Here is a 56,654-nt window from a genome sequence, read left to right on the forward strand (position 1 = left end):
TACCAGCACCTGTTCTGGTACTTCGGCCACCCCGAGGTGTACATCATCGCGCTGCCGTTCTTCGGCATCGTCTCGGAGATCTTCCCGGTCTTCAGCCGTAAGCCGATCTTCGGTTACACCACCCTGGTCTACGCGACGCTGGGTATCGCGGCGCTGTCCATCGCGGTGTGGGCGCACCACATGTACGCCACCGGTGCGGTGCTGCTGCCGTACTTCTCCTTCATGACCTTCCTGATCGCGGTTCCGACCGGCGTGAAGTTCTTCAACTGGATCGGCACCATGTGGCGCGGCCAGCTGACGTTCGAGACGCCGATGCTGTGGTCGGTGGGCTTCCTGGTCACCTTCCTGTTCGGTGGTCTGTCGGGTGTCATCCTGGCCAGCCCCCCGCTGGACTTCCACGTGTCGGACACCTACTTCGTGGTCGCGCACTTCCACTACGTGCTCTTCGGCACCATCGTGTTCGCCACCTTCGCGGGCATCTACTTCTGGTTCCCGAAGATGACCGGCCGGATGATGGACGAGCGTCTGGGCAAGTGGCACTTCTGGGCCACCATGGTCGGCTTCCACACGACCTTCCTGGTGCAGCACTGGCTGGGTGCGGAGGGTATGCCGCGCCGGTACGCGGACTACCTGCCCACCGACGGTTTCACCACGTTGAACACCATCTCCACGATCGGCGCGTTCATCCTGGGCGCCTCGACGCTGCCGTTCATCTGGAACGTGTTCAAGTCCTACCGCTACGGCGAGGTCGTGACCGTGGACGATCCGTGGGGCTACGGCAACTCGCTGGAGTGGGCGACCTCCTGCCCGCCGCCGCGGCACAACTTCTACGAGCTGCCGCGCATCCGGTCCGAGCGCCCGGCGTTCGAGCTGCACTACCCGCACATGGTGGAGCGGATGCGGGCCGAGGCCCACGTCGGCTGGGGCGCGAAGTCGCACAGCGTCAAGGAGCTGGAGAAGGTGTCGAGCTGATCGGCTGATCTCGCAGTGACCGACGCGGCGGTCGTCTCTTCGGAGACGGCCGCCGCGTCCTGTTTTTCGAGGTAGTGATTCGGGCCACGGTCCATGGGCCGTGTCCGGTACGCCGGAAACAGCCTGAGACAATAAGGGGCCGTCGTCGGCGGCCGAGTATGTCGCGAGAGGGAGACAACGTGAGCACGTCCGAGCCTGAACCCGGCAACCACGGCCGGGCCGTGGTCGCACAGGCTGCCGCGGGGACGACGGTGCTGATCACCGTCACCGGCCCCGACCGGCCCGGCGTCACCTCGGTCCTGCTGGCGGCGCTGGCGCGCAACGGGGTCAGCCTCCTGGACGTCGAGCAGGTCGTGATCCGCGGTCGGCTGACCCTCGGTGTGCTGGTGTCCTGCCCGGGCGATCCGGAGGGCCTGCAGGACGAGCTCGAGGATGCGATGGTGACCGTCGGCATGCAGGTCGAGGTCGAGATCGGTGCGGATTCCTCGGTCGGGGCGCGGTTGTCGACGCACGCGATCGTGGTGCTGGGCAGTCCGGTGACCGCGCGGGCGTTCAGCGTCATCGCGCGCAAACTGGCCGAACAGGACGTCAACATCGACGCGATCCGAGGTGTCGCGGACTATCCGGTGACCGGTCTCGAGCTGACCGTGACCGCTCCCGCGACCGAAGCCGCCGAGACGCGTCTGCGCACCACGCTGGCCGAGGTCGCGGCCAAGCAGAACATCGATATCGCCGTGGAACGCGCCGGCCTGGCCCGGCGGGCGAAGCGGCTGATCGTGTTCGACGTCGACTCCACGCTCATCCAGGGCGAGGTGATCGAGATGCTCGCCGCGCACGCCGGGGTCGAGGACGAGGTCCGCAAGGTGACCGAGGCGGCCATGCGGGGCGAGCTGGACTTCGCCGAATCGCTGCGGCAGCGGGTGGCGACCCTGGCCGGGTTGCAGGAGTCGGTGATCGACGAAGTCGCCGAGACGATCACGCTGACGCCCGGTGCGCGCACGACCATTCGCACGTTGCGGCGGCTGGGTTTTCGCTGCGGTGTGGTGTCCGGTGGTTTCCGCCAGGTCATCGAGCCGCTGGCGCACGAGCTGGAACTGGATTTCGTCCAGGCCAACACGCTCGAGGTGGTCGGCGGCCGTCTGACCGGCAAGGTGATCGGGGAGATCGTGGACCGGCCCGGAAAGGCCGTGGCGCTGCGGCGTTTCGCCGCCGAGGCCGGTGTGCCGATGGAACAGACCGTCGCGGTGGGTGACGGCGCGAACGATATCGACATGCTCAACGCGGCGGGTCTGGGCATCGCCTTCAACGCCAAACCCGCTCTGCGCGAGATCGCCGATGCCGCCCTGTCGCACCCGTACCTGGATGCGGTCCTGTTCATTCTCGGCGTCACCCGCGACGAGGTCGAGGCCGCCGACGCCCGTGACGGCGTGCTGCGCCGCGTCCCGCTGAACTGAGCCGCCGCGCGATGCTCATACAGTCGGAGCTCGACGACGGATTTCTCGCGCGTCATGCGGAACTGGCGCGCGGATACGGGGGCGGCGGGGATCCGGACGATCCGGCGCTGGTCCAGGCGATGCAGATGGTGCTGCACATCCCGAAACAGGACCCGCCGCCGCGCAGCGCGTTGCTGGCTGCCGCGGCGACCGCGGCGGTCGCGCTGTGCATGGATCCCCGGGTCGGCCCCGGCGGGGAGTGGGAGCAGCGATATCTGACCTGGAAACGCTCACGCATCCGCAAGGTGGCGCGGCGGGCGCGCGGTGCGCAGTGGCTGGCCGCGAACGAGGTCGACGGAATCACCGTGGACATCGACGGCGCACAGGCGCGCGCCCTGGTGCCCGGTCCGGTGGGCGCGATCGATGAGCGAATTCGCAAACTCCAGATCGGCGGCACCGAGCTCGCGCCGGACGATCCCGGTCCCGTCGATCCGGAACTGCCTGTGCTGTGGGTGGATTCGGAGCTGGGGATGACCGTCGGCAAGGCCGCGGCCCAGGTCGGGCACGCGAGCATGCTGCTGGCCGGTGCGTTGCCGGTGGAGCAGGTGTTCCGCTGGGCCGGGCACGGTTATCGCTGTTCGGTGCGCGAGGCGGGACCGCGCTGGGCGGAGCTGTCCCGCCTGGTCCGGGAGGGTTCGGCGACCGCGGTGCGGGACGCCGGATTCACCGAGGTCGCGCCCGGATCGATGACGGTGATCGCCGTCCCGCCAGGCGTTTCGGACTGACCGCGCCACGGCAGTCCGCAGCGCATCGGCCGAAAGCGCGGCGACTTTCCCGGACCGCGAGCGTGTGGTTGTCACGATGGCGACAGTGTCGAATCTCACCGGAGCGATGGCGAATTCGCGGCCACTTCGGGCACGTGACGGGATATGACATCTACGTGCAAACGGACCATGTTGGGAATGTTTCGGGTGCGTGGTCCAAGATGGAGCTCGTGTCGCAACCCGATCCCGATCTACTCATCGATTTCAACCAGGTGACCGTCCGGCGGTCGGGACATACGCTCGTAGGTCCCCTCAGCTGGCAAGTGGAGCTCGACGAACGTTGGGTCGTGCTCGGCCCCAACGGCGCCGGGAAGACCTCCCTGCTCCGAATGGCCGCCGCCGAACTGCATCCGACCTCGGGTACCGCCCATCTGCTGGGTGAGGTACTGGGCCGGACCGATATCAACGATCTGCGTCCGCGCATCGGCCTGTCCTCGGCGGCGGTGGCCAGCCGAGTGCCGTTGGACGAGAAGGTCAGCGATCTGGTGGTCTCGGCAGGCTACGCGGTGATGGGCCGCTGGCGTGAGGAGTACGACGACATGGACACCGATCGCGCGGTGGACATGTTGGAAAGCCTGGGCGCGGAACATCTTTCCGACCGCGCCTACGGCACCCTGTCCGAGGGCGAGCGCAAGCGGGTGCTGATCGCGCGGGCGCTGATGACCGATCCGGAGCTGCTGCTGCTCGACGAGCCCGGCGCCGGTCTGGATCTGGGTGGCCGGGAGGAACTGGTGGAAAGGCTCGGGGATCTGGCCTCGAATCCGGATTCGCCTGCCACCGTCCTCGTCACCCATCACGTGGAGGAGATTCCGCCGGGCTTCTCGCACGGCCTGCTGCTCAATGAGGGCAGTGTTGTCGCCCAGGGGTTGCTCGAGGATGTACTGACCGCCGAGAACCTCAGCAAGGCGTTCCGGCAGTCGATCACCCTGGACCGTATCGACGGCCGCTATTTCGCGCGCCGGAGTCGGCGGTTGGGGCGGCACCGCGCCTGAGCGATCGTTTTCCGTCGTGGTCGCCCGGCATCCGATCGCGTGGACCTGGGCGGCCGTGCTTGCCGGGCCGCCGTGCCCGTGATCGCGCGGAGCCGGGCTCGCTGCGGGCAGGTCCCCAAGCATCCGTTAGGGTGCGAGGGGTGAGTGAGACTGTTGCCGTGAGTGAACCGAGGACACAGCGCGCCCAGCGTCGCGCGAACCCGACGACCGGCACGGTGGAACTGTGAACGATTCGGCGCCGGCGCCACTCAAGGACGCGTCCACGGTCATGTTGGTGCGTGAGGGCGCGTCGGGTCCCGAGGTGTTCCTGCAGCGGCGCGTCAAGGCGATGGCATTCGCCGCCGGGATGACGGTCTTCCCGGGCGGCGGGGTCGACCCGTCCGACGCGCAGGCCGAAATCAGCTGGGCCGGAACGGGTCCCGCGTGGTGGGCCGAGCGGTTCGGCGTCGACGAGGCGCGGGCACAGGCGCTGGTGTGCGCGGCGGTGCGCGAGACGTTCGAGGAATGCGGCGTGCTGCTGGCGGGGCCGACGGCCGACACGGTCGTCTCCGACACGTCGGTGTACAGCGCCGCGCGCGCCCGCCTGGAGCGCCGCGAGCTGTCCCTCGGGCAGTTCCTGGCCGCCGAAAGTCTGGTGCTGCGCGCGGATCTGCTGCGGCCCTGGGCCAACTGGATCACCCCGACCGTGGAATCGCGCCGGTACGACACCAGGTTCTTCGTCGCGGTCCTGCCGGAGGGGCAGCGCGCCGACGGAGCCACCTCCGAGGCCCAGCACGTCGTCTGGTGCACTCCGGCCGAGGCCATCGAGCGATGGAAGGCCGGTATCGACGTACTGCTGCCGCCGACCTGGTCGCAGCTGATCGCACTCGGCCGGTATTCCTCCACCGCCGAGATCTTCGCCGCCGCACCGGATTTCGAGCCGATTCAGCCCGTCCTGACGACGGTGGACGGCAAACCGCGCCTGCAATTCCCGAACAACGAGCGCTACTTCGCCGATTTTCCGGAAGGTTCGCGGATGCGCGGATCCCAGCCCGCGGACTGAGTGCCCCGGGTGCCGCCGCCCAGCTCGGATGCTCCCGCACTGTGCCGCTGAGCCGGATGGAGTGCCTTGAATGTGTGCCGCCGGGACCGGAATCGCGTGTCATGGATGACATCTCCCGGCAAGGTCGAGTGTCTCGGACGGTTGCCGGGGCGGGAGCAAGTGCCTTGGACGGATGTGCGGCCGGGTCAGGGCCGAGTGTCTTGGATTGTGATAGCGGGTCGGGATCGAATGCCCGGCCGCCGTGCCGTCGGGCTGGGATCGAGCGACCAGTAGGCTCGTTCCCCGTGGCCGAATTCGTGACCGTTGACCGTCCCGAGCCGGGGATCGCCGTGCTGCGCTTCGCGCGGCCGCCGATGAATCTGATCGATCTGCAGGTGGCGCGGGAGCTGGCGGCCGAGGCCGAGCGGATCGGTGCGGACGCGCAGGTGCGCGCGGTGGTCGTCTACGGCGACGAGCGGGTGTTCTCCGCGGGTGACGAACTGGCCGAGCTGAATCGCTTCACCCCCGACCAGGCCGCAGCGCGGGCCGCGGATCTGCAGGCCGCGCTGGGCTGCCTGGCCCGCCTGCCACAGCCCACGGTCGCCGCGATCAGCGGTTATGCACTCGGCGCGGGCCTGGAACTGGCCCTGGGCGCGGATCGACGCATCATCGGTGACAATGTGCGCCTGGCCCTGCCGCAGATTCGCGCGGGCCTGATCCCGCTGTCGGGGATTCGGCGGCTGAGTCTGCTCATCGGGCCCGCACGGGCGAAGGATCTGGTGTACACGGGACGTTTCGTCGAGCCCGACGAGGCTGCCTCGCTCGGCCTGGTCGACGAAGTGGTCGCCCCCGACGACGTCTACCTGGCCGCGATGCGCTGGGCCCGGCAGTTCGTCTCCGGTCCGGCTCGTGCGCTGGCCGCCGCCAAGGCCGTCTTCGAGGCCGGAACCCACGGCCACGATCGGGCTCGCGGCGAGTGGGTGGAGCTGTTCGGCACCGAGGATCGCAGCGTAGGAACACGTTCTTATTTGGTCGCCGGTCCAGGGTCGGCCGAATTCGTCGGCCACTGACCGGACCGGGCGGCATTCGGCGGCCGGGCCCGCCCGCGGTCGCCGGTGTTCGAGTGAGCTCTTCCCCACGGGCCTGATGGTGATGCGGACGTGAGGCTGGGCTACCCTTTCCGATCATGACCGCACGTCATGACGACCCCGCGCCGAACCCGCACGCCACCGAGGCGCAGGTCCAGGCCGCGCTTTCCGACAACAAGCTCGCTCAGGTCCTCTATCACGACTGGGAGGCCGAGACCTACGACGACAAGTGGTCGATCTCGTACGACGAGCGCTGTATCGCGTATGCCCGCGGTCGCTTCGATGCCGTTGTGCCCGACGCGCAGCTGCCCTACGAGCGCGCGCTCGAGCTCGGCTGCGGCACCGGTTTCTTCCTGCTGAACCTGATGCAGTCCGGCGTGGCGAAGTCCGGTTCGGTGACCGATCTGTCGCCCGGCATGGTCAAGGTCGCCACCCGCAACGGCCAGAACCTGGGCCTCGAGGTCGACGGCCGGGTCGCCGACGCCGAGACCATCCCGTACGACGACGACACCTTCGACCTGGTCTGCGGTCACGCTGTGCTGCACCACATTCCGGATGTCGAACTGGCGCTGAAGGAATGCCTGCGCGTGCTCAAGCCGGGCGGCCGGTTCGTGTTCGCCGGCGAGCCCACCACGATCGGCAACTTCTACGCCCGCAAGCTTGGGCAGGTCACCTGGAAGGTGACCACCGAGATCACCAAGCTGCCGTTCCTGTCGGAGTGGCGGCGTCCGCAGGAGGAACTGGACGAGTCCTCCCGCGCCGCGGCCCTCGAGGCCGTGGTGGATCTGCACACCTTCGATCCCTCGGACCTCGAGGACATCGCCCGGCGCGCGGGCGCGACCGAGGTGCACGCCGAGACCGAGGAGTTCGCTGCGGCCCTGTGGGGCTGGCCGGTGCGCACCTTCGAGGCCGCGGTGCCCGACGAGAAGCTGACCTGGCGTTACCGCATGGCGCAGTACCGGGCCTGGCTGGGCCTGAGCAAGCTGGACGAGAAGGTGCTGCGGCACGTCGTGCCCCGGCAGTTCTTCTACAACGCGATGATCACCGGCGTGAAGCCGGGCGGCGCGGGAAGGTAATGCGACCGGGCGGGGTGCTCTAGTGGCGTACCGCTTCACCCGTGCCGATATCGCGTACCTCGGGGGCGCCGCCGGGCGGGCGGCCCTGGCCGAGGTGGATCGGCTGACGCTGAGCACCGCGAGTCTGCTCGGCGACCTGGAGCGGGTGCGGCGCGAACATGGTGATCGCGCCGCCGCGCTGGTGGAAACGGTGCGTCTACGTCGCCGGGCCGCGGCGAAACTGGCCGGCGCGCAAGGTTGGCTGTTCACCGACGAGGCATTGCAGCAGGCGACTCCCAGTGTGGTCGCCGAGCATCGGGCTCGTCGGCTGGCTGGTCGCACGGTGCACGACCTGACCTGTTCGGTCGGCGCGGAACTCGTTGCGCTGCACCGGGTCTGCCCGGCGGTGATCGGCAGCGACCTGGACGAGGTACGTCTCGCGATGGCCGCGCACAATCTCGCCGACGCCCGGAATGTCCTGCTGGCCAAGGCCGATGCGCTCGTTCCGTGCAGTACCGCGACCGTGGTGATCGCCGATCCGGCCCGGCGCGCGGACGGCCGCCGCACGCACGATCCGGCGAAACTGCAACCGCCGCTGCCGGATCTGCTCGACGCCTACCGCGGCCGCGACATCGCCGTGAAATGCGCTCCCGGGCTGGATTTCGCCCAGTTCGCCGAGTGTGAGGCCGAGGTGGTCTCACTGGACGGCGCGGTGCGCGAGGCGTGCCTGTGGTCAGCCGGACTGGCCGAGCCCGGCGTCACCCGCCGCGCGACGGTGCTGCGCTCGGACGGCAGTTCCCGGACCCTCACCGACGCCGCGCCCGACGAAATCCCCGAACGTGCGCCGGGGGAGTGGATCATCGATCCGGACGGCGCGGTGGTGCGCGCCGGTCTCGTCCGCCACTACGCCGCCGAAAACGGCCTGTGGCAACTGGATCCGCGCATCGCATACCTCACCGGCGACCGCGTCCCCGACGGAGTGCGCGGTCTGCGCATCCTGGATCGCCTGGACCTGCGCGAGAAGACGTTGCGCGCGGAGCTGCGCCGCCGGGACTGCGGCCCGCTGGAAATCCTTACCCGCGGGGTGGATCTGGACCCCGATGCCCTGCGTGCCCGCCTCAAACCCCGTGGGGCTGTTTCATTTTCGCTGGTCATCACCCGAATAGGCCGCAACCCGACGGTATTCCTCTGCGAGACGCCTCCCGTTCGCTGACCGCCGTCACTGCGTGTTCGTCCCGGTGACGCACGGCGGCGGCTTGCTGGCGAATTCACCTGTAGCGCAGGTGAATTCAGCCCGCAGAGCACGGAACGACGCGTCGAACGCGCCGCGGCAACCGGTGGGGCCGGGTGCTGACCGCCGCGGTGTCTACGTCTCGGGCTTGAAGACGTAGATCTCCCCGACGCGGGAAGTCACGACGACTTCACCCTTCTCACCGACCGAGGTTCCGGTGGTGCTGCCCTGCGCACCGGGCAGCACGGCCGAGGCGACGGTGGTGCCGGTGCGGGTGTCGAAGGTGACCAGATTCAGCGCGTCGCCGATCGGGGACACCACATATCCGGTATCGCCCGCGGTCTGCGCGGGACGGCCGCGCAACTGTAGATCCTTGCGCTCCCAGGCGATCTGGACGCTGTCGCCGTTGTCGCGCAACGCCATCAGGTGGCCGTCGTCGCCGCCCGGAATCAGCAGGCCGTCGTCGTCGGAGACCGCGCCGCGCGGTGTGAAGCCGAGGGGCTGCACCCATTTGGTGTGCCCGTTCGCGGTGTCGAGGGCGATCAGACGACCGCTGTTGTCACCCACGTAGACGGTCTTGCCGTCCGGGGAGAGCGTCGGGCTGGTGGCGCTGCCGTCGGTCAGGATATCGGCGCTCCAATCCTGCTGAATCTGCTTGTCCGCGTAGCGCAGTGCCACCAGCGACGCCTTCTCGGATCCGCGCTGCCACACGGTCACGTAGAAGCGCCCGGAACTCGGATCGATGGCCGAGACGTTGGCCACCGGACATTGCGGACCGCCGGACTCGCAGTCGTCCAGGCCGTCGCCGTCGGCCGGGCGCGGCAGGTTCGGATGGGCGAGGAGATCGGGTTCGCCCAGGAGCTGGAACGAGGAGGCCATGCGATCGCCGGTCTGCCGGTTCAGCACGTCGACCTGACCGGACTGGGTGACGGACAGCACGTGGCTGTCATCGGTGAACTGCACCGAGACCGGCACACCGGCCACGGGCGTACGCCAGCGCGGCTCACCGAGCGAGTTGATCGAATTCATCCCGCCGTCGTCGCCCACATAGACGTTGGCCAGCTCGTCGACCGCCGTGACGGAGTGGATGGCGTCCACGCCCAGCGGATTGCAGAATCGCTTGCGGCCGGTGGGCATCTGGAACGAGAACAACGCGCCTGTCGCGCCGGGCTGGCCCACGCAGGCGGTGTCGATGTCGGTGGTGACGAACAGTTGTCCGTCCGGTCCGAGTGTGGTGGGCGTGACGGCCGGGCCGCCGATCGGCCGCGACCAGCTCAGCGTCAGATGCCGCGAGCCGGTGACCGTGGTCGTGCCGCTGTTGCGGCCGTCGTGGAAGGACGCGGGCCAGCCGTGGCCGGGGCCCACCGTGATGTCGTCGAGCGTTGTTCCCCCGCAGCCGCTCAGGGTCAGCACGCCGACCGTACCGAGGGCCGCGGCGGCACGAAATGCCGGGCGGCGCACAATGGTACGGAGATCGTGCGCGGGTCGCCGGATGCTGGTACGCACCTGACCTTGTCTCCCATCTGCTCGTACGGGCTTGCACGAGACTAACCGCCCCGGCCGACAGGCGGTGTGTCGCCTCATGGAGTAGGTCCGCTTCGAGTGGATTTCCGCGGACGACCAGGGTAGGGGATCGGTCGATATCGACCGAAAGTACGCTGGTAGCTCGACGACGACACCGCGGGACGAGAGATCGCCCGATGGATGCGAGGAGCACTTCGTGACGAGCATGTGGGGCGCACCGTTGCGCTCGCGTTGGCGGGGTTCGCGCCGCCGGGATCCGGCGCAGGCGCGTTTTCTGACCATGGCGTCGCTGCGCTGGGTGCTCGCCAACCGGGCGTACACGCCCTGGTATCTGGTGCGGTACTACCGGTTGTTCAAGTTCCGCATGGCCAATCCGCACATCGTCCTGCGCGGCATGGTCTTCCTGGGCCGCCGGGTCGAGGTGCACGCGACGCCCGAGATGGGCCGCATGGAGATCGGCCGCTGGGTGCACATCGGCGACGGCAACGCGATCCGCTGCCACGAGGGTTCGCTGCGCATCGGCGACAAGGTCGTGTTCGGCAAGGACAACGTCGTGAACACCTACCTCGACATCGAGATCGGCGCGTCCACGCTGGTGGCGGACTGGTGCTACATCTGCGACTTCGACCACAAGATGGACGACGTCACCATGCCGATCAAGGATCAGGGCATCGTGAAGAGCCCGGTGCGGATCGGCCCGGACACCTGGATCGCGGCGAAGGTCACCGTATTGCGCGGTACCCGGGTCGGCCGCGGGTGTGTGCTGGGCGCGCACGCCGTGGTCAAGGGGGACGTGCCGGACTACAGCATCGCCGTCGGCGCGCCCGCCAAGGTGGTCAAGAACCGCAAGGACGCCTGGGACGCGGCCGCCGACGCGCGGGCCGCGCACCAGGCCGCGCTGGCCGATATCGAGCGCAAGAAAGCGCTCGGCGGGGGCGCTGCACAAGTGGAATCTTCCAGTATCGGCGCGTCGTAGAGCGGCTTGCCGAAGGAGGGTGAATCTGTCGGTGGCGGGCGGTAGCGTCTGAGCCATGAACCGATACGCCGCTCTGTTGCGAGGAATTACTCCGAGCAATCCCGCCATGCGCGGGGAGAAGTTGCGCGGCGTATTCAGCGGGCTCGGATTCGATTCGGTCGGCTCGGTGCTGGGCAGTGGGAATATCGTGTTCAGCAGTGACGAGTCCGATTGTGCGGCATTGGAATCGCGAATTCAGCGGGGATTGTCCGGCGAGCTCGGCATCGGCGGCGGCACCCTGGTGCGCACCCGTGCCGAGTTGCAGGCGCTGATCGAGTCGGATCCGTTCGCGGGTATGACGCATTCGCGCCAGACCTATCTGATGGTGACTTTCCTGAAGGACGCGGACAATCCCGGTCTGGGCGCCGAGCCGCCCCCTGATCTGGCCGCCCAGGTGAAGATCCTCGGGTACGACGAGCAGGTGCGGGCAATTCTGGCGGTGATGGACAACAGCACGCCGGGAACGCCGAACCATATGGTCTGGCTGGACAAGACCTTCGGCAAGTCGGTTACCACCCGCACCTGGGCCACGGTGCAGAAGGTTTTCGCCAAGTTGTAGGGGCTCGACACCCTCCGGCGATCCGTGGTGGATCGAGGGGTTCGCATCGGGAATGCCGGATCATCCGATGAGCGCACACAGCCGATGAAACCGATCATGTGAATACCGGGAGAATTCGTCTCGGGGGACCGCAATCGAAATGGATTGCAGAAAAACGAATTGTCGGAAGACGTTTTCTCTCGGTAGGTCGACGGTGAACCGTTTTCGGGGATCGCTCGATGCGTGCCGGGGTTCTGCGTCGTCATCTTGCAGTAGGGGGAGTCATGAGGATTTCGATCGCGATCCTGTGCGCGGCCGTGGTGCTGGTATCTGTTCCGGCTGTCGGGCCCGCCTCGGCTCAGCCACCCGCCGCGCCCGCACTCGTCGCCGCGCCCAAGCGGATCCACCGCGATGCGGCCGGATCGGTGCGTCAGGTCGTACCGGATCGGCCCGTCCCGCGAGCGGGTGCGTCCGGCGGTGCGGCCGAAGCGGCGCTCGCGCACATCCCCGCCGTCGAGCAGCTATTCGGTGCGGACCCATCGGGAAAGTTGTTGGTGCAGAAGGTTTCTCGTCGCGGACGAGGTAGTACGGTGCGGCTCGCGCAGTCGATCGGTGCGATACCCGTTTACGGCGCGGCCGTCGCGCTGGCCCTGCGGTCGGACGGCGCATTGCTCTCGGCGAGCGGCGCCCTGGCCGAACGCACCGCCGGCCGCTTCCCGCAGGGCGGGCCGACGCCTCCGGTGAGTGCCCGGGACCGCGCGGTCACCACCGCCGCCGAGCTCGCCCGCGTCCCGGTGAGGGCGGTGCGGGTGCGGGCCGGATCGGCGGCCTGGTTCGATCCGGAGCTGACGGGCAGCGGTCCGGACAAGGCCGCGGTGCCCGCGTACCGATTCGATGTCACCGCGGCCGGGGCCGGATGGCGGATATTCGTCGCCGCCGATCCATCCGGTGCGGTGCTGGACGCCTGGAAGACCGGCGCGAATCTGGCCCGTGTGGTGTGCGATGCGAATTTCCACGGTGCGGAGCTCGGCATTCCCTGCGGTGCCGACGGATCGTATCCGGTGGTGCGTGCCGAAGGGCAGGCCCGCGTTCGCGGGAACGACGATGCGAACAAGGTCTACGACTGGATGGGCGATACCGAGAAGTTCTACGCGCGCTTCACCGATCTGGGCAGTCTCACCGATCTGATCGGCATCGATACGCACGACGGCCGCGGCAAGGCCCTGCGTGCCCACGTCCGGGTGTGCCCGAATTCGTGCCCGTACGCGAACGCCTTCTGGTCCGATGCCGAGGGGCTCGTAATGGGCACCGCGGTACTCGGGCTGGACGTCGTCGCACACGAGCTGACCCACGGCGTCACCGAGAAGACCAGCGATCTGGACTATGTCAACGAGTCGGGTGCGATCAACGAATCGCTGTCCGACGTATTCGGGGAGTTCACCGAATTATCCACTCGCGCAAAGCGATCTGCCGAAGATCGCTGGAAGATCGGCAACGGGACGCAGGTGGGCGTCGTCCGGGATATGAAGTCCCCGGCCGCCGCGACCGGTCCGCAGCCGGAGACCTACCGGGGGCCGCACTGGGCCCCGGCGACGTACTCCGATCACAATCGGGTGCCCGATCTGGGCGGTGTGCACATCAACAGCGGCGTCGGCAACAAGCTGGCCTTCCTGGTCACCGACGGTGGCACCCTCGGCGGTCGGAGCATCCGGGGAATCGGCCTGAAGAAGGCCGCGGCCCTGTACTGGACCGTGCAGACCGAGCTGTACCCCAGCGCCGACTACCCGGCCCTGGCGAACACATTGCTCACCGCCTGCCGCGATGCCGCCCTGGAGATGTCCGGCGGCTTCACCGACACCGATTGCGACCAGGTGCGCGCCGCCGTCGAGGCGGTCCGCATCCCCCTCCGCGAGGACCGCGCCTGAGGGCCTGGGACCTCATCCACTGCCGGTGTCGCCCGACCCCGGCTTGCTACCATCCCACTACTGAGAGGAACCCCCCAGTGACCGTACCGCTCGAGATCAGGGTGACTCACTTGGAACATATCGCCGTCGCCACCACCGGCCGCCTCGACAAACTCGACATGACCGTCGTCGATCTCGGTGTCACTGTCGCCGCCAACCACGACAAGGTGCTCGAGGAATTCGGCCGAGTACACGGCTCCCTGCAAGAAATGCGTGCGGAGTTCGCTGGTGTACATGAAGAGCTCGCTGGTATGCGTCAGAAGTTCGAGGAGGTGGACCGCCAGTTCGCTGGTGTGCACGAAGAACTCGCCGGTGTGCGCGAGAAGTTCGCGGATGTCGACCGGCAGTTGGCCGACATCCGTAAAGATGTCGCCGGTGTGCGCGACGAGGTTGCCAGCGTGCGCGACGAGGTTGCCAGCGTGCGCGAGGACCTTGCCAGCGTGCGCCAGGAAGTTGCCACTGTGCGCGAGGACCTTGCCGGCGTGCGCGACGAGGTTGCCAGCGTGCGTCAGGAAGTTGCTGGTATGCGTGAGAAGTTCGCAGATGTGGACCGGCAATTCACTGTCGTTCACGAAGAGCTCGCGGGTATGCGTGGAGAAATCGACGCCATGCGGGAGGAATTCCGCGCGGTGAACGCCAGGCTGGACCGGCACGACGCCATATTCCGCGAACAGGGCGAGTTGATGCGGGTGCACGGAGATCTGCTGCGGGAGATCCTCGACCGGCTTCCTGCCAAGAATTGAGTACGCCGGGCTCCCGGTACCGGCCGGGAGCCCAGTGCCCATGACGATGCCGGGCATACCACCCCGTGCTGATGGTCGAATTGCGTTGGTAGGCAGACGCTTTCATGCGGGAAGGTGCAGGTGCAGGCGAATTCGTCGGCGACCTGAACGAGTGCGGCGCGATGTGCTGGATGATCCATCGGGCCGTCGTTCGTACGATCTCGGCGCCACTGTTTCGATGGCCGAGGTAATCCAGCCGTCGCCGCGCGACAGTCCGGTGAATGAGCCTGGATTCCGCTCTTGATGGTTACGCTTCGGGACGTGGGCATCGAATGGTCGAGCGTCGTCGCTGCGCCCCGTCATGAGGTTTTCGCCTGGTTCGAGCGTCCCGGGGCATTCACCCGGTTGGCTCCGCCGTGGCAGCCGGTCGATGTGCGATCGGAGGCGCAATCGCTGGCCGACGGGCGGGCGGTCCTGGGGCTGCCGGGTGGGTTGTCCTGGGTGGCGCAGCATCGTTCGCGGGAGTACGACCCGCCGCACCGGTTCGTGGACGAGGTGGTCACAGCCGGGCTGACCACCCTGCCCGTGGGGCTGCTGCCGTGGCGGCACACCCACGAATTCGAGGCCCTGGACGCGGATCACACCCGTGTGGTGGACCGCATCGATTCCCCGGTGCCGGAGTTCGCGCTGCGACCGATGTTCGCCTACCGATCCCGTCAGCTGTCCGACGATCTGGCTGCGCATCGACGCGCGGCCGAGCACGGCCTGAGGCCGTCGGTCGTCGCGGTCACCGGTGCGCGCGGCCTGGTCGGAGCCGCGCTCACGGCGATGCTGAGTACCGGCGGCCACACCGTGATCCGGCTGGTCCGACGTGCGCCGTCCGGTCCCGGCGAGCGCAGGTGGGATCCGTCCGCCCCGGACCCGGCACTGCTGGAGGGGGTGGACGCGGTGGTGCATCTGGCGGGAGCCTCCATCGCGGGCCGATTCACCGACGCGCACAAGCGCGCCATCGCCGACAGCCGGATCGAGCCCACTCGGCGGCTAGCCGACTTGGCGGCCCGGTCCGGTGTGCGCGCCTTCGTCAGCGCCTCCGCGATCGGCCTGTACGGGGCCGACCGGGGTGCGGAGCAGCTGACCGAGAACAGTTCGCGCGGTACGGGTTTCCTCGCGGATCTGGTTACGCAATGGGAGTCCGCCGCCGCGGTGGCCGCGGACCGCATTCGGGTGGTCACCGTCCGCACCGGGATCGTCCAGTCGCCGCGCGGCGGCACACTGCGCCTGCAACGTCCGCTGTTCGCGGCCGGGCTCGGCGGCCGCATCGGGGACGGCAGCCAGTGGCTGTCCTGGATCGGAATCGATGATCTCGTCGACATCTACCACCGCGCACTGTGGGACACGGAGCTGGCCGGACCTGTCAATGCCGTTGCGCCCCAACCGGTCACCAATGCCGACTATGCCCACACCCTGGCTCACGTGCTGCATCGCCCGGCCCTGCTCCCGGTCCCCGAATTCGGCCCGGCGCTGCTCCTGGGCGCCGAGGGCGTCCGCGAACTCGCCGTCGCCAGCCAGCGTGTCCAACCGGCCCGGTTGCAGGCGGCCGGGCACCGATTCCGCACCCCCGAATTGGATTTCGCCCTACGCCACATCCTCGGACGCACCCTCGACAGCGAGACCCACGGGTGAATACCGCCCGTCAACGTGAACCGCTCGGTGATCGAGCAGTGACCAGGACCGGCAATTGCCGGGTCACGTGGCTGGGCGCACAGCAACCAGCCTCGTTGCGTTGGCGAACCGCCGTAAACCGCGGCCCTCGTGCGGCCGCCCAGCGTTCGCCCTGAATGCTTGCGACGAAATCTCTTGTGGTCGAAGGCATATCGAAGACCCGGACAGTCGAGGCCGGATCGGCGATCGAATTCGGCTGTGGCCGAAAGTGATTGGAGCGCCGTCAATGACGTCATCTCCGGCAACGGCCTGGAAGTCTACTGCGCAGAGGACGCCGAACGATTGGGGCGCGGGCACCATGATCGGTGCCGGATTCGCTGGTGCCGTGATGCGACACGTGGAAGCGCCGATCACCCGAGTGCGTCGATTGCGCATCGTTAAGTAAATACGCGACATTGAAACTCTGAGACAGTCAGCCGAGTGCGGTGAGAGCCGTGACGAGATCGGGGAAGGTCCGGACCTGTGCGGGTAGTCGGACCGCCGCCCAGCCCGGTCCGCCGACGTGGACCGGGGGTCCGGCGCTCACGCACGCTCGTACCGCGGAGACCAGGGCGGTGGATTCCCGCTGGGACCACAGCACGACCGGTGCGGGCTCGGGGAGCCGGGAGATGGCGTCGACGAGCGCGGTGGTGGGGACGTCCGGTCCCAGCGTCAAGGCGTTGAGTCCGCGTTCGGCGAGACCGGCGCGAAGCACCTCGAGCGGCAGTGAGTGCGTCTCGCCGCTGGTGCACGCGAGGACGGCGGCGATGCGCGATGGTCCGGGCGGCGGCGGTGCGACACGTTGTAGGGCCGAGGCGGTGCACCAGGACAGCAGATGTTCGACATCGATGCATCCGACACCGCGCTCCTGTTCGCTGACGATGTCGGCGAATGCGGGGCGGCACAACAGGTTCCAGGTGTCGACGACGCCGTATCGACGCAGGTGTCCGGTGAGCAGATCCGACACCGCCGTGCTGTCGAGTGCGAACGCGGCCGCGAGCAGGGTTTCCCGGTCGCCGCGTGGGGGAGCGGGCCGGTGTATCGCGGCGGCCGCCGCGGCCGGGCTGGCGCCCTCGCGGACCAGGGCGACCATGCGCTCCAGCGCGGTGATGTCGGCCTCCGTGTAGAGCCGATGGTGGCCGGCCTGGTGGCCGTTCGGGCCGATCCGATAACGCTGGTTCCAACTGCGCAGGGTCGCGGTGGGCACACCGAGCCGGTCGGCGACCGCGCGAACGGTGTAGCCGACCTCGGCATCGGGTGGGGGACCGCCGGGCATGGCCTCATTCTGCCCATCGCCCCGTGGACGGTGTGTCACGACGTGTCGTTCTCTGTGTCGCGCCGGGCATCGGCTCGGCCTCGTCGGTGTCTGATGCATCGATTATGCATCGAAAAGTTGCTACAGTGGTTGTTCCGTCGACTCGAAGGAGAACGGTGTGATCACCGATCGACCACGGTGGCTCGGCCGATTCGTCGGCACGTTCGGCGTCGTAGCGGCAGCCCTCTCGATTGCCGTCCCGACAGCGACCGCGGCGCCTCCCGCGCCGGTCCCCCGGCTCGATCTGGGCCGGTATCTGGGGACCTGGTATCAGCTGGCCGCCGTGCCGCAGTATTTCAATCTCGTCTGCGCACGCGACACGCGAGCGACCTATGCCCTGGACCCCCGCGGCGACGTCTCGGTGCACAACAGTTGCACCACCTGGACCGGCGCGCCGAACCGGATCGAGGGCACCGCGGCCGTGACCGACCCGGTGACCGACGCTCAACTGCACGTGAGCTTCCCCGGCGTTCCGACACAGGATCGCCGTGATGGCCCGCCCAACTACATCGTGACCGCCCTCGGCCCCGACTACGACTGGGCGCTGGTCACCGACCCGGCGCGGATATCCGGTTTCGTGCTCTCCCGTACGCCGGCGCTCGACCCGGCCCGCTGGGCCGCGATCCGCGCCGCCGTCGCTGCGGCGGGCGAGAACAGCTGTACCTACCTGACCTCGCCCACGACGGGCGGGCTCGACACGTTCGCTCCGCTGTGCTCGGTCTGAACGATCCGCCGCGGACAAGGTTCCGACACGATTTCGAAAGGACAAGTGTGCCTGAGTTTTTCGCCTCCACCGATCGACCCGGGACAGGCCGCTCCGGGGGTGGGGGCCGATGACGGTCACGATAGCGCTGTTCACTCGCGATCTACGCGTGCACGACAACCCGATGCTGCGCGCGGCCGTTCGCGAGGGCGCCGCGGTCGTCCCGCTGTTCGTCTTGGACAACCGGATCATCGAGCGGGAACCGGTGTCGCCCAACCGGATCCGCTTCCTGCTGACCGCGCTGAGCGAACTCGACGACGAACTGCACGCATTGGGCGGGCGACTGATCGTGCGGCGCGGCGACATTCTGGACGAGGTCGACAGAGTGGTCACGCGCACGCATGCCGAGAGCGTGCACATCGCCGCCGACGTGAGCTGGTACAGCCGCGTGCGGGAGCGACGCCTGCGAGAGCGGCTGGCGCACCGGGACTGTCTGCTGCACACCCATGACGGCTCGCTGACGGTAGCCACACCCGGAGACCCGGCACCCGCCACCGGGCGCGGCCATTTCGCCGTTTTCACACCGTATTTCCGGCGGTGGATGGGAACTCCAGTGCGGCGTCCGCTCGCGCCGCCGCCCAGGTTCGTGATGCCGCCGATTCGCGGTCTGGCGCTGCCCCGGCCGGACGAGCTGTGCGCCGAACCGGGCTCGCCGCAGATGTCTGCGGGCGGCGAGACCAGCGGCCGGAAACTCATGCGGCAGTGGCTGTCCGGCCCGATCCGGCGGTACGACTCGACGAGCGACCATCTCGCGGCCGACGCGACCTCGCACTTGTCGCCGTATCTGCATTTCGGCTGTGTCTCCGCGACCGAGCTCGTGCATCGGGCCGACACCTCGACGCCCGGCGGTCACGCCTTCGTGCGGCAGCTGGCCTGGCGCGATTTCCATCATCAGCTGCTGGCCGACCGTCCGGAGGCCGGGTGGACCGACTACCGTCGCGGGCCCGTCGGATGGCGCGAGGACCCGGACGCCGCCGAGGCATGGCGCAGTGGTCGCACGGGATATCCGGTGATCGATGCCGCGATGCGGCAACTGGTGACCGAGGGGTGGATGCCGGGCCGGGCCCGGTTGATCGTGGCCGCATTCCTGACCAAGACGCTGCGGATCGATTGGCGTATCGGGGCCGCGCATTTCCAGCGTTGGCTGGTCGACGGTGACGTGGCCAACAACCAGCTCAACTGGCAGTGGGCGGCGGGCACCGGCACCGACACCCGGCCGAACCGGGTGCTCAACCCGCTCCGCCAGGCCGAACGCCACGATCCGGACGGCGAGTACGTGCGTCGCTGGCTTCCCGAACTCGCCGATCTGTCCGGTGCGTCGGCGCATACGCCGTGGCGGTCGGGCGTCCCGCACTCGGTGTATCCGGCGCCGATCGTCGAAGTCAAGGGAATGTAGCTCGCTCGGAAGCCGGACAGGCCACCGCGCCGATCCGATTTCGGGCTCGCGTGCGGGGGAATGGTGAAGGATGGTTCGTATGACCGACTGGAATGCGAAAATCATCGCCGAGTTCCGGGCCAACGAAGGACGTGTGGGCGGGCCGTTCGAGGGCGCGCCGGTGCTGCTGCTGCATCATCGCGGCCGCAAGAGCGGGCGCGAGTCGGTGACTCCGACGATGTATATGGCTGACGATCAGGATCCGGATCTCATCTACGTCTTCGCGTCCAAAGCCGGCGCACCGACCAATCCGGATTGGTACTACAACCTGACCGCGGCCGGATCCGCGGAGATCGAGCGCGGTACCGAGACCTATCCGGTCACCGTGGGCGAGGTCACCGGCGCGGACCGAGACCGGATCTTCGACGAGCAGGCCCGCCGCTATCCGGGTTTCGCCGAATACGCGCAGAAGGCCGCGGGCATCCGCACGATTCCGGTGTTGTCGCTGCGTCGCGCCTGACTCTTGGATTGTCCGATCGTATTGCTGTACAGAGGATTTCGTGATCAAGCGCCGGCTCCGGCAGAGGATGGGCGGACACCCTACGCAGACCGTCCGCCAGGATGCCGAGCTGCCGTCACCAGGCATCGAGAACGCGCTGCGTCGGAGTCCGCCGCAGACGCGGAGACCCTCCGGTCGATACCGGAGGGTCTCGGGGGAACGGCTAGGCCGCTCGTCGTTGTTCGGCCTCGGGCGCGGCAGCGGCCTTCTCGGCCTCGGCGAAGCCCGGACGACCGGTGCCGATGAAGGCCACCAGCCAGGACGCGACCGCGACGTACCGGTTGCGGAATCCGACCAGGTAGAACAGGTGCACCGCGAGCCACGCGGTCCATGCGATGAAGCCGGTGAACTTCATCTTGTCGTTGACCTTGGTGACCGCGCTGAACCGGCTGATCACCGCCATGGATCCCTTGTCCCAGTAGACGAACGGGGTGCCGGGCTGCTTCTTGCGGCGGATGATGTCCGCGACGTGGCGGCCCTCCTGCATCGCCGTGGGCGACTGGCCCGGGTAGCCGTTCAGCGAGGTCATATCGCCGATGGCGTAGATGTCCGCGTGGCCGCCGACCGTGCAGTCCTGGTTGATCAGCAGTCGCCCGGCGCGGTCGGTCTCGCAGCCGGTGGCCTCGGCCAGCAGCCCGGCGAAACCACCGGCCGCCACACCCGCCGACCACACCACGGTCTCGGCGGCGATGCCGCGCTCGACGCCGTCCTTGGTCTTGACCGTCACCTTGTCGTTGTCGATATCGGTGACGAACGTGTCGAGCAGCACCTCGACGCCGTTGCGGGTCAACGACTCTCGCGCGTATTCCGACAGGCTGCCGCCGAACGGGGGCAGCACGGCACCGGCGCCCTCCACGAGAGCGACCGAAATCTCTTGGTGGTAGTGCCTTTTCGCGAGTTCCTTCAGCTGACCAGCGACCTCGACACCGGTCGGCCCGGCGCCGACGACCACGAAGCTCAGCAGCCGCTCCCGGGTCCGCTGGTCGGCCCCGGCGGCCTCGGCGAAGACGCGCTCGATCTGCGCGCGCAGCCGCTCGGCATCGTCGATGGTCTTGAGCGAGTAGGTCTTCTCCGCGAAATCGTCACGGCCGAAATAGGACTGGTTCGCTCCGGTGGCCGCGATCAGCGACCCGTAGCGGATCTTGCGCGGCCCCTGCTCGGTCTCGTAGGTGAGCACCGCGGCGGCGGCGTCGATATCGACGACCTTGCCCAGTCGCACATCCGCACCCTTGTGCCGACGCAGCACCTGCGCAATCGGCGGGGCGATGTCTGTGGCGGGGAGCACACCCGTCGCTACCTGGTACAGCAGCGGCTGGAACAGATGCTCCGGCGTACTCGAGATGAGGACGTATTCAACCCCCGACTTGCTCAACTGCTTCGCGGCGGCGAGCCCGCCGAAGCCCGATCCGACAATGACGACATCCGCGGCTTCGATACCCGCATCCACGTTCTGCATGACAGCCTCCTTCTGTCATTAGTAAACGCGATCCGGAAGGGGACTGTTCCACGGGTCAGGGCGCATAATTCAGATGACTCTTATCTGGATCTTTCATGAATGGAGATCGTGATGGAACTACGGCAGCTCTCGTACTTCGTCGCCGTCTGCGAGGAGCTCAGCTTCAGCAGGGCGGCTTCGCGGTGCTTCATATCGCAATCGGCTATCAGTCACCAGATCGCCAGACTCGAACATGATCTTGGTGTACAGCTCTTCGAACGCTCCACGCGATCGGTCGTCCCGACCGACGCAACCGCTCGGCTACTTCCGCTTGCCAAACAAATGCTGAGCCTGGAATCGGCCATTCGCGCAGCTGTACGGGCATCGGGGCCTCGAATTCGCCTCGCCGCCAACATGTCCTTCGCAACCAGATCACTCTCCGCCATCGCGGGGGCGCGCGATGCGCATCCGGGGGCGGAGATCGAATTCGTGATCAAGCCGTTCCGGCAGCGCATCGCCGCGGTGGCAGATGGCGATTGTGATCTTGCTCTCATCCGCGGCAGCGTCGATCAGCCCGGCCTGACGGTGGAACAGCTGTGGGTTGAGGACCTCGTTCTGGCCGCGTCCACTTCTCATCCGCTCGCCGGACGCGAAGACGTCACACTCGCCCAGTTGGGTAATTACCCACTATTGCTGCCGCCGGAACAGGAACAGGTGCTGCTGCACAACGTGGTGCGGTCCGCCTTCGCCGATCTGCCCACCCGGCCCACCTTCGGACCGCCCATCCCGCCGGACCACACGGCCACCATGGAGTTGATCAACCGTCCAGACGCCTGGACCATCCTGTACGCGAACACGGCGGTCGAGGGGATCGCCCGATTGAATCTGGCCGGAAACCCGCTGCGGGTGCCGGTGTCCTCGGTCGTGCGCAGTGATGTGCGGCCCTCACCGATCCTGGTGACGTTGCTGGCCGCACTGCACAGCTCCTGAGTCCGTGGGTCAGCCCTGGTTCTCCACGCGATGGAACAGATGTTCCACCAGGGTGATCAGCGAGCGCAGACAGGTTCCGCGATCGCGGGCGTCCAGGGCGGTGAGCGGAGTGTTCGGCTCGAGGTCCAGAGCGTCGCGGATCTCGCTGAGCGGATACCGCTGGGAGCCCTCGAACTCGTTGACCGCCACCGAATACGGGACGCCGCGCTCCTCGAGGACCGCGAGCACCTCGTCGGCCTTGTCGATTCGGCGGGTGTCGATCAGGACCAGCGCGCCGAGCGCGCCGCGAGACAGTTCCTCCCACAGGGGAATGAACCGCCGCTGCCCCGGCGTGCCGAAAAGGTACAGCGCCAGTTGCGGATTCAGCGTGATGCGGCCGAAATCCATTGCCACTGTGGTGGTTACCTTGCCGGGTAAGCCGGCCATATCGTCGATGCCGACGCTGGCCTCGGTGATGGTCTCCTCGGTGCGCAGCGGCCGGATCTCGGACACGCTGCCCACGAACGTGGTCTTGCCGACGCCGAAATTACCGGCGACCAGTAGCTTCACCGACCGGGTCACGGTCTCGGGCGCATAGTCGACAGTGCGGTCGGGGACCGCCGGCTCAGACGGCGAGAGCGCGGAGCCCATTGAGTACCTCCTCGAGCAATGCAAGCTCCGGCACGGATTTCGCCGGAGCCGGTGTGGCCAGGTGGCCGCTGTCCAGCAGGTCGGATGCGAGGATCTTCACCACCGAGGGGGGAAGATCCAGGTAGGCGGCGATCTCGGCCAGCGAGAGCACGCGGCGCCGACTGCACACCCCCAGGACCCGCAGCGCATCCGGGCTCGCGCCGGGTGCTGGATCCTGAGCTGCTACAACGAGGGTTACCAGGTCGAGTTCTCGACTGGGCCGCAGGCGACCGCCTGTACGGACATACGAACGCACCAGATCCGGGTCGCGCCGGTGGTTACTCATGTCACCGGCCGCTAGTGCTGGCGCGGAAGGCTACCGAGCTCCCGGCCGACCCGTCCGGCGAGTTCGTTCATCCTGTGGGCGACCATGCTGACATCGACCTCGCTGGTCGTCGACACGCCGATCAGGGCACCCTCACCGGCAGCGGTGATGAAGATCATCCCCTCGTCGTACTCGGTCATGTTCTGCCGCACGGCATTCGCCGTGCCGCAGAATTCGCCCAGGGCCTTGCCCAGTGAACGTAGCCCCGAGGAGGCGGCGGCGAAGCGTTCGGCGTCATCCAGACTGATGGCACCGACGTGGGCGATGCGCAGACCGTCTTCGGAGAGCAGGACGGCGAAGCGAACGCCGGGAACGTGGAGATCGTCGAGCATCCAGGCCAGTTTGTTGCCGTCGGTGACGGCTGTACCGGGTGTGCCCATCAGGATGTCATCCCTTCGCTGTGTTCGTCGAATGCGGCGCGGCCGCTCTGGGAACCGCTGTGCCACGCGGTCGCGATCTCGGGGCGGGGCAGCGCGGTGGTTTCGGAGACAGTGCCGTCCTCGGCGCTGGCCAGTCGCGCCACGCTGGAGACCGAAACGGTCCGGCGACGGCGGCGCGGCAGTCCGCCCGGGGTGATCTCGTGCACGGTCGAGGTGGTGACGGGCTCCGGCTCCTGGATCGACACCGGCTCCGGCTCCCGGATCGGGGAGGGGGCGGGCATCGGGGGATTCGGTTGCACCGCAACGGGTTCCACGGGTGCGGGTGCGGATACCGTCGGCACCGCCGGGTCTGCGGCGGGCTGGTCGCTGTTGTTCTTGCGCTCGGTGAGCAGGGTTTCGGGCACGAATACCATGGCGCGCATACCCCCGTACGCGTTGGGGCCGTCGACATAGACGCTGAATCCGTATCGACGGGCCAGGGCGGCGATACCGGGCAGGCCGACTCGCGGCGCCGGGCCGAGCTGGTGGATGTCCACGGCGCGCTCTCCGGCGAGGATCTGCCGTGCCTCCTCCATCTGCTCGGCGTTCATCCGCACGCCGGCGTCATCGATGATGATGGTGACGCCGTGGTGGCCTTCCTGGAAACTGACGTCCACGAAGGAGGTCGGCGGCGAGTAGCGCAACGCGTTGTCCAGCAGGGTGGCCAACGTGTGCACCAGTGGTTCGACCGCACGGCTGATGACGACGCGGTCGAGTTGCCCGGGCCGCACACGCGTGTAGTCGCGCACGCGGCCGATGGCGCCGCCGACGATGTCGGTCAAGGACTGCTGGGGCCAGCGGCGTCCGGGCAGACCGCCACAGACGATGACGTAGGACTGCGCCTGACGGATCATCTGCTGGACGTTGTGGTCGATGCGGGAGAGCGTCTCGTAGACCTCGTCGCCGCGGTGGCGGCGCAGCGCGTCGCTGACCACCTGGCCGACGTCGGCGCCCAGGCTCACCACCGAGGTGCCGAACGAGCGCACCGCGGCGCTGGTGGCCTCGTGCGCACCGGCCTGGACGTCGTTGCGGACCTTGTCCGCCTCCGCGCGGGCGGCCTCGATCTCGGCCCGCCCGGCGCTCTCGGCCTGCGAAATGGCTTGCTGCGCTTCGAATTCCGCCTCGTGGCGGGTTCGGTCGCGGGTCTCGGCCTGCACCATGTGCAGATCTGAGATGTAGCGCTCGGCCAGGCCGCGTAGCAGCCGGGGGAAGCGCTCGTTGCCGGTGGGCAGTTCCACCTGGCTGTCCGAATGTCGCGTGGACTCGACCGCGAAGGGCATCGTCGTGGTGACGAAGTACTCGAGCGCGTCCTCGCGCGTGGTGACCTCGCGGGCAACGGTCTCGGCGCGGGTGCGCTGCTGGGCCGCGTAGTAGACCGCGTAGACCGCCGCGCACACGGCCAGGAGGAGCACCACGGCGAGGATCCACGAAATCGTCACGGCAGTAGATTGATTCATCAGGTTTCCTCTTGCCGGGTGCCCGGCCGCCTCGCCTTCCTCAGCTCGTCGGCCGCGTCTTGCCCGCGACCGGATCATGCCTGTCAACTTCTGGGAGCCCGGCCAGGCGAAAGCCCGCCCGGTGAAAGCTCGAATTGCCGCCGGGACAGGCGATCTCGCGACGGCACCGCCGGTGCAGGACCGGACCGCTCCCGTAACCCGACGAGGGCCAACAGTAGCAGTATTTCAGGATGACAGCGACCGAACCGTTACAAACTCTTGTGATCGAAAACAACAGTGGCCCCGGCTGTTCTTGGTTTCAAGGGGTCGCCGCAACACTCTGGTGTTAGGTGGTTAGTAGATCACGCAGACGCTCGGCTGGGGTATCCCAGCCGAGCGTTTTGCGTGGACGTCCGTTGAGTTCCTGGGCGACGTGTTCGAGGTCTTCGGGACCGAACACGCTCAGGTCGGTGCCTTTGGGGAAGTATTGGCGCAGTAGGCCGTTGGTGTTCTCGTTGCTGCCGCGCTGCCAGGGGCTGGCCGGATCACAGAAGTAGACGGCCATGTCGGTGGCGATCGAGAACTGTTTGTGCCGGGCCATCTCGCTGCCCTGGTCCCAGGTCAGCGACCCGCGTAGGTGAGCGGGCAGGGTCGAGATCGTGGCGATCAGCCCGTCACGCACCGACTCGGCGTCGTGGCCGCCGGGCAGGTGGACCAGCATGGTGTAGCGGGTGGCGCGTTCGACCAGGGTGCCGATCGCGGTCTTGTTGTATTCCCCGGTGATCAGGTCCCCTTCCCAGTGACCGGGCACCGCACGGTCCTCAACTTCGGCGGGCCGGTCACTGATCATGATCATCTCATCGACGAACCGGTGGGTCCGCTGATCAGGTTTGCGGTGCGAGACACGCCGGGTCCGGCCCGACCGGAGTGCTTGCTGCACTTCACGTTTGAGCCCGCCACGGGCCTGGAAATACAGTGCCTGATAGATCGTTTCGTGACTCACCCACATACTTTCGTCGTCGGGAAAGTCCCTGCGCAGGCGGTGAGAGATCTGCTCTGGTGAATGCCGGGCAGCCAAACCCTGCGCCACCGCCTCACGCAAGGCGCGGTTCTTCACCAGTTTGGACTCCTTCGGGCGTGACCGGGCCTCAGCAGCGGCCCGATCAGCCTGATAGGGCAGGTAGAGCCCATCGATCCGATGTGACCGGACCTCACGCGACACCGTCGATTTGTGCTTGCCGATCCTGGCGGCGATCTGGGTTAGCGACAGCTCGACAGCGAGCCCGTCGGCGATCATCAGCCGATCTGCCAGGGACAAGTAGCGGTCACTGACTGCCACCGGCACGTCATTGCTGATCTTGGTCACTGGCTCTGTGTAGCGAGTCCCGGTCGCATAGTCCACCACCGTCCCGTCCGGGTGAATCCGGGTGTTGATCTTGGCGGAATACACCCTGCGCACTCCGCCACGCCAATCCCTGCCAGTGCGTTCGTTCACCCCGACCGCACGAGCAGCACGCGTGGTCGACCACCCAGCCTCGGTCAGCTCGAGGAACCGCCGCTTGGCCTCGGGTTTACCACTCGCTTTCTTCTCAGCGCCGATCAACCCGGCCTCGACCAAGATCCGGCGAGCCACCGAATGTGACACCCCCGCCGCTTTGGCTGCCTGGTTCACCGACCGACTCGACTCGAACACCGACCCGATAACCTGCGCATCCGGGATTCGGCGCGCCCGCCGGGCCTTCCCCGCTGGACAGCCCCTCGCCCGCAAAATCGCATAACAACGCTGCCGCGGGATCCCCACCGCCAACGCCGCATCCTTCACCGGCACACCGGAATCCACCAAACGCGCCAACTGATCACCGAACCGGACCAAATCCTCCCGAAACGACACGATCGCCGCAACCCTCTCAATCGAGAGTGTTGCGACGATCGCGTGAACCCAAGGTTTCCAGCCGGGGCCACTGTAGTGCAGATTCGAATGGACTAGCCCTTGTGGGTCTTGACCGCTTCGGTCAGCTGCGGAGCGACGTTGAACAGGTCGCCGACGATGCCGTAATCGCTGATCTCGAAGATCGGAGCTTCCTCGTCCTTGTTGACCGCGACGATGGTCTTCGAGGTCTGCATGCCCGCGCGGTGCTGGATCGCGCCGGAGATGCCCAGCGCGACGTACAGCTGCGGGGAGACCGTCTTACCGGTCTGGCCGACCTGGAACTGGCCCGGGTAGTAGCCAGAGTCGACCGCGGCGCGCGAAGCGCCGACCGCCGCGCCGAGCGCATCGGCGAGCGGCTCGACCACCTTGTGGAAGTTGTCCTCGCTGCCGACGCCGCGGCCACCGGAGACCACGATGGTGGCCTCGGTGAGTTCCGGCCGGTCGCCGCCGACCACGGGCTCGCGGGAGGTCACCTTGGTGACGCCCTCTTCCTGCGCGGGAACCTCGACGGCCACCTTCTCGCCGGCGCCGGCCTGCGGGGCGGCGTCGATCGCGCCCGGACGCACCGAGATCACCGGCACGTCACCGGTTGCCTTGGCGTCCACGGTGAACGCGCCACCGAAGATGGAGTGCGTGACGATGCCGTCGGCCTTGACGTCGATGACGTCGACCAGCAGGCCGGAGCCGATGCGGGCGGCCAGGCGACCCGACACCTCCTTGCCCTCGGCGGAGGCGGCGACCAGGATCGCGGCCGGGGCGGCCGATTCGCTCAGTCCGGCCAGCACATCGACCTTCGGGGTGACCAGGAAGCCGTCGACGTCGTCGGACTCGGCGACGTAGATCTTCTCGGCACCGGCCGCGGCCAGGGCGTCGGCGAGCTTGTCACCGGTTCCGGCCGGGCCGAGCACGACCGCGGCCGGGGTGCCCAATGTGCGGGCGGCGGTGAGTAGTTCGGTGCTGACCTTCTTGACCGCACCGTCGGCGTGCTCCACGAGCACGAGTACTTCTGCCATTGTTCTCTTCTCCTGGGGGTTGCTCGGGGTCGGCATGAGCGGTCAGAGCCGGAGGCGTAGCGAAGCGTCACCACGCAGGCCCCCGCCCATGCCGCAGCAGGCACAGCTGTCAGATGATCTTCTGGCCGACCAGGTAGGCGGAGATCTGGTTACCGCCCTCACCCTCGTCGACCGTCTTCTCACCCGCCGTGCGCGGCGGCTTGGGGGTGACACCGGTGACCGCGGAACCCGCGTTGGCCACGCCGACGGTGGCGGGATCCACGCCCAGGTCGGCCAGGGTGAAGGTCTGCACTTCCTTCTTCTTCGCGGCCATGATGCCCTTGAAGGAGGGGAAGCGCGGCTCGTTGATCTTCTCGGTGACCGAGACGATGGCGGGCAGGCTCGCCTCGAGCTTGAACACGCCCTCGTCGGTCTCGCGCTCGCCGGTGATCTTCTCGCCGTCGACGGTCAGCTTGCGCAGGTGCGTCAGCTGCGGGATGCCGATGTACTCGGCGATGATCGCGGGCACCGCGCCGCCGCGGCCGTCGGTGGCCTCGTTACCGGCGATGACCAACTCGACACCCTCGACCTGGCCCAGGGCGGCGGCCAGGACGTAGGCGGTCTGCACGACGTCGGAGCCGTGGATCGCGTCGTCCTTGACGTGGATCGCCTTGTCCGCGCCCATGGACAGCGCCTTGCGGATGGCCTCGGTGGCACGCTCGGGGCCCATGGCCAGGACCGTCACCTCGCCGCCCTGCGCTTCTTTGATCAGCAGGGCCTCTTCGACGGCACGCTCGTTGATCTCGTCCAGGATGGCGTCGGCGGCCTCCCGGTCGAGGGTGTAGTCACCATCGGTCAGCTTGCGCTCGGACCAGGTGTCGGGAACCTGCTTGATCAGTACGACGATGTTCGGCATTGGTCTTCGTCGACCTCCTGTTCTGGTGGACACGTGAAAGTGGGGTCGCACGAGGGCCGTACGTCCACGAAAGTAGCTCGTTTCGGGACATTACCCTACGTTAAGTTACTCATGGGTAACTTACGGTGTGATGTTCTCCATCGCGACCTCCGCGCGACGGTGTGATACAGGCAACCGCTAACGTCTGTTGGATGAGTGAGGCCGTTTTCTCCCCCGAGGAAGCCAGTGCGCTGGACCCGTTACCGCTGACCGGTGAGCGGACCGTGCCGGGCATCCCGGAGGAGAACTACTGGTTCCGTCGTCACGAGATCGCTTATCTGCGACTGCTTTCGCGCTGTGCCGGTCGCACGGTACTCGAGGCCGGATCCGGTGAGGGATACGGCGCGAACATGATCGCCGAGGTCGCGGCCCGGGTGATCGGACTGGACTACGACGCGACCGCGGTGGAGCACGTGCGCGCGGCCTACCCCCGGGTGGAGATGATCCAGGGGAATCTGGCCGAGCTGCCGCTCGACGACGATTCGGTCGACGTCGTGGTGAATTTCCAGGTGATCGAACATCTCTGGGATCAGGGACAGTTCCTGCGCGAATGCCTGCGGGTGCTGCGTCCCGGCGGTGAGCTGCTGATCAGCACGCCGAATCGGATCACCTTCTCGCCCGGACGCGATACGCCGTTGAACCCGTTTCACACTCGCGAGCTCAATGCCGTGGAGATGGCGGAACTGTTGGTGCAGGCGGGGTTTCGCGTCGAGGTGATGACGGGTGTGCACCACGGGCCCGAAATCGTTGCGCTGGACGGGAAATGGGGCGGATCGATCATCGACGCGCAGATCGAGCGCGCCCTCGCGGGGCAGCCGTGGCCCGCCGATCTGGCCGCCGACGTCGCCGCGGTCCGCAGCGAGGATTTCGCGCTGGACATCGCCCCGGCGGGCGGTGCGCCGGAAGGCGTCGGCGGAGTGTGGGATCCGCGCATCGACGCGAGCCTGGACCTGGTCGCGATCGCGGTGAAGCCGTGACCGGCGCATCCGCCGAGACGCCGGACGTTCCGGGGCAGTTCACCCTGGTGCTGCACTCGCATCTGCCGTGGCTGGCCCATCACGGACGCTGGCCGGTGGGGGAGGAGTGGCTCTACCAGTCCTGGGCAGCGTCCTATCTGCCCGTCGCGCGAGTATTGAGAACTCTTGCCGTCGAAGGGCGTTCGAACCTGCTGAGTCTGGGCATCACGCCGGTGCTGGCCGCCCAGCTGGACGATCCGCACGCCCTGGCCGGGATGCACCACTGGCTCGGCAACTGGCAGCTGCGCGCCGACGAGGCCGCGATGGCCGGGAACGTCGCGCTCGGCCGCCACGAGCACGGCCTGGCCGCGGCCGCGCTGGCCGATTTCGAACAGCGCTGGCGGCACGGCGGTTCGCCGGTGTGGCGGGAACTGATCGACGCCGGGACGATCGAACTGCTCGGCGGGCCGCTGGCCCATCCGTTCCAGCCGCTGCTGGATCCGCGACTGCGCACCTTCGAACTCGCCGAGGGGCTCGCCGACGCCCGGCATCGCTGGGGGCACACCCCCGCGGGCATCTGGGCTCCCGAATGCGGTTTCACCCCTGGGATGGAAGAGGAATACGCCGCCGCGGGTGTGACGCACTTCATGGTCGACGGTCCCGCCCTGCGCGGTGACACGACTCTCGGACGGCCGGTGCGGGATTCGGACGTACTCGCCTTCGGCCGTGACCTCCAGGTGAGTTACCGCGTGTGGTCGCCGAAGTCGGGATATCCGGGGCACGGCGCGTACCGCGACTTCCATCATTACGACCACGCCACCGGCCTCAAGCCCGCGCGGGTCACCGGCAAGCACGTCGAAGGCCCGGACAAGGCCCCCTACGATCCGGAGCTGGCCGCCGCGGCGGTGCGCCGCGACGTCGCCGACTTCGTCGCGACCGTGCGCGAGCGCCTGATCGCCGAATCGGCGCGGATCGGACGCCCGGCGCTGGTGGTGGCCGCCTTCGACACCGAACTGTTCGGGCACTGGTGGCACGAGGGCCCGCAGTGGCTCGAACAGGTGCTCCGGGCGCTGCCCGAGGCTGGGGTCACCGTCGGCACGCTGGCCGACGCGCGCGCGAACGGCTATGTGGGACAACCGGTTCAGCTCGCGGACTCGTCCTGGGGTTCGGGCAAGGACTGGCGGGTGTGGGCCGGGGATCAGGTGCGCGACCTGGTCGAGCTGAATGCCGAGATCGTGCGTTTCACCCTGGACACGCTGGACAAGCTGCGCGCGGAGGCGGGCGGTGCGCAGGTGCGCGATCCGATCGCCGATCAGCTGCTGCGCGAGGTCGTGCTGGCGGTGTCGAGCGACTGGGCGTTCATGGTCAGCAAGGACTCCGCCGCGGGCTATGCCCGTGATCGCGCGCATCGGCATGCGCACGCGGTGCGGGAGATCGCCGCGGCCGTGCTCGGCGGCCAACTGGCGAAGGCGCGTGATCTGGCGGCAGGATGGTACGCGGCCGACGGACTCTTTCCCGCGCTGGACGCGCGGCGGCTGGGCCCTGCGGCATCGATGGTCCCCTCGGCGGGCGGCCACGTCGAACTCAGAGGACCGGTATGAAGATCTTGATGGTGTCGTGGGAGTACCCACCGGTCGTGGTGGGCGGGCTGGGACGCCACGTCCATCACCTGGCCACCGAATTGGCCGCCGCCGGACACGAGGTCGTCGTGCTGGCCCGTCGTCCGATGGGCACCGATGCCTCCACCCACCCCACGCACACCTATATCGATGACCGGGTGCTGGTCGTCGCGGTCGCGGAGGATCCCCCCGCGTTCGACTTCGGAGAGGACATGCTCGCCTGGACCCTGGCGATGGGCCATGCGATGGTGCGCGCGGGCGTGGCGCTGAGCAAGCCGGGCATCGCCGAGGGCTGGACGCCGGACGTCGTGCACGCGCACGACTGGCTGGTCGCCCATCCGTCCATCGCGCTGGCCGAATACTTCGACGTACCACTGGTTTCCACCATCCACGCCACCGAGGCCGGGCGGCACAGCGGCTGGGTGTCGGGCCGGGTCAACCGGCAGGTGCACTCGGTGGAATGGTGGCTGGCCAACGAATCCGACGCGCTCATCACCTGTTCGGCCTCGATGCAGGACGAGGTGGAGCGGCTCTACCATCCCGAGCGGGTGCCGCTGCGGGTGATCCGCAACGGAATCGATGTGGGGGCGTGGCCTTTTCGCGCTCGGACGCCGCGCTCGGGCCCGCCGCGACTGCTGTACGTCGGGCGGCTGGAATACGAGAAGGGCGTGCAGGACGCGATCGCGGCGCTGCCCCGGATCCGGCGCGCGCATCCGGGCACGACACTGACCGTCGCCGGGGTGGGCACCCAGTTCGAGTGGCTGCGTGAGCGCGCCCGGGTGCATCGGGTGGCGCGGGCGGTGAATTTCGTCGGCCGACTCGATCACGAGGAACTGCTCGGCTGGTTGCACGGCGCCGACGCGGTCGTATTGCCCAGTCGCTACGAACCTTTCGGCATCGTCGCGCTCGAGGCGGCCGCGGCGGGGATCCCGCTGGTCACCTCGAATGCGGGCGGCCTGGGCGAGCTGGTCGTGGACGGTGTCACGGGTGCGTCTTTCGAGCCCGCCGACGTATCCGGTCTGGTCGAGGCGGCGTGTGCGGTGTTGGACGATCCACGGGCCGCGCAGGAACGCGCGTTCGCCGCGCGGGAACGGCTCACCGCCGATTTCGCCTGGGATGTGGTTGCGGCCGAGACGATTCTGGTCTATCAGGCCGCAAAGCGCCGGGTGCGCAATCCGATGGGACGTCCGGTCGTCGTCGAGCGGCCGCTGCCCGAGCGGGATCCGAACTCGGAGTAACGCACTCGAACGATCATCGCCCGGGTGCTACGTTCTATTCGTTCCGACGGACGGTCGCGGACCGGTTGCGCACGGGGAGGATTCGGCTGTGGACAAGCTGCAGTGCGACTGGTGCGGTGTGCAGACGCCGCCCGGCACGGGGCATAGCTGCCCCAGTTGCGGTGCGCCGCTGGACGAGGCGAACAAGGTCAGCGATTCGGGTTGGCGCGAAGCGCCGCGCCTGCGGGACATGACCGAGTTCCGGTTCGGCAGCAGCGCCTGTCAGGTCGAGGGTGAGCTGGTCCCGGTGGCCGAGATCGCGCTCGGGCCGGGCGATCAGGTCTACTACGAGCATCACGTGATGCTGTGGAAGGACGAGTCCGTCCCGATCTTCGCGCTCAATACCGGCGGCGGGATGAAACGTTCGCTGGCCGGTATGCCGCATGTGATCACCGTGTCCCAGGGGCCGGGGCGGATCGCGTTCTCCAGGGATTCGCCGGGCGAGCTGGTGGTGCTGCCGATGCATCCGGGGATGGAGCTCGACGTGCGCGAGCACGCCTTCCTGCTCGCCTCGGGCAGCATCAATTATTCGTTCGTGCGGATCAAGGGTCTGGCCAATATCCTGCACGGCGGCAACGGAATGTACATGGACCGCTTCATCACCCAGGGCTATCCGGGCCTGCTGATGTTGCACGGATACGGCAACGTGTTCGAGCGGAATCTGCGTCCGGGGGAGAAGATCCTGGTCGAGCCGGGCGGATTCCTCTACAAGGATGCGTCCGTGCAGATGCAGGCGGTGCCGCAGAACATCAAGGTCAGCTTGTTCGGCCGGATGTATCTGGCCGAGATGACCGGACCCGGCCGGGTCGGCATCCAGTCGATGTACGTCCACCACCGGTCCGGATAGGCCCGAGATGAACGCCTACACCTGTCTGTTCTGCCGTCAGCCGAGCGATCCGAACGCGAGTACCTGCCCGAATTGCGGTGCGCCGGTGGATATCCGGGCCGCGGTGAGCGCGTCGGGCTGGACCAAACAGCCCGCGATCCGCGATATGACCCGCATCCAGTTCGGCCAATCTCGTTGTCAGATCGAGGGAACGCTGGTGCCAGCCGCGGATTTCGCTCTGGCGCAGGGTGATTGGATCTTCTTCTCGCATCACAACCTGCTCTGGGTCGATCCGGCCGCGCAGCTGGAGCGGATGAGCCTCAAGGGTGCGTGGCGGCGGATGATGGGCGGACTGCCGCTGATCATGATGACCGGCCGCGGGCCCGGACAGATCGCGCTGTCCGGAACGCACGCGGGGGATATCGTGGCGCTGCCGCTGGCGCACGATCAGCAGATCTGGGTGCGCGAGCACCGATTCCTGGTGGCCAGCGGCAACGTCTCCTACGACTGGTCCAACAACAACGTCTGGTTCGTCACCGGCAGCGGCGACGATCGCAAGACGCACTACCCGCTGGGGATGTTCGGCGATATCTTCAGCGCGCAGGCCGGTCCCGGTCTGCTGCTGCTGCACGCGCCGGGCAATACCTTCATCCGGGATCTCGCGCCCGGACAGAGCCTGCTGGTCAAGCCGTCCGCGCTGCTGTATCGGGATCTGTCGGTGACCGCGCATCTGCATCTGGAATATCCGCACACCCGAGGGCTCGGCTGGTGGCGCAGCTTCAGTTATCGGAGCATCTGGTTGCGCCTGGTCGGGCCGGGACGTGTTGCGGTGCAATCGGTTTACGTTCCCGAGGAGGAGTCCGAGGCGATCCGCTCGCATTCGCAGGCGACCGTGCGGCGTTGGTGAGCGCGTCGGGCCTTTCGTCCCGGAGATAACGTCGCGCCCGTCCGGCTTCCGCCGGACGGGCGCGGGGCATGTTGAGCCCGATCGCTTTTCGAACCGATCAGCAGTTGGGCAGGGTGGTCCCGATCAGACCGCCCAGCATGCAGCCGAACTTCCCCGCGAGCAGTGTCTGCAGCAGACCGGTCGTCCCCGTCCCGTCGGAGGATCCGCTCCCGGCGATCGAAGCCGGCATCGTCTGCGCACCCGCGGTGGTCGCGGCGACGGTGCTGCCGCCCGCCACGAGTGCGAGCGCTACAGCGGTGCTGGCGAAAACACGTTTCATATCGTATTTGTCCCTTTTTACCCGGTCGGCCGGACGGCCGACGACACCCGAGTATAGAAATCACCCGCTGGTGGGGACAGTTCCTTTTCCGAGCCTTGCGCCACATCACATTCCGCGTCGAGCATCCGGCGGGCGCGCGGTATCAGCAGCCCGCGATTGATCAGGAACCACGCGGCGATCAACATCACGAACGGCAGCTGGGAGGCGAGTCCGGATTGCGCGATCTGCCCGGATGAGAAGCTGTAGATCACGACGATCCGCAGGACGGCGTCGGCCAGCAGAACCAGGCCCAGTGAGCCGTTGACCGTCCGGTAGATCGTGCGGAATCGCTTCGAACTCGCCCAGAGCCGGTCGTATGCCGCGGCTCGCAATGGATCGCCTTTCGCCGCAACGGGTTTGAGCACCACCCGCATCATCGGCCGGTCGGTCCAGGTCGAGGCCAGCACGATCAGTCCGGCGACGGCGAGGTAGAACGACCCGCGGGCCAGCACGAATCGGGCGTCGCCGCTGATCGAGGTGAGTACGACGCTCGTGACGACCTCGGCCAGCACGATGATCGCGAAGGTGTCGATCGGCGGTCGCGGCGTGCCGTGCGCTGTCTTGCGCAGCCGGGTGCGCGCCAGATCGGCCAGGACGATCACGGCCCCCGCGATCGCGCCCGCGACCATCGATATCCGGTCCCCACAACCCGCCAGATGACAGCCGAAGACGGCGATCAGCGGGACGATCGCGGTGAGCAGCGCCAATCGCCAGCGGAATTCGCCGGTTTCGATTCGGCCGCTGATCGCCTTGGCGCCCAACAGAATTCCGCCGACGGTCAGTCGCAGCGAGGCGGACAGGCCGGTCGGTGTGAGAGCCAGGTAGATCAGTGTCGGCAGCAGCATGTCCGCGGCGAGATTCGCGATGCCGGTCAATACCCGGATCGCCTTGGTGCGCTTGTCGGGTTCGGCCATGGGTTCTGTCCCCCTGCAAAGTGGTTCAATTGGCAAGTATCTTAGTTGCCAAGATAGTTAGAGGCTAAGATATGATCGGGCCATGACGCAAGGGCCGGACGAGCAGACGCTGCTGGGCCGCGATTTCGCGGCGGCGATGGTGAATTTTCATGAGGCGACCGGAAAACTGCTGGGGCTCAGTGCGTCCGAGCGCAAATGTATGGATACGCTGTCGGTCCTCGGGCCGGTCAGCGCCGGAGTCATCGCCGAACGCACCGGCCTGACCACCGGGGCGGTCACCGGACTGGTCGATCGTCTGGAGAAGGCCGGGTACGCGTGCCGCACGCGCGATCCGGGGGATCGGCGCAAGGTCTTGGTCGAGCTGATTCCGAACAGTCGCGTCGATGCGTTGCTCGCCGCGGTGTTCGTGCCCTTCGGGCAGGACATGGTCGGGCTGACCGATCGCTACAGCCCGCAGGAATGGGCGGCCATCGCGGACTGGGTCGAGCGAGTCACGGAGATTCTCCGGAGCAATACCCGCCGGATCGGCGAGCCCGGTTTCGCGGACACGATCGAGGGTTGAAACGCCTGTGGAAGTGACGGGTTCGCATCGACCAGCGGCATAGTTCGCAATCTGGACGAACTGGGCGCGACCTCGCGGTGAACGTCGGGTGTGATGCTCGTCTCGTTCACCGGACTGGCATCGGGACGACACTCGGCCGATGCCTCGGGGCTGATTCGGGGTGGCTTCATCGGATCATGGCGATAAAGGCTGTGTCAGACCCCGCCCTGTTCTCCACCGAGTCGGCACCCGCCGCGGTTTCGTCCGCGCCGGTGCGCGGTGCGGCCGCGGGGGACGGCCGCCCACAATACTCGCTGGTGGTGTCCTCCGACGCCGAGCACCGCATCGCCGCACAGCGGTTGCGCTATCAGGTCTTCGCCGGGGAGCCCGGATTTCGCATTCCCGAGCGGGCCGACGGCCTGGACGCGGACTCGTTCGACGAGCAGTGCGACCACCTGCTCGTGCGCGACGAGCTGACCGACCAGTTCGTCGGCTGCTACCGGATGCTGCCGCCGGACAAGGTCGCCGCGGCCGGCGGCTACTACACCGCCACCGAATTCGACCTCAGCGCAATGGATCCCGAAGGTCAGCGCATCGTGGAGATGGGCCGGGCGTGCGTGGTGCCCGACCACCGCAACGGCTCGGTGGTGACGCTCATGTGGGCGGGCATCCTGCACTACATCCAGCTCACCGGATACGACTGGGTGATGGGCTGCGCGTCGGTGCCCATGCAGGACGCGCCCGGCGATCCGGTCGGGGTCAATGTGCGCGGCGTGCGAGACATGGTGCTGGCCAAGCACGGTGGAGACCCGGCACGCTGGGCGCGCCCGCTGAACCCGGTCGTCGTCGACGGCCGCACCCTGGACGAGCTGGAACCGCCCGCGCGGCCGAAACTTCCGCCGCTGCTGCGCGGATATCTGCGCCTGGGCGCGGACATCTGCGGCCAGCCCGCGCACGACCCCGATTTCGCCGTCGCGGACTTCGTCGTCCTGCTCGGCCTGGACACCATCAACCGCCGGTACCTGGAGCGGTTACAGTCGGCGGCCTCGCTCATGGATGGACGGTGAATTCCGATGCCCGCGTTCGTATCTCCGGGATCAGCAGCGTTATCGTGCCCGCCCGCCGCGGCCGTGCACTCCTGGATGCCGTCGAGCCCGTGTGACCCCAGTTGCGTCGAGACGGTCGCCGCGGCCGGGTCGCTGCGGGTCGCCGGTCGGGTGATGGGCGTATTCGGCCTGTTGCTCTCCTTCCCGATGGTCAACCTGGCCACCCCGCGCAGCCGCCGCGGCGCACTGCAGCGCCGGTACGCCAAGGCCGCATTGCGTTGCTGCGGAATCGGATTGCGGATCGTCGACCAGCGTGCTGCGAGTTCAGGCTCGAGCGAGCCGTTCGATTCCGGGGCAGACCATCCCGCCGTCGCCGACGCTATCGACGTGAACGCCGACAACAAGGTTCGAGACTCAGGGGGCCGCGAACACTGCCGGAGCGAGGCGGAGGCCGAAGACACAGCACTGCTGACCGTGGCGGGGCATGTCGGCTGGACCGATGTGCTGGCGCTGGCGGCGGTGCAGCCGATGGGGTTCGTGGCGCGGGCGGATCTGATCGAGTGGCCGCTGCTGGGCGGTCTCGCACGGCTGATGCGGGTGATCCCGATCGAGCGGGAGCGGTTGCGCGCACTGCCGGAGGTGATCGGAGCCGTCGCCGAGCGGTTGTCCGCGGGCGAGCGCGTCGGGATGTTCCCCGAGGGCACCACCTGGTGCGGCCGCGCCCACGGCCGCATGCGCCCGGCCCTGTTCCAGGCCGCGGTGGACACCGGCACCGCCGTTCAGCCGATCCGCGTGCGGTATCTCGATCGCACCGGCGAGCTGTCCACCGTGCCCGGTTTCGTCGGCGTGGACACCTTCCTGGACTCGGTCGGCCGCGTCCTGCACTCCCGCGGCGTCGTCGCCGAACTCACCCTGCTGCCCGCCGAATCCCCCGGCGACGACCGCCACGACCTGGCCCACCGCTGCGAACGCGCCATCCGCGGCGACGAAAAACCCCCGGCCATCGACGCCCGCGCCACCGCCCTGGGCACCGGCCCGACCCGAAAGATCGTCTCGGACAGCGATATCCACCACCCGGCCGCCGTCTCCTGAGAGATCGGGAGAGAGCCTTCGGTGATCCGTGTGACAGATCATGATGCTCATGCGGTTCGCGGTTGTCGGGCTTGGTCGCCCGGAGCCGCGCCGCCGGGTCGGTGCGGAGCGGTGGGTGAACGCCTGCCACGTGCTCGTGCACGCGACGCCGACGGGATATCCGCACGGCCCCTTCGGCAATTACGTGGCGTGCGGCTGGCTCGGTCCCGGGGGGCTGCGTTCCGCGGGCAGACCGTCACCACGGATCTGTCGGGCGTATAGCCGGGATCATGCCCGACAACCGACCGATTCAGGGCTCTTTCGCGGAGTGGTGTCCGTACGTGCCGTGGTCAGCGGTTCAGTGTTGCGGGGCGCCATGATTCGCTCCATGCCTGCCAGAGATTCCAGGACCGGGAGCCGGGTGAGGGTGTTTCGAATCTTGATGCTCGCCCGCGTTCTGGGGATCAGCAGGCGCAGGTTCGGGCCGATCTGCTGTCTGCGGCCCACCGACGGCCGCTGCGCGCGCTCGTACCGCGCGAACGCCTGCTCGTGATCGCCGTCGGCGGCGGCGAGTTCGTCGGCGAGCCGGTAGGCGGCGGTCAGTGCGAGTTCGGCGCCGCCGCCGGATACCGGTGAGGCGCAGTGGGCGGCGTCGCCGACCAGTACCACTCGGCCGTTCGCCCAGGTCGGCATGCGGACCTGGGTGAGCGCGTCGAAGTACATGTCGTCGTCGGCGAGCACGGATTCGAGCAGCCGCGCGACCTGCCACGCCGGGTCGCGCCCGAACTGCTCGGTGAGCGCGCGTCGCGCGGCCGCCGGGTCGCGTGGATCGAATTCCCTTCTCGGACTGCGGAATGCGAGGTACGCCTTGGCCTGCGGGTGGGCGCCTGATCGGTAGATCCCGGCCATCGAGCCCGGAGTGTTGTACACGGTGACCCAGCGGTCCGGGCCGAGCGCGGGATCGGCGTCGCCGAAGGCGAAGTAGTGTTCCAGGTGGTGCACGAAGCGCTCCTCCGGGCCGAACGCCATGCGCCGTACCGTCGAATGCAGCCCATCTGCGCCGACCACCAGGTCGAAGCGCCGCCGCCCGCCGCGCTCGAATTCGACGGTGACCCCGTCGGCGTCCTGCTCCAGAGTCGAGATCGACTCGCCGAAAAGGTATTCCACTGTGTCGCCGTTGCTGTCGTGCAGCAGCCGGACCAGGTCGCCGCGCATGATCTCGACCTCGTCGCTGCCGTTGCGCTCCTTGATCTTCTGGATGTTCACCTCCCCGAGGCCGCGGCCGTCGGCGTCGACGAATCGCATGCCGAGCACATCGGCGGCGGCCGACCGCACCTGTGGCATCAGCCCCATCCGCTCGACGACCTCGATGGCCCGCTCCCGCACGTCGACACCCTGCCCGCCGAGCCGCAGGCTCGCCGCGCGCTCGACGATCGTGGGCTGGAAACCTTGTCGCGCAAGCCAATACGCGAGCGTCTGGCCGGCGATACCGGCGCCGGAGATGAGTATCCGTGAATTTCTCATAACCACATCCCGTCTCAAAAATATTGACCTATGGTCAGTCGCCTCACGATAGGTCGCTGACCGATGGTCAGTCAAGGCGTAGGATCGGACCTCGTGACCGACGATTCCCGCGCGCGCATCCTGGCGGTGGCGCTCGAGTTGTTCGCCGAGCGCGGCCATCACGCCGTCGCCGTCCGGGAGATCGCCGACCGTGTCGGTTTGACGAAAACTGCTGTGCTCTATCACTTTCCGAGCAAGAGTGATATCGTCGCCGCGCTGGTCGAGCCGCTGCTGGCCGAGAGCGAGGCGGTGGTGGCGTCCGCGTCCGGCCTCGATGATCCGCAGGACCGGGCCTGGGCCGTGGTGACGGGTCTGCTGGACGTGTGGCTGTCCCACCGCACGTTGTTGCGGATCCAGATGCAGGATCAGTCACTGGCCGCCGACGAGCGGACCTTCGTGCGCCTGCGGGATTTCGCGTTGTCGGTGCAGGAGTCGGTCGCCGGACCGGAGGCCGACGTCACCGCCCGGGTCCGGGCGGCGCAGGTCTACGCGATGCTCAGCGATCCGGTGGTCATCTTCGCCGATCAGCCCGCCGATCAGCTGCGCGCGGCGATCCTGGACGGCGTCGCCCGCCTGCTCGGCCGGTCCGGACCGGCGCCGGCGGCGACGCGCGCGGCGGTCGCGCCCGCCCCGGCGCGACCCGCGCGGCGGGGCCGCCCTGGCGTAATGTCCGCCGAGATGATCGAATCCGCACGTCGAATGCGCGACGCCGGTGCGGGTTCGGTCGACGAGATCGCGGCCCGGCTCGGGGTCTCCCGGGCCACGCTCTATCGGCACCTGGCCTAGTCTCGATACTGCACTATTTATGAGACAGAAAGGTGGACAGATCCTATGGCTCCGACCTTCGACGACGTCTATCGCGAGAAGTATCTGCTGCTGACCACCTTCACCAAGGACGGCAAGCCCAAGCCGACTCCGGTCTGGGGTGTGCCCGAGGGTGACAAGCTGCTGATCATCACCGACGACGGATCCTGGAAGACCAAGCGGATCAAGAACACTCCGCGAGTCACCATCCAGAAGTGCGGAGTGCTGGGCAAGGTGAAAGGGGAGCCGGTCGAGGCGGTGGCGCGCATGCTGCCCAAGTCCGAGACGCGGCGAGTGTTCGACAAGATCATCAAGCGGTACTGGAACCATGCCTTCTACTTCGTCCCGCAGGCGATCCTGCGGGGCGGCATCGACAAGGTGCACGCCGCCATCGAAGTTCAGGCGGTTCGATCTCCCGAGGCCTAGGACCGCCACCGCTACGGACGTGACGTTGCGGTATCGACGTCGGTTTTTCGACTGTTGGTCCTCGAGTCCCGCCGCCAGGCGCCGGCCGAGCGACCCTCCCGCCTGGCGAAGGTGCGGTTCAGGGCCTGACCCGTGCGGTACCCGACCTGACCGGCGATCTCCTGCAAGCTCATCTCGGTATCGCGCAGGAGTGTTTTGGCGCGGAACAGCCGCCAGGTCGTGAGGTAGCCGAGCGGTGTGTCGCCTGTTCTGTTCCGGAACGACGCGGCGAACGCCGAGCGGGACATCCCCGCGACGCGGGCGAGTTCATCGATCGTCCACGGGTGGGCCAGGTCGCCGTGCATGGCGTCGATCGCCGGGGCCAGCAGCGGATCCCGCAGCGCCGCCAGCCATCCGACCGACCCGGCCGGGCCGATGGAACAGGCACGCAGGGCCTGGACGAACAGGACGTCGGACAGTCGCGCGTTGATGAAGCCGGAACCCGGGGCGCCCTCGGCGGTCTCCTGCGCGATGAGGTCGAACGTGGCGCGCAACTGGCGGCCCACCCGCTCGTTCACGTCGATCCGGAACAGCGGAGGCAGCATTGCGAACAGCGCGTCGCCGGCCACCGCGTCGAAGGTGAAGCGGCTGGAGAGGATCTCGGTCGAATCGCCGGAGTCGGCGCATCCGGTCGGACTCTCGAAGTCGTCGCAGTCGACGAGTGCGCGACCGGGACGGTCCTGGAGTTCGAAGGTCACTCCGGCACGCACGAGAAAGCAGTCGTTCGTCCGGAGATGCAGCGGTTCGGCCAAGCCGGTGCCGGTGAGCCAGCACGACCCTCGTGCGACGAGCAGGAGGCGGGCGACGTGACGCGACGGGAAGGCGATCCCCCATGGTGCGCGGGGGACCATCCTCTTGAACCGCGATTCTTCGATGTTCATCGTCAGCAGCAGGTCATCGACAGCATGCACGACGGTTCTCCTGGACGATCGGGTACGAATCTCGAACTCCACGCTACTGCGCGTCCAGGTCGCCGCCGTGAGAATCGAAGCCATGACGCTTCGATCGGTAAGACCTCGTCGGTACTCGGCAGACGAACGCACGACGCCCTGGACGAGCGTGCGGTTGCGGGACCTGACCCTCGCCAACCGCGTGTGGCTCTCGCCGATGTGCCAGTACTCCGCCGACGAGCACGGCGCTCCCACCGACTGGCACCTGGCCCACTACGGGGCCAGAGCTGCCGGGGGCGTCGGGATGGTGATGGTCGAGTGCACCGCTGTCGCGCCGGACATGCGTACCACCGTCGGCGACCTGGGCCTGTGGAGTGAGCGACAGGTCGAGGCGCACCGCCGGCTGGCCGATGTCATCCGCTCGGTCGGTTCGGTGCCGGCGGTCCAGCTGGGTATAGCGGGACGGAAGAGCTCACACGGAGTCCCGTGGGACAACACGGGAACACGCCACCCCGTCTCGCCCGCCGACGGCGGGTGGCAGCCGATAGCGCCGTCACCGCTGCCCTTTTCGGGCCTCGCGAAGCCCCGCACGATGACCGCGGAAGACATCGACCGAGTCCTCGGAGACGTCGAACGCTCCGCCCGAAACGCCCACCGCGCCGGCTACGAGATCCTCGGGTTGCAAGGGGCGAACGGCTACCTGTTCCATCAGTTCTTCTCGCCGCTGGCCAACGAGCGCACCGACGCGTGGGGAGGCGACCTCGAGGGGCGGCTGCGGTTTCCGCTCGCCGTGGTCGCCGCCATGCGAGCCGGGTGGCCGGAGAACAAGCCCCTCGTGATCCGGACGCCGGTCACCGATCTGCTCGACGCGGGCGCGACGGTGGACGACGCCGAGGAACTCGTCGCCGGCATGGCCGAGCGCGGCGTGGACCTGGTCGACATCAACTCCGGCGCCCTCGTCCCCGAAGCGCCTCGCCCGTCACAGCCGCTGGAGAACACTCGATTCGCAGCACGGCTCCGGAGGCTCGGCGTGCTCACCGCGACCTCCGGCTCGGTCACCGACGCACGTCAACTCCATGAGGCCATTCCGGACTCGGTGGACGCACTGTTCATCGGCCGGGCCATGCTCCGCGACCCTTACTGGGCACTGCGCGCTCGCGGTGGTCGGCCCACCGACACCTGGCCCAAGCAGTACCACCGGGCATTCTGAACGGGTTGGCGAGGAATCCGATACGTGCCGCGAGGGACGGGACGGCTCGCGGGCTCTCATCGACTCGGTGAGTGCCCGGATGGCTCGTGGACGATCAGCATCATGACCCGTTGCCGACTCGCCGATTACCGATCCGGCCGGACACTCGGTGCTCGCTCAACCGGCGATGTACGACAATCGCACCTGCCGGACGGGGTTGTCGATGTTGAGGTCGACCATGGCGACCGATTGCCAAGTGCCCAGCGCCATTTCGCCGTGCAGGACCGGGATGCTCGCATAGGGGGCGATCAGTGCGGGCATGACGTGTGAGCGGCCGTGGCCACGGGAGCCGTGGGCGTGGCGCCAGCGGTCGTCGGCGGGGAGCAGGTCCCCGAGAGCGGCGAGGAGATCGTCGTCGCTGCCCGCGCCGAGTTCGATCAGGGCGATGCCTGCGGTGGCATGCGGGACGAAGACGTGCAGTAGGCCGTCGCCGCCCGCCGCCGCCTCGCGCAGGAACGCTGAACAGCGCGGTGTGAGGTCGTGGACGACTTCGCCGCGTCCGGTCTGCACTTCGATCACCATGCTCTGCATACCCACATCGTCCTCCTGCCTGTGCCGAGCCGGGCGTCGGCCGTCGCTGGTATGCGGCCCCGACTGCTACATGTCGTGCTCCCAGCTGCCGCGGGTGTCGACGTCCGCGGCATCCGCCAGCGCCTCCAGGTCCGCGATCTCCTCGTCGGCGAGCTCGATGCCGTGAGCTCGGACCAATCCGTCGATGTGATCCGCCTTCGTGACTCCGATGATCGGGGTGGTCCCCTTGGCGATGGCCCAGGCGGTGGCGACGTCGGCGGCGGACGCGCCTCGGTCCTCGCCGATCGCCCCCATCCTGTCCGTCAGCGCCTGCAGCTGGGGCAGGATGCCGTTGTACACGGTCGCCCGGCTGCTGCCCTCCGGCAACGGATGGGCCGGGCTGTACCTGCCGGTCAGCGCCCCTTGCTCGAGAACCATGTAGGAAAAGAACCGCACGTCGTGCTCGCGGCAGTGCTCGAGGATGCCCGCGCGCTCAGAGCTCCGGTACAGGAGGCTGTAGTGGTTCTGGACCGCCTCCACACGGAAGCCGGCCTCGCCGAGGATCCGATCGGCGAGAGCGATCTCCTTAATGTTGTGGTTCGAGACACCGACATGCTTGATCCTGCCGCTCCGCAGCAGCGGTATCAGAAGCGGCGTCCACCGGGCCACGTCGGCAGGGTTGTGGATCCAGTACAGATCCACATAGTCCGTGCCCATTCGGTCGAGGCTCTGATCCAGCATGTCCGCGACCGGATCATCGCCGTCGCCCGCGACCTGCGGGGTGAACTTCGTCGACAGCTGGTACTCGCTGCGGGCGTAGCCCTTCAGCGCCCGAGCCAGGATCGCCTCCGACCGGCCCATGCCGTACACCATCGCGGTGTCCCACAGGGTGAACCCGTTCGATTGCGCCTTCTCGACGACCTCTCGCAGACCGGACTCGGTCAGCCGGCTGCCGAAATAGCCGTCGCCCACCTCGCCGCTGTCTCCCCAGGCCCACGTGCCCAGCGCCACCGCTGGCGCTGTCAGCGTCTTGCTGGTCATGTCGCCTACCTCCAGTCTCATATCTCATCGGATCCTGTCGGAACGTTCGATCCCCAGGAGATCATGATTGCCGTCATCGGAGAAGGTCGTGTTCATAGGGGGTATGACCTCAACCCCCCTCGCGCCGTGACCAGCGGCTACCGTGAATGGAATGGACCAGCAGCCCGGAAATCGCGGCGAAATCCGGCACTTCCTTGTCAGCCGGCGCGCCAAGATCACCCCGGCGCAGGCAGGACTGCCGACCAACGCCCGTCGCCGGGTCGCCGGGCTGCGGCGTGCGGAGGTCGCCGTCCTCGCCGGCGTGAGCACGGAGTGGTACACGCGGCTGGAGAAGGGGCACATCGGCGGCGTGTCCGAGGACGTCCTCGACGCGGTCGCTCGCGCCCTGCGACTGGACGACGACGAACGCACCTACCTGTTCGACCTGGCCCGGTCATCGCGGCCCGCGAGTCGCACGCCGTCGCGTCGCAGGGACGTCGAGGTCCCGCCCCAGGTCCAGTGGCTGCTCGACTCGATGACGATGTCCTCGGCGTTCGTACGCAACGGCCGCACGGACGTCGTCGCCGGCAACCCCCTGGCCCGAGCCCTGCTCGCGCCGATGTTCGACAGCGCCACCATCGACCAGCACGGCCGCCCCAACATCGCCCGCTACGTCTTCCTCGACCCCGGCGCACATGACTTCTTCGTCGACTGGGACGCCGCCGGCAATGCCACCGCCGCCCTGCTGCGCGCCGAGGCCGGGCGCGAGCCCCGCGACCGGGCACTGCGCGAACTCATCGGCGAGCTGTCCGCCCTCAGCCCCGAGTTCCGTGAACTATGGGCCGCGCACGACGTCCTGATCCGCCACGACGGCATCAAACGGCTCCAGCACCCCGACGTCGGCCACCTGGAACTGACCTTCCAGGACCTCGACCTACCTCTGTCCGGCCGAGTCGTGCACAACCTGATCACATACACCGCCGAACCCGGCACCGCATCCGAAGAACGGCTCGAGCTCCTCGCCAGCTGGGCAGCTACGCAATCTCGGGCGGCAGAGCCCACCCGCCACTCTCCTGCACCCGGATCGCTCTGATCCGCCGCGGTTCGCCCGGCCGGGAATCCCGGGTACGAACCGACCTGCCGCCCGGAATCGGTGCGCACCAGCACTTTCCGCCTGACCTGCCACAACAGGCACCACGGCAGCTGGGCGAGGGCATCATGCAACACGTGTTTGTGGTCCGCGGCGGTGTTGGAACCAGCATCACCACGCTGATCTCGCCCGTGACGGCAAGCGGCACCGACCACGGCGTGCTTTTCGATGCGCCGTGACGGCAACGCCGTCGCGCTCGACGTCACCGGCGGCACCCTGCGCCTGGACGACCGAACGGTGACGATCGTCGCGGGCGACGGTTCGCCGGTCGCCGCACTGCCGCTCCACCTGAGCGTGGGCGACCGGACCATCGATCTCGATGCCCACGTCGACCGGACCCATCTGGTAACGCATGTCTCCACCCGGGACATCGGCTACTGGGAGCTCACCTCACCGCGCCAGCGCAGAGTATCAGCGCGGGGATTGCGCCCGGCGCCCTCGGCGGCATCGCCACCGGGATCTTCGTCGCCGTCGTGCTCGGCGTCCTGTCCGGCGGAGTGCTCATTCCCATCGCGTTCCCGATCGGTCTCGCCGCGGTCGCCGTCGGCGTGATCGGCGGAATGATCATCGGCGGCGTATCCGGCGCCTCGGTCCCCAACTCGGATGTCCCCGACCAGTGGGAATACCACTACATCGGCGAGTACGAGTACTGCTACTGATTCGTATCCCGCCTGAATGACGAGCCGTCCCGGAAGTCACACCGGGATGGCTCTTTCCCTGGATGCGCTTTGTGCCGCGACAGTATCGTCGGCTCCAGGCAACGTGCGCTCGTGCTGGGCGGGACCGGCGTGAAAGTCGACGTCACCAGCTACACGGGCAGGGGAGCGGTCCGCATGACTGCCGGATGTCTGTACCCATCCGGTGGACGGCCAGCGGGCAGGCGCGTTTCCCACGAAAAGGTGGTGCACGGCGGGCTCCGGGAATACCGGAGGGCGGTCACCGGGTTGGGGAACGTGGGCAAAATCGTAGAAACCGAAGGGATCCCCCCAAGATGCGCAGGTCAACGGTCGGTTAGGCTTACACGGTCATGAAGTCGGTCTTCCCGGGTGCGGTCGGTGCGGTGCCCCAGACGGTCTACCTCGACCACGCGGCCACAACACCTATGTTTCCCGCCGCTGTCGAGGCGATGACGGCTGTCCTGGGTACGGCGGGCAATGCGTCCTCGCTGCACGGGTCCGGCCGCGTGGCGCGGCGGTTGCTGGAGGAGGCGCGCGAATCGATCGCCGCCGATCTCGGGGCGCGGCCTTCGGAGGTGATCTTCACCTCGGGCGGTACCGAGAGCGACAATCTCGCCGTCAAGGGGATCTACTGGGCGCGCCGTGACGCCGACCCGAAGCGCACCAGAATTCTGGTCAGCGCGGTGGAGCATCACGCGGTGCTGGACGCGGTCGAATGGCTCGAACAGCACGAGGGCGCGCGGGTGAGTCTGCTCGAGGTCGACGGCGACGGGCTGGTCTCGCCCCGCGCGCTGCGCGAGGTGCTGACCAAGCATGCCGGTGAGATCGCGTTGGTCTCGATCATGTGGGCAAACAACGAGGTCGGCACGATCGAGCCGATTGCCGAATTGGCCGCCGTGGCACAGGAATTCGACGTTCCGCTGCACACCGACGCGGTGCAGGCCGCCGCCCAGCTGCCCATCGATTTCGCCGGAAGCGGCGCCGCCGCGGCGAGTTTCGCCGCGCACAAGGTCGGCGGGCCGCACGGTGTCGGCGTGCTGTTGCTGGGTCGTCAGGTGGGATCCGTGCCGCTGCTGCACGGCGGCGGGCACGAGCGCGATCTGCGTTCGGGGACCTCGGATGTGCCCGGCGCCGTCGGCATGGCCGCGGCGCTGCGTGAGACCGTGGGGGGATTGCCCTCGCGCACAGCCGAATTGACCCGTCTGCGGGACGATCTGATCGCCGGTGTGCGGTCGGCGGTTCCCGACGTGGTGGTCAACGGCCCCGCCGAGCTGCGCCTACCGGGCATCGCGCACTTCACCTTTCCCGGCTGCGAGGGTGATTCGCTGCTGATGCTGCTGGATGCGGCGGGTATCGAATGTTCCACCGGATCGGCCTGCAATGCGGGGGTGGCCGCACCCAGTCACGTCCTGCTGGCGATGGGTGCGCAGGCGCGTGAGGCGCGGGGTTCGCTGCGATTCTCGTTGGGGCACACCTCGACCCGGGCCGATATCGACAGAGTTCTGGAGGTGCTGCCGCCCGTGGTGGACCGTGCCCGGGCGGCGGGACTGGCGAGTGTGAAGGGAGGTTCGCGATGAGAGTGCTCGCGGCGATGAGCGGCGGCGTCGATTCGGCGGTTGCGGCCGCACGCGCGGTGGATGCCGGTCACGAGGTGGTCGGTGTGCATCTGGCGCTGTCCGCGACGCCCGGGACGCTGCGCACCGGATCGCGGGGCTGCTGCTCCAAGGAGGACGCCGGTGATGCCCGCAGGGCCGCCGATGTGCTCGGAATCCCTTTCTACGTCTGGGATTTCGCCGATCGCTTCAAGGAGGACGTGATCGACGACTTCGTCGCCGCCTATGCGGCGGGCGAGACGCCGAATCCGTGCCTGCGGTGCAACGAGAAGATCAAGTTCTCCGCCCTGGCCGATCGCGCGGTGGCGCTGGGGTTCGATGCGGTGGCCACCGGTCACTATGCCCGGCTCGAGGACGGCGTGCTGCGTCGCGCGGTGGATGCGGACAAGGATCAGTCCTATGTGCTCGCCGTGCTGACCGCCGAGCAGCTCTCACGTGCGATGTTCCCGGTCGGCGACACTCCGAAGCCGCGGATCCGCGCCGAGGCCGCCGAACGCGGTCTGGCCGTGGCGAACAAGCCCGATTCGCACGACATCTGCTTCATCCCGTCCGGTGACACCCGGGCCTTCCTGGGTGCGAAGATCGGCATCCGGCCGGGTGCGATCGTCGACTCCGACGGACACAAGCTCGCCGAGCACGAGGGCGTGCACGGCTTCACCATCGGCCAGCGCAAGGGCCTGGGCCTGCCCGGTCCGGCCGCGGACGGCCGTCCCCGCTACGTCACCGATATCGATCCCGAATCCGGGACCGTGCGCGTCGGCGGCGCGGACGAGCTGAACGTGTGGACCGTGCGGGCCGATCGCGCGATCTGGACCTCCGGTGAACACCCCGACGGCCCGATCGAGTGCATCGCGCAGGTGCGCGCGCACGGCGGCACCGCGTCCGCGATCGCCGAGGCGGTCGGCGACGGTCTCGTGGCCCGGCTGCGGGAGCCACTGACCGGCGTCGCCCGAGGTCAGGCTGTCGTGCTGTACCGTCCGGACGCCCTCGGCGACGAGGTGATCGGCAGTGGCACCATCACCGGTGCGGACCACGAGCGGGCCGCGGCCGATCTGGTGTCGGACACCGGTCGGTGAGTATTTCGCGACCGCTGCCGAATGGCGTCGCGCCGTGCGCGCTGCTTCGATCGAAAAGCCCTTGTACGTGGGTATTTCGGGATCACGGAGGTGCGCGATGAGTGCTGCGTGGACCGGACGACCGGCGGTATCCCGGGGGCACGGTGATTCGGCGTCGATCGAAATTGCGCGATCAGGTCAGCTGTCGGTGATGAGTGTTCCGGGGATACGTCGAGTCGGCATCGCCGGGGGGTATCGGATGAGGGCGGAGCGTAACGATCGGATGCTGCGTTTCGAGCATGTCCTGGATGTTGACGCCTCGATGATCGGGGTGAGCGGTGAGTGCTGAGTGGGCCGAACAGTTCGTGCGCGTGAGTGTTTCAGGGCTGCGGTCTTTCGATATCGATCGAGGGTTGTCCGGTGGGTACTGAGCAGACCGAGCAGTTGTTGCGTGGCGGTATCGCGTCGGCGGTCGGGTCGTGGCCCGGAACCGATCCTCGGGAGGCCGCCGCGACGATCGTCGGTGAGTTGGGGGATCTGACGCATCTGGTCGAATTGCCCGGGCGCGGAACGGGTTCGGACATGATCGGGCGGGCGTCGGCGCTGCTGGTCGATATGCCGTTCGATGCGACCACGCGGGGGTATCGGCTCGCGGCGCGGCCGGGTGCGGTTTCCCGGCGCGCTCGTGATCTGCTGCGGACCGATCTCGATGCGCTCGAAGAGGCTTGGGAGAGTACGGGTTCGGCGGGGACTGGGCGGACGGTCAAGGTGCAGGCGGCCGGACCGCTGACGCTGGCGGCGCAGCTGGAACTGGGCAGTGGGCATCGGGTGCTCACCGATTCCGGTGCGGTGCGCGATCTTTCCGAATCTCTCGCTGAGGGAATCACCCGGCACGCGGCGGAGGTTGCCGCGCGACTCGGCGCGAAAGTCGTTGTGCAACTGGATGAACCGTCCTTGACCGCGGTGCTGGAGGGATCGTTGCCGGGTACCAGCCTGCTGGACTCCGTGCGCGCGGTCCCAGCTCCCGAGGCGCTGTCCATCCTGGACACGGTGATCAGCGGCGTGCCCGCTCCGGTCCTGGTGCACACCTGCGCGAACCACCCCCCGCTCGAATTCCTGCGCGGAAGTGCCGCCGCCGCAATCGGTTTCGATCTTGCCACGATCGGCACCGCCGACCTGGACGATATCGGCGAACTCCTCGAATCCGGAAAACAGTTGGCACTCGGCCTGATTCCGGTCCAGTCGCCGCCCGCCCCGCTCACCTGGCGCGAGCTGGCCGAACCGGCGGTCCGCCTGGTCGACCGACTCGGGGTAGGCCGCCGCACCCTCACCGACCGCATTCTGGTCACCCCCGCCTGCGGCCTGGCGAACACCCCTGCGACCTGGGCCCGCCGCACCCTGTCCCTGGCCACCGAGATCGCCCGGGCCTTCGCCGAGGATCCCGAGTCACTGACCTTCGGCTGAGCCGTTGTGTCTGTGTTCGGCCGCGTCACCAGCCGATCGCCCCGCAGCGGACCGGGATCGGCCCAGCTGCGGCGTCGCTGTCTGTCCTGCCGGGCGCATGGATCCAGATTTTGTTCGATCCTCGGCTGAGATCGGTCCCGTCTGTCGGTCGAGGAGGCTCGTCTTACGTTCGGCTCGCCTGATCGTCAGGGTGCGGTGCCGATGATCCGAGCGCGGCCTGATTCGCTGGGAATGCTGTGTTCGGCGAGGCCACGCCGTTGCCGGGAGCCTGCGCTCGCCGACACCCCGTCACTGTGCGGCTTCGCGATGGCTCCTGCTCGACGAGAACCGCGCCCCGATGGTCAAGAGCCGAGCGGCGGGCGGGCTCCCGGATGCCCGATCCGCCAGTGCTGTGGTTTGCCGGGCGGATAGCTGACCGGGATCTCGTCGCCGGGGCTGGGCCACTGGTTGACGTCCCAGGCGTAGCGGCCGTAGACCGTCTCCCCGGGGACGGACGGACCGGCGAGGGTGCCGGTGATCGTCACGAACTGCTCACCCTGCGCGGCCGGACGGGGGCTGACGCCCGTGACGTACAACGTCCCGAATTCGGCGTGTGCCGAGGGAGAACCGCTACGTCCGCGCAGGTACAACGCCACCGTGGTCACCAGCGCGCCGACGATCACCACGATGAACACGATCTGCAGCAGCATGGTCACCATGCTAGGCGGTGTGCGCGGTGGGACGAGGCGCGCCGCGGGCCGGACGACGTGTGGAGCCACGAGGCCGACTCGAGGGGCGCGGGCCCGCCTGCGGATCGCACGATGGCGGACCACAGGCGTGCGCCGAGGTGAATCGATGGGCGGCGTCGAGCGTCAGGCCGCGGCCGATGCGCTCAGTGGGCGGTCAGCTCACTGGTGCCCTTCGGTGTGCGGCGCAGCTGCCAGACGGTGGTGCGGCGGGACGAGCGGCCGTTGCCCCGGTCGACCAGGGTTCGGTTGCTGGTCGTGTAGATCAGTTGCGCGCCACGGGAATTGGTCTCCGGATTCTGGAACAGGTGGATGAGCCGGTCTGCGGTGTCGCCGGACAGGTTGGTGTCGATATCGTCCACGGCCAGGACGCGACCGGTGTCCAGTGCGTCCAGGACGGTGGGTAGCAGGCGCAGCAGGGCCAGGGTCGCGGTGGATTCGTCGGCGATGTCGAACGGCGTGTCGATGCCCTCGTGCACCAGACCCAGGCCCGCGCCGCGGCGGGTCATCATCCGGGTGTACAGCGTGTCGCGGGCCGCGCGCAGATTGCTCACCTCGCGTTCCAGGGCCGTCGGGGAGAGCCCGTGCGTGTTCTCGAATCGCACCGCGTGCGTGGGGGAGGCCAGGCAGGCGTCGAGTTCACTTGCCGCACCGGCGATTTCGGCATCCAGGTCGCGCAGGTAGTCCGCGTACATCGGGTCGGGCTCGGCGATGAGCAGATCCTCGATGCCCAGTTCGGCCGAGCGCAGCAGCATCAGCAGCCGGGCGGCGATCTCCGGTGAGCGGGAGAGGTGACCGGCGAGGCGGCGGGCGGTGGTCTCCGCGTCCTCCCGGCCGCGCAGCACGTCCAGTTGGGCGGAGAACCAGTGGTAGGCCGGTACCAGCGCCTCGGCGTACATCTGCCCGGCCAGGCTGAGCAGCAACGCGTTCGGGCGCACCAGCGGCACCAGCGCGCCGATGCCGTAGCGCACCGCTTCGAACTGCGGGCCGATGCGGATCTGCTCGCCGTCCCGTTCGAAGACGACGCGTTTGCGGTTGTGCGGGTGGCTGTGCAGCCATTCGGCGCGGACATCGGCGTTGTCCAGGCGGAAACCGTAGGTGTAGGAGATGCCCTCGGCGATGAACGTCGCGGCGAATTCCGAAGGGTGATCGGCGAATCCGAGGTGCGGGGCGCGCACCGGACCGGCGTACGGATCCCAGCCGGTGACCGAGTTCAGCACCGCCTCGCGCATCTGGCCCAGCGCGTCCACCAGGCTCGACTTGCCCGAGGCGGCTGGGCCGTGCACCGCGGTCACCGGCGCGGGCAGCGATGCGGCCCGAGTGCCGACCAGCCGTAGTTCCTGCGGTTCGGCCAGCGATCTGTGATTGGTCACCTGAAAGTTGCGCAGCACGGGTGTGATCCTGCCGCCCGCTGTCGGAGGCCGTGACACCGGGCCGGTATTGACAGGCAACCAATCGGCTGCCTATTGTCGGAATGTGCAGCCTTTTGGTTGCATGTGGAGGATGGTGATGTGGACGAGGTGTTCAAGGCCCTGGCCGATCCGAGCCGGCGCCGATTGCTCGACAGTTTGAACGCGGACAACGGTCAGACCCTGCGCGAGCTGTGCGCCGGGCTGGCGATGACCAGGCAGGCCGTCAGCAAACATCTCGCGGTGCTCGAGGCGGCGAATCTGGTCAGCACCCGTCGCCGGGGCCGCGAGAAGTTGCACTATCTGAACGCCGAGCCCATCAACGCCATCGCCGATCGCTGGATCAACCGCTACGACCGCGGGCGAGTGCACCTGCTCGCCGACCTCAAATCCACATTGGAGAGCGTGACCATGACCGATTCGAACGAATTCGTCTACACCACTTACATCAGGACCACCGATCGTCAGCTGTGGCAGGCGCTGACCGATCCGGCCTTCACCAGCCGCTACTGGGGTGCGACCTTCGACACCGACTGGCAGCCCGGCTCGCCGATGACCTGGGCCCAGGGCGGCTGGACCGGCAAGGACCCCGAACAGGTCGTCCTCGAGGCGCGGCCGTATCGCGTGCTGTCCTATACCTGGCACACCGTCGATCAGGCATTCGCGGACGAATTCGGTTTCAGTGCAGAGGATTTCGAGAAACTGTCCGGTGAACCGCGCTCCCGGGTGCGTTTCGAGATCGAGCCGCTCGGCGGTCAGGTGAAGCTGACCGTGGTGCACAATGGATTCGGGCCGGGAAGCGCGATGCTCGCGGGCATCACCGAGGGCTGGGCCGCGATCCTGGCGAACCTCAAGACCCTGCTGGAGACCGGTGAGGTACTGCCCGAACCGCCGCAGCCCGAGGAGGCTTAGGGCCGCCGAACGATAGGGTTGGAGCCGCGTGGACGACGAGACCTTCCTGAACACGACCGCCGACACGCTCTACGAGCTGCCGGGCGTCACGGCGGTGGCGCTGGGCGGATCGCGGGCGCAGGGCACCGCCCGCCCCGACAGCGACTGGGATCTGGCGATCTACTATCGCGGCAGGTTCACCCCGGCGGACCTGGCCGCCGTCGGCTGGCCCGGACAGGTCTCCGAGCTGGGAGAATGGGGTGGCGGCGTCTTCAACGGCGGCGCATGGCTGACCATCGACGACCGCCGCGTCGATGTGCACTACCGCGACCTGGACGTGGTGGACGCGCAACTACGCGCGGCCGAGGCGGGCCGATTCCGGATCGAGCCGTTGGCCTTCCACCTCGCGGGCATCCCCACCTACCTGGTCGTAGCCGAGCTGGCGATCAATCACGTTCTGCGCGGCACACTCCCGCACCCCGCCTACCCGGAAGCCCTGCGCCGCAAGGCCCCGCACGTCTGGACAGCCCACGCCGACCTGACCCTCGACTACGCCGCCGCCAACCACGCCCGCTACGGCCGCCTGACCCCCTGCGCCGGCCAGATCGCCACAGCCGCCTCCTGTTTCGCCCACGCCATCCTCGCCGCCCGCGGCGAATGGATCACCAACGAGAAAACCCTGCTGACCCGCGCAGGCCTCACCGCAACAGACGAGATAATCGAATCCCTGACCCCCGCTCCGCAAGTCCTACACGCCGCAATCGAGAACGTCCGCAAACTCTGCAGATCCGAACTCGAAAACATCTGCGGTGCTGAGGGATTCTGAGGCATCGAAGGATGAGGTGAGGTCGATGTCTCGATCGCATTCTCGTGGGTGGCGTCGATCACCCGCAGCGTCACCAACGCGGTACGTCGATGACCTCGAATCGCATTGATCTGCCTGCCCCTGGTCGCGCTGGGTGAACGGCTCGTGGCCCACTTCGCGTCGTGAGCGAACGCGGAATATCCACCGGCGCAGGTGGTTTCGGGTCAGGGGAGCATGCCGTAGGCGCGGGTGGGGGTGATTCGGGCGATGACGCGGCGGTCGGCGATCATGGCTCGGCGGTAGTCGTCCCAGTCGGGGTGTTCGCCGGACAGGGCGCGGTAGTAGTCGATGAGTTCGTGGACGGTCGGGTCGTCGGGGGTCGCGGCGATGGGAGTGAGTTCGACGTCGCCCTCGATGACCGAGTAGGCCCAGAAGTCCTCGCGGGTGATGTGCAGGGCGGCCCAGGGCTCGCGGCGCAGGTTGATGTATTTGGCCCGGTCCGCGGTGATCGAGATGCGGATCAGGCCGTCGTCGGCGACCCAATGCGTGACGTTGGACAGCTGCGGGCGGCCGTTGCGTCGGATCGTCGTGAGCACCGAGCGGGTGTGCGCGCGGGCGAAATCCAGGGCGGTGGCGAGTTCCATACGGTCTCCAACCCGTGTGGCGGGGGCGCTGTTCCCACCGGGCGGTCGGCGCCTTGGCGGTGGGAGCGGATACCGCTGGTCGGATATCCGGCCCCGCCCGCGAATCAGGGCTTCCGCGCGACGGCCGCGTAGCCGGGGACCTGGGCGTCCCTCGATTTCGGCGGTTCGATGGGAGCTCGCCAGCGGTGGATGGGAACCACTCCGGGATCGAGTAGTTCGAGGCCGTCGAAGAATTGGGTGATCTCACTCCTGGTCCGCGGCTGGCAATGCATTCCGCGCTCCCGGTACACCTTTGCGGTTGCGGTGACTCCCGCCGGATCGAAGTCCGCGGTCAGATGCGTCATGACCAGGTGCGATCCGGGGGCGAGCGCGGCTGTCAGGGTGGCGATGATGTCGTATGCGCCGGGCACGAAATTCATCAACGCGATCACCGACAACCCGATCGGCTGGGTGAAATCCAGGGTGGCGCGCGCGGCGTCGAGGATCTCCTGCGGGCGGGTGGCGTCGGCCTGGATGTAGTTGGTGCGCCCCTCGGGGGTTCCCTTCATCAGGGCGCGCGCGTGGGCCAGCACGAGCGGGTCGTTGTCCACGTAGACGACCCGCGCGGCGGGCGCCTGTTCCTGCGCGATCTGATGCAGGTTGGGTTCGGTGGGGATCCCGGTTCCGATATCGAGGAATTGCCGCACACCGGCGTCGCCGGCCAGATACCGCGTCGCGCGATGCATGAAACCCCGATTCGCCTGGGCGGCGATACGGACGTCGGGCAGCGCCTCGAGCACCTTCTCGGCGGCCTCGGCATCGACCTGGTAGTGATCCTTTCCACCCAGGTAGTAGTCGTACATCCGGGCGATGTGTGGTTCGTTCGGGTTCACTTCGGGCGTCGATGCCATGATGTCAAGATACAAGACTGCCAACAGTTTTCGAATCGGAACAACGGCCGGAGCAGGTCGATCGCCGGTCAG

The 56,654-nt window shown here is 67.9% G+C and carries 56 protein-coding genes; 36 read left to right on the plus strand and 20 right to left on the minus strand.

What is annotated here, in order from left to right; all coding sequences use genetic code 11:
- The 8 genes from NM2_RS11150 to NM2_RS11185 form a co-directional block, all read left to right on the plus strand.
- On the plus strand, window positions 1-972 hold a 972-nt coding region (locus tag NM2_RS11150), incomplete at its 5' end, for a cytochrome c oxidase subunit I (protein ID WP_174575627.1).
- Window positions 973-1,130: 158 nt separating this feature from the next.
- Window positions 1,131-2,426: a phosphoserine phosphatase SerB gene (serB, locus tag NM2_RS11155; RefSeq protein WP_084530757.1), complete on the plus strand. Its 1,296-nt coding sequence runs from the start codon at window positions 1,131-1,133 to the stop codon at window positions 2,424-2,426.
- Window positions 2,427-2,437: 11 nt separating this feature from the next.
- A complete protein-coding gene (locus tag NM2_RS11160) occupies window positions 2,438-3,190 on the plus strand; it encodes a peptidyl-tRNA hydrolase (RefSeq protein ID WP_067667342.1) in 753 nt (250 codons plus the stop codon).
- A gap of 200 nt (window positions 3,191-3,390) precedes the next feature.
- Window positions 3,391-4,221, plus strand: coding sequence for an ABC transporter ATP-binding protein (locus NM2_RS11165; RefSeq protein ID WP_067667343.1), 831 nt, complete (start codon window positions 3,391-3,393; stop codon window positions 4,219-4,221).
- A gap of 268 nt (window positions 4,222-4,489) precedes the next feature.
- Window positions 4,490-5,263: an NUDIX hydrolase gene (locus NM2_RS11170; RefSeq protein ID WP_169816161.1), complete on the plus strand. Its 774-nt coding sequence runs from the start codon at window positions 4,490-4,492 to the stop codon at window positions 5,261-5,263.
- 284 nt (window positions 5,264-5,547) lie between these two features.
- Window positions 5,548-6,312, plus strand: a complete 765-nt coding sequence (locus NM2_RS11175; protein ID WP_067667346.1) for an enoyl-CoA hydratase-related protein — start codon at window positions 5,548-5,550, stop codon at window positions 6,310-6,312.
- A gap of 116 nt (window positions 6,313-6,428) precedes the next feature.
- Window positions 6,429-7,406: a class I SAM-dependent methyltransferase gene (locus NM2_RS11180; RefSeq protein WP_067667347.1), complete on the plus strand. Its 978-nt coding sequence runs from the start codon at window positions 6,429-6,431 to the stop codon at window positions 7,404-7,406.
- A gap of 22 nt (window positions 7,407-7,428) precedes the next feature.
- Complete coding sequence (locus NM2_RS11185; RefSeq protein WP_067667349.1) at window positions 7,429-8,598, plus strand: THUMP-like domain-containing protein; 1,170 nt, start codon at window positions 7,429-7,431, stop codon at window positions 8,596-8,598.
- Between the two features lie 153 nt (window positions 8,599-8,751).
- Here the strand turns inward: NM2_RS11185 and NM2_RS11190 are convergent, their stop codons facing one another.
- Complete coding sequence (locus tag NM2_RS11190; protein ID WP_245717955.1) at window positions 8,752-10,122, minus strand: outer membrane protein assembly factor BamB family protein; 1,371 nt, start codon at window positions 10,120-10,122, stop codon at window positions 8,752-8,754.
- Window positions 10,123-10,345: 223 nt separating this feature from the next.
- On the opposite strand from NM2_RS11190, the gene NM2_RS11195 reads away from it, so the two are divergent.
- The 5 genes from NM2_RS11195 to NM2_RS11215 all read left to right on the plus strand — a co-directional run bounded on the left by NM2_RS11195 (window position 10,346) and on the right by NM2_RS11215 (window position 16,062).
- Window positions 10,346-11,116: an acyltransferase gene (locus tag NM2_RS11195; RefSeq protein WP_067667352.1), complete on the plus strand. Its 771-nt coding sequence runs from the start codon at window positions 10,346-10,348 to the stop codon at window positions 11,114-11,116.
- Between the two features lie 55 nt (window positions 11,117-11,171).
- Window positions 11,172-11,714, plus strand: a complete 543-nt coding sequence (locus tag NM2_RS11200) for a DUF1697 domain-containing protein (RefSeq protein WP_067667353.1) — start codon at window positions 11,172-11,174, stop codon at window positions 11,712-11,714.
- A gap of 263 nt (window positions 11,715-11,977) precedes the next feature.
- Window positions 11,978-13,618: a M4 family metallopeptidase gene (locus NM2_RS53380; protein WP_067667356.1), complete on the plus strand. Its 1,641-nt coding sequence runs from the start codon at window positions 11,978-11,980 to the stop codon at window positions 13,616-13,618.
- Window positions 13,619-13,695: 77 nt separating this feature from the next.
- Entirely contained in the window at window positions 13,696-14,400 is a 705-nt protein-coding gene (locus NM2_RS11210; protein ID WP_067667358.1) for a hypothetical protein, read from the plus strand.
- Between the two features lie 300 nt (window positions 14,401-14,700).
- The gene (locus NM2_RS11215) at window positions 14,701-16,062 is read left to right on the plus strand and encodes a TIGR01777 family oxidoreductase (protein WP_067667360.1); all 1,362 of its coding nucleotides are present in this window, start codon (window positions 14,701-14,703) and stop codon (window positions 16,060-16,062) included.
- A 451-nt stretch (window positions 16,063-16,513) separates the two neighbouring features.
- Here the strand turns inward: NM2_RS11215 and NM2_RS11220 are convergent, their stop codons facing one another.
- On the minus strand, window positions 16,514-17,356 hold the full coding sequence (locus NM2_RS11220) for a MerR family transcriptional regulator (protein ID WP_067667362.1): 843 nt from the start codon (window positions 17,354-17,356) through the stop codon (window positions 16,514-16,516).
- A 157-nt stretch (window positions 17,357-17,513) separates the two neighbouring features.
- On the opposite strand from NM2_RS11220, the gene NM2_RS11225 reads away from it, so the two are divergent.
- From NM2_RS11225 to NM2_RS11235, 3 genes are all read left to right on the plus strand, one after another.
- The gene (locus NM2_RS11225; RefSeq protein ID WP_245717956.1) at window positions 17,514-18,119 is read left to right on the plus strand and encodes a lipocalin family protein; all 606 of its coding nucleotides are present in this window, start codon (window positions 17,514-17,516) and stop codon (window positions 18,117-18,119) included.
- Window positions 18,120-18,228: 109 nt separating this feature from the next.
- Complete coding sequence (locus NM2_RS11230; RefSeq protein WP_067667365.1) at window positions 18,229-19,554, plus strand: cryptochrome/photolyase family protein; 1,326 nt, start codon at window positions 18,229-18,231, stop codon at window positions 19,552-19,554.
- Window positions 19,555-19,633: 79 nt separating this feature from the next.
- The gene (locus NM2_RS11235) at window positions 19,634-20,053 is read left to right on the plus strand and encodes a nitroreductase/quinone reductase family protein (protein WP_157121035.1); all 420 of its coding nucleotides are present in this window, start codon (window positions 19,634-19,636) and stop codon (window positions 20,051-20,053) included.
- A gap of 202 nt (window positions 20,054-20,255) precedes the next feature.
- Here NM2_RS11235 and NM2_RS11240 read toward each other — a convergent pair whose 3' ends face one another.
- On the minus strand, window positions 20,256-21,548 hold the full coding sequence (locus NM2_RS11240) for an NAD(P)/FAD-dependent oxidoreductase (RefSeq protein ID WP_067667369.1): 1,293 nt from the start codon (window positions 21,546-21,548) through the stop codon (window positions 20,256-20,258).
- A gap of 111 nt (window positions 21,549-21,659) precedes the next feature.
- On the opposite strand from NM2_RS11240, the gene NM2_RS11245 reads away from it, so the two are divergent.
- On the plus strand, window positions 21,660-22,517 hold the full coding sequence (locus tag NM2_RS11245) for a LysR family transcriptional regulator (protein WP_067667543.1): 858 nt from the start codon (window positions 21,660-21,662) through the stop codon (window positions 22,515-22,517).
- 9 nt (window positions 22,518-22,526) lie between these two features.
- Here the strand turns inward: NM2_RS11245 and NM2_RS11250 are convergent, their stop codons facing one another.
- The 7 genes from NM2_RS11250 to NM2_RS11280 all read right to left on the minus strand — a co-directional run bounded on the left by NM2_RS11250 (window position 22,527) and on the right by NM2_RS11280 (window position 29,204).
- Complete coding sequence (locus NM2_RS11250) at window positions 22,527-23,147, minus strand: GTP-binding protein (protein ID WP_067667371.1); 621 nt, start codon at window positions 23,145-23,147, stop codon at window positions 22,527-22,529.
- Window positions 23,122-23,472, minus strand: coding sequence for a DUF742 domain-containing protein (locus NM2_RS11255; protein ID WP_067667373.1), 351 nt, complete (start codon window positions 23,470-23,472; stop codon window positions 23,122-23,124). Before NM2_RS11255 ends, NM2_RS11250 begins: the two co-directional genes overlap by 26 nt.
- Before the next feature lie 11 nt (window positions 23,473-23,483).
- Complete coding sequence (locus NM2_RS11260) at window positions 23,484-23,891, minus strand: roadblock/LC7 domain-containing protein (RefSeq protein ID WP_067667375.1); 408 nt, start codon at window positions 23,889-23,891, stop codon at window positions 23,484-23,486.
- Window positions 23,891-25,387 carry an ATP-binding protein gene (locus NM2_RS11265; protein ID WP_067667377.1) on the minus strand — a complete coding sequence of 499 codons (1,497 nt, stop codon included), beginning with the start codon at window positions 25,385-25,387 and terminating at the stop codon, window positions 23,891-23,893. The genes NM2_RS11260 and NM2_RS11265 overlap by 1 nt, the downstream gene beginning before the upstream one ends.
- 325 nt (window positions 25,388-25,712) lie before the next feature.
- The gene (locus NM2_RS11270; protein WP_439956862.1) at window positions 25,713-26,825 is read right to left on the minus strand and encodes an IS30 family transposase; all 1,113 of its coding nucleotides are present in this window, start codon (window positions 26,823-26,825) and stop codon (window positions 25,713-25,715) included.
- A 524-nt stretch (window positions 26,826-27,349) separates the two neighbouring features.
- Entirely contained in the window at window positions 27,350-28,309 is a 960-nt protein-coding gene (locus NM2_RS11275; RefSeq protein WP_067667381.1) for an electron transfer flavoprotein subunit alpha/FixB family protein, read from the minus strand.
- Between the two features lie 109 nt (window positions 28,310-28,418).
- Window positions 28,419-29,204, minus strand: coding sequence for an electron transfer flavoprotein subunit beta/FixA family protein (locus NM2_RS11280; RefSeq protein WP_067667384.1), 786 nt, complete (start codon window positions 29,202-29,204; stop codon window positions 28,419-28,421).
- Window positions 29,205-29,395: 191 nt separating this feature from the next.
- Here NM2_RS11280 and NM2_RS11285 point away from each other — a divergent pair, with 191 nt between their 5' ends.
- From NM2_RS11285 to NM2_RS11305, 5 genes are all read left to right on the plus strand, one after another.
- Window positions 29,396-30,220: a class I SAM-dependent methyltransferase gene (locus NM2_RS11285; RefSeq protein ID WP_067667386.1), complete on the plus strand. Its 825-nt coding sequence runs from the start codon at window positions 29,396-29,398 to the stop codon at window positions 30,218-30,220.
- The gene (locus tag NM2_RS11290) at window positions 30,217-31,800 is read left to right on the plus strand and encodes a 1,4-alpha-glucan branching protein domain-containing protein (protein ID WP_067667388.1); all 1,584 of its coding nucleotides are present in this window, start codon (window positions 30,217-30,219) and stop codon (window positions 31,798-31,800) included. The genes NM2_RS11285 and NM2_RS11290 overlap by 4 nt, the downstream gene beginning before the upstream one ends.
- Window positions 31,797-33,056 carry a glycosyltransferase family 4 protein gene (locus NM2_RS11295; RefSeq protein ID WP_067667389.1) on the plus strand — a complete coding sequence of 420 codons (1,260 nt, stop codon included), beginning with the start codon at window positions 31,797-31,799 and terminating at the stop codon, window positions 33,054-33,056. Before NM2_RS11290 ends, NM2_RS11295 begins: the two co-directional genes overlap by 4 nt.
- Before the next feature lie 88 nt (window positions 33,057-33,144).
- On the plus strand, window positions 33,145-33,942 hold the full coding sequence (locus NM2_RS11300) for an AIM24 family protein (RefSeq protein WP_084530764.1): 798 nt from the start codon (window positions 33,145-33,147) through the stop codon (window positions 33,940-33,942).
- A 7-nt stretch (window positions 33,943-33,949) separates the two neighbouring features.
- A complete protein-coding gene (locus tag NM2_RS11305; RefSeq protein ID WP_067667391.1) occupies window positions 33,950-34,828 on the plus strand; it encodes an AIM24 family protein in 879 nt (292 codons plus the stop codon).
- 97 nt (window positions 34,829-34,925) lie between these two features.
- Here the strand turns inward: NM2_RS11305 and NM2_RS11310 are convergent, their stop codons facing one another.
- Window positions 34,926-35,147, minus strand: coding sequence for a hypothetical protein (locus tag NM2_RS11310; RefSeq protein ID WP_067667393.1), 222 nt, complete (start codon window positions 35,145-35,147; stop codon window positions 34,926-34,928).
- A gap of 17 nt (window positions 35,148-35,164) precedes the next feature.
- Window positions 35,165-36,100, minus strand: coding sequence for a VC0807 family protein (locus NM2_RS11315; protein WP_067667395.1), 936 nt, complete (start codon window positions 36,098-36,100; stop codon window positions 35,165-35,167).
- An 82-nt stretch (window positions 36,101-36,182) separates the two neighbouring features.
- On the opposite strand from NM2_RS11315, the gene NM2_RS11320 reads away from it, so the two are divergent.
- From NM2_RS11320 to NM2_RS47380, 3 genes are all read left to right on the plus strand, one after another.
- Window positions 36,183-36,662 carry a MarR family winged helix-turn-helix transcriptional regulator gene (locus NM2_RS11320; RefSeq protein ID WP_067667397.1) on the plus strand — a complete coding sequence of 160 codons (480 nt, stop codon included), beginning with the start codon at window positions 36,183-36,185 and terminating at the stop codon, window positions 36,660-36,662.
- A gap of 251 nt (window positions 36,663-36,913) precedes the next feature.
- Window positions 36,914-37,708: a GNAT family N-acetyltransferase gene (locus NM2_RS11325; protein WP_245717964.1), complete on the plus strand. Its 795-nt coding sequence runs from the start codon at window positions 36,914-36,916 to the stop codon at window positions 37,706-37,708.
- A 6-nt stretch (window positions 37,709-37,714) separates the two neighbouring features.
- Entirely contained in the window at window positions 37,715-38,779 is a 1,065-nt protein-coding gene (locus NM2_RS47380) for a lysophospholipid acyltransferase family protein (RefSeq protein ID WP_245717957.1), read from the plus strand.
- Between the two features lie 267 nt (window positions 38,780-39,046).
- Here the strand turns inward: NM2_RS47380 and NM2_RS11335 are convergent, their stop codons facing one another.
- Window positions 39,047-40,282, minus strand: coding sequence for an FAD-dependent monooxygenase (locus tag NM2_RS11335; RefSeq protein ID WP_067667401.1), 1,236 nt, complete (start codon window positions 40,280-40,282; stop codon window positions 39,047-39,049).
- 93 nt (window positions 40,283-40,375) lie between these two features.
- On the opposite strand from NM2_RS11335, the gene NM2_RS11340 reads away from it, so the two are divergent.
- Both NM2_RS11340 and NM2_RS11345 read left to right on the plus strand, forming a co-directional pair.
- Entirely contained in the window at window positions 40,376-41,107 is a 732-nt protein-coding gene (locus NM2_RS11340; RefSeq protein WP_067667403.1) for a TetR family transcriptional regulator, read from the plus strand.
- Between the two features lie 45 nt (window positions 41,108-41,152).
- Window positions 41,153-41,551, plus strand: coding sequence for a PPOX class F420-dependent oxidoreductase (locus NM2_RS11345; protein WP_067667405.1), 399 nt, complete (start codon window positions 41,153-41,155; stop codon window positions 41,549-41,551).
- Between the two features lie 11 nt (window positions 41,552-41,562).
- On the opposite strand, the gene NM2_RS11350 is transcribed toward NM2_RS11345, so the two are convergent.
- Window positions 41,563-42,501, minus strand: coding sequence for an AraC family transcriptional regulator (locus NM2_RS11350; RefSeq protein ID WP_169816158.1), 939 nt, complete (start codon window positions 42,499-42,501; stop codon window positions 41,563-41,565).
- A gap of 82 nt (window positions 42,502-42,583) precedes the next feature.
- Here NM2_RS11350 and NM2_RS11355 point away from each other — a divergent pair, with 82 nt between their 5' ends.
- Window positions 42,584-43,690, plus strand: coding sequence for an oxidoreductase (locus tag NM2_RS11355; protein ID WP_218025894.1), 1,107 nt, complete (start codon window positions 42,584-42,586; stop codon window positions 43,688-43,690).
- Between the two features lie 156 nt (window positions 43,691-43,846).
- On the opposite strand, the gene NM2_RS11360 is transcribed toward NM2_RS11355, so the two are convergent.
- Complete coding sequence (locus tag NM2_RS11360; protein ID WP_067667410.1) at window positions 43,847-44,260, minus strand: YjbQ family protein; 414 nt, start codon at window positions 44,258-44,260, stop codon at window positions 43,847-43,849.
- A 66-nt stretch (window positions 44,261-44,326) separates the two neighbouring features.
- Window positions 44,327-45,301, minus strand: a complete 975-nt coding sequence (locus NM2_RS11365; protein ID WP_245717958.1) for an aldo/keto reductase — start codon at window positions 45,299-45,301, stop codon at window positions 44,327-44,329.
- A gap of 130 nt (window positions 45,302-45,431) precedes the next feature.
- On the opposite strand from NM2_RS11365, the gene NM2_RS11370 reads away from it, so the two are divergent.
- From NM2_RS11370 to NM2_RS11395, 6 genes are all read left to right on the plus strand, one after another.
- A complete protein-coding gene (locus NM2_RS11370) occupies window positions 45,432-46,352 on the plus strand; it encodes a helix-turn-helix transcriptional regulator (RefSeq protein ID WP_067667412.1) in 921 nt (306 codons plus the stop codon).
- A gap of 225 nt (window positions 46,353-46,577) precedes the next feature.
- Window positions 46,578-46,961 carry a DUF8020 domain-containing protein gene (locus NM2_RS53630; RefSeq protein ID WP_501193635.1) on the plus strand — a complete coding sequence of 128 codons (384 nt, stop codon included), beginning with the start codon at window positions 46,578-46,580 and terminating at the stop codon, window positions 46,959-46,961.
- Complete coding sequence (locus tag NM2_RS11380; RefSeq protein ID WP_067667416.1) at window positions 46,883-47,068, plus strand: hypothetical protein; 186 nt, start codon at window positions 46,883-46,885, stop codon at window positions 47,066-47,068. The genes NM2_RS53630 and NM2_RS11380 overlap by 79 nt, the downstream gene beginning before the upstream one ends.
- Before the next feature lie 368 nt (window positions 47,069-47,436).
- Window positions 47,437-48,663 (plus strand): cysteine desulfurase family protein, encoded by a 1,227-nt coding sequence (locus NM2_RS11385; protein ID WP_067667418.1) that lies wholly within the window; start codon window positions 47,437-47,439, stop codon window positions 48,661-48,663.
- Window positions 48,660-49,775, plus strand: a complete 1,116-nt coding sequence (gene mnmA, locus NM2_RS11390) for a tRNA 2-thiouridine(34) synthase MnmA (RefSeq protein ID WP_067667420.1) — start codon at window positions 48,660-48,662, stop codon at window positions 49,773-49,775. The genes NM2_RS11385 and mnmA overlap by 4 nt, the downstream gene beginning before the upstream one ends.
- A gap of 399 nt (window positions 49,776-50,174) precedes the next feature.
- The gene (locus NM2_RS11395) at window positions 50,175-51,218 is read left to right on the plus strand and encodes a methionine synthase (protein WP_067667422.1); all 1,044 of its coding nucleotides are present in this window, start codon (window positions 50,175-50,177) and stop codon (window positions 51,216-51,218) included.
- Between the two features lie 341 nt (window positions 51,219-51,559).
- On the opposite strand, the gene NM2_RS11400 is transcribed toward NM2_RS11395, so the two are convergent.
- Both NM2_RS11400 and NM2_RS11405 read right to left on the minus strand, forming a co-directional pair.
- The gene (locus NM2_RS11400) at window positions 51,560-51,907 is read right to left on the minus strand and encodes a hypothetical protein (protein WP_174575628.1); all 348 of its coding nucleotides are present in this window, start codon (window positions 51,905-51,907) and stop codon (window positions 51,560-51,562) included.
- Window positions 51,908-52,089: 182 nt separating this feature from the next.
- Entirely contained in the window at window positions 52,090-53,334 is a 1,245-nt protein-coding gene (locus tag NM2_RS11405; protein WP_067667424.1) for an AAA family ATPase, read from the minus strand.
- Between the two features lie 120 nt (window positions 53,335-53,454).
- Here NM2_RS11405 and NM2_RS11410 point away from each other — a divergent pair, with 120 nt between their 5' ends.
- Together NM2_RS11410 and NM2_RS11415 are read left to right on the plus strand one after the other, a co-directional pair.
- Window positions 53,455-54,264, plus strand: coding sequence for an ArsR/SmtB family transcription factor (locus tag NM2_RS11410; protein ID WP_067667550.1), 810 nt, complete (start codon window positions 53,455-53,457; stop codon window positions 54,262-54,264).
- A 28-nt stretch (window positions 54,265-54,292) separates the two neighbouring features.
- Complete coding sequence (locus NM2_RS11415; protein WP_067667426.1) at window positions 54,293-55,069, plus strand: nucleotidyltransferase family protein; 777 nt, start codon at window positions 54,293-54,295, stop codon at window positions 55,067-55,069.
- A gap of 203 nt (window positions 55,070-55,272) precedes the next feature.
- On the opposite strand, the gene NM2_RS11420 is transcribed toward NM2_RS11415, so the two are convergent.
- Together NM2_RS11420 and NM2_RS11425 are read right to left on the minus strand one after the other, a co-directional pair.
- Window positions 55,273-55,692, minus strand: coding sequence for a PPOX class F420-dependent oxidoreductase (locus NM2_RS11420; RefSeq protein ID WP_067667428.1), 420 nt, complete (start codon window positions 55,690-55,692; stop codon window positions 55,273-55,275).
- A 104-nt stretch (window positions 55,693-55,796) separates the two neighbouring features.
- Window positions 55,797-56,582, minus strand: a complete 786-nt coding sequence (locus tag NM2_RS11425; protein ID WP_067667430.1) for an SAM-dependent methyltransferase — start codon at window positions 56,580-56,582, stop codon at window positions 55,797-55,799.
- Window positions 56,583-56,654 lie beyond the last annotated feature (72 nt).

Source organism: Nocardia miyunensis NBRC 108239, from assembly GCF_001613065.1.
GTDB classification, from domain to species: domain Bacteria; phylum Actinomycetota; class Actinomycetes; order Mycobacteriales; family Mycobacteriaceae; genus Nocardia; species Nocardia miyunensis.

What these genes read in the sequence shown, in the direction of transcription:
- NM2_RS11235 (WP_157121035.1), top strand. Translation starts at nt 19,634, where the DNA reads ATGACCGACTGGAATGCGAAAATCATCGCCGAGTTCCGGGCCAACGAA.
- NM2_RS11250 (WP_067667371.1), bottom strand. Translation starts at nt 23,147, where the DNA reads ATGGGCTCCGCGCTCTCGCCGTCTGAGCCGGCGGTCCCCGACCGCACT.
- NM2_RS11195 (WP_067667352.1), top strand. Translation starts at nt 10,346, where the DNA reads ATGTGGGGCGCACCGTTGCGCTCGCGTTGGCGGGGTTCGCGCCGCCGG.
- NM2_RS11355 (WP_218025894.1), top strand. Translation starts at nt 42,584, where the DNA reads ATGACGCTTCGATCGGTAAGACCTCGTCGGTACTCGGCAGACGAACGC.
- NM2_RS11305 (WP_067667391.1), top strand. Translation starts at nt 33,950, where the DNA reads ATGAACGCCTACACCTGTCTGTTCTGCCGTCAGCCGAGCGATCCGAAC.
- NM2_RS47380 (WP_245717957.1), top strand. Translation starts at nt 37,715, where the DNA reads ATGCCCGCGTTCGTATCTCCGGGATCAGCAGCGTTATCGTGCCCGCCC.
- NM2_RS11170 (WP_169816161.1), top strand. Translation starts at nt 4,490, where the DNA reads ATGTTGGTGCGTGAGGGCGCGTCGGGTCCCGAGGTGTTCCTGCAGCGG.
- NM2_RS11275 (WP_067667381.1), bottom strand. Translation starts at nt 28,309, where the DNA reads ATGGCAGAAGTACTCGTGCTCGTGGAGCACGCCGACGGTGCGGTCAAG.
- NM2_RS11285 (WP_067667386.1), top strand. Translation starts at nt 29,396, where the DNA reads ATGAGTGAGGCCGTTTTCTCCCCCGAGGAAGCCAGTGCGCTGGACCCG.
- NM2_RS11165 (WP_067667343.1), top strand. Translation starts at nt 3,391, where the DNA reads ATGGAGCTCGTGTCGCAACCCGATCCCGATCTACTCATCGATTTCAAC.
- NM2_RS11245 (WP_067667543.1), top strand. Translation starts at nt 21,660, where the DNA reads ATGGAACTACGGCAGCTCTCGTACTTCGTCGCCGTCTGCGAGGAGCTC.
- NM2_RS53630 (WP_501193635.1), top strand. Translation starts at nt 46,578, where the DNA reads ATGCGCCGTGACGGCAACGCCGTCGCGCTCGACGTCACCGGCGGCACC.
- NM2_RS11320 (WP_067667397.1), top strand. Translation starts at nt 36,183, where the DNA reads ATGACGCAAGGGCCGGACGAGCAGACGCTGCTGGGCCGCGATTTCGCG.
- NM2_RS11255 (WP_067667373.1), bottom strand. Translation starts at nt 23,472, where the DNA reads ATGAGTAACCACCGGCGCGACCCGGATCTGGTGCGTTCGTATGTCCGT.
- NM2_RS11160 (WP_067667342.1), top strand. Translation starts at nt 2,438, where the DNA reads ATGCTCATACAGTCGGAGCTCGACGACGGATTTCTCGCGCGTCATGCG.
- NM2_RS11315 (WP_067667395.1), bottom strand. Translation starts at nt 36,100, where the DNA reads ATGGCCGAACCCGACAAGCGCACCAAGGCGATCCGGGTATTGACCGGC.
- NM2_RS53380 (WP_067667356.1), top strand. Translation starts at nt 11,978, where the DNA reads ATGAGGATTTCGATCGCGATCCTGTGCGCGGCCGTGGTGCTGGTATCT.
- NM2_RS11400 (WP_174575628.1), bottom strand. Translation starts at nt 51,907, where the DNA reads ATGCTGCTGCAGATCGTGTTCATCGTGGTGATCGTCGGCGCGCTGGTG.
- NM2_RS11200 (WP_067667353.1), top strand. Translation starts at nt 11,172, where the DNA reads ATGAACCGATACGCCGCTCTGTTGCGAGGAATTACTCCGAGCAATCCC.
- NM2_RS11425 (WP_067667430.1), bottom strand. Translation starts at nt 56,582, where the DNA reads ATGGCATCGACGCCCGAAGTGAACCCGAACGAACCACACATCGCCCGG.
- NM2_RS11220 (WP_067667362.1), bottom strand. Translation starts at nt 17,356, where the DNA reads ATGCCCGGCGGTCCCCCACCCGATGCCGAGGTCGGCTACACCGTTCGC.
- serB (WP_084530757.1), top strand. Translation starts at nt 1,131, where the DNA reads ATGTCGCGAGAGGGAGACAACGTGAGCACGTCCGAGCCTGAACCCGGC.
- NM2_RS11295 (WP_067667389.1), top strand. Translation starts at nt 31,797, where the DNA reads ATGAAGATCTTGATGGTGTCGTGGGAGTACCCACCGGTCGTGGTGGGC.
- NM2_RS11370 (WP_067667412.1), top strand. Translation starts at nt 45,432, where the DNA reads ATGGACCAGCAGCCCGGAAATCGCGGCGAAATCCGGCACTTCCTTGTC.
- NM2_RS11240 (WP_067667369.1), bottom strand. Translation starts at nt 21,548, where the DNA reads ATGCAGAACGTGGATGCGGGTATCGAAGCCGCGGATGTCGTCATTGTC.
- NM2_RS11335 (WP_067667401.1), bottom strand. Translation starts at nt 40,282, where the DNA reads ATGAGAAATTCACGGATACTCATCTCCGGCGCCGGTATCGCCGGCCAG.
- NM2_RS11280 (WP_067667384.1), bottom strand. Translation starts at nt 29,204, where the DNA reads ATGCCGAACATCGTCGTACTGATCAAGCAGGTTCCCGACACCTGGTCC.
- NM2_RS11260 (WP_067667375.1), bottom strand. Translation starts at nt 23,891, where the DNA reads ATGGGCACACCCGGTACAGCCGTCACCGACGGCAACAAACTGGCCTGG.
- mnmA (WP_067667420.1), top strand. Translation starts at nt 48,660, where the DNA reads ATGAGAGTGCTCGCGGCGATGAGCGGCGGCGTCGATTCGGCGGTTGCG.
- NM2_RS11180 (WP_067667347.1), top strand. Translation starts at nt 6,429, where the DNA reads ATGACCGCACGTCATGACGACCCCGCGCCGAACCCGCACGCCACCGAG.
- NM2_RS11385 (WP_067667418.1), top strand. Translation starts at nt 47,437, where the DNA reads ATGAAGTCGGTCTTCCCGGGTGCGGTCGGTGCGGTGCCCCAGACGGTC.
- NM2_RS11360 (WP_067667410.1), bottom strand. Translation starts at nt 44,260, where the DNA reads ATGCAGAGCATGGTGATCGAAGTGCAGACCGGACGCGGCGAAGTCGTC.
- NM2_RS11230 (WP_067667365.1), top strand. Translation starts at nt 18,229, where the DNA reads ATGACGGTCACGATAGCGCTGTTCACTCGCGATCTACGCGTGCACGAC.
- NM2_RS11365 (WP_245717958.1), bottom strand. Translation starts at nt 45,301, where the DNA reads ATGAGACTGGAGGTAGGCGACATGACCAGCAAGACGCTGACAGCGCCA.
- NM2_RS11265 (WP_067667377.1), bottom strand. Translation starts at nt 25,387, where the DNA reads ATGAATCAATCTACTGCCGTGACGATTTCGTGGATCCTCGCCGTGGTG.
- NM2_RS11310 (WP_067667393.1), bottom strand. Translation starts at nt 35,147, where the DNA reads ATGAAACGTGTTTTCGCCAGCACCGCTGTAGCGCTCGCACTCGTGGCG.
- NM2_RS11345 (WP_067667405.1), top strand. Translation starts at nt 41,153, where the DNA reads ATGGCTCCGACCTTCGACGACGTCTATCGCGAGAAGTATCTGCTGCTG.
- NM2_RS11420 (WP_067667428.1), bottom strand. Translation starts at nt 55,692, where the DNA reads ATGGAACTCGCCACCGCCCTGGATTTCGCCCGCGCGCACACCCGCTCG.